General features: G+C 50.9%; 53 protein-coding genes, 1 tRNA gene and 1 other RNA gene (2 of these 55 cut by a window edge). 25 read left to right on the top strand and 30 right to left on the bottom strand.

Going from position 1 to position 57,671, the window contains the following annotated elements; translation table 11 throughout:
* From IOQ59_RS07795 to IOQ59_RS07785, 3 genes are all read right to left on the bottom strand, one after another.
* On the bottom strand, positions 1-1,096 hold the 5' portion of the coding sequence (locus IOQ59_RS07795; protein WP_193952704.1) for a fatty acid--CoA ligase. The gene continues 542 nt to the left of window position 1, outside the view; 1,096 of the gene's 1,638 nt are visible here — the first part of the coding sequence; its start codon is at positions 1,094-1,096; its stop codon lies beyond the left edge, outside the window.
* A 129-nt stretch (positions 1,097-1,225) separates the two neighbouring features.
* Entirely contained in the window at positions 1,226-2,464 is a 1,239-nt protein-coding gene (locus IOQ59_RS07790) for a DcaP family trimeric outer membrane transporter (protein WP_193952703.1), read from the bottom strand.
* Between the two features lie 102 nt (positions 2,465-2,566).
* On the bottom strand, positions 2,567-3,772 hold the full coding sequence (locus IOQ59_RS07785; protein ID WP_193952702.1) for an ABC transporter substrate-binding protein: 1,206 nt from the start codon (positions 3,770-3,772) through the stop codon (positions 2,567-2,569).
* A 198-nt stretch (positions 3,773-3,970) separates the two neighbouring features.
* Here IOQ59_RS07785 and IOQ59_RS07780 point away from each other — a divergent pair, with 198 nt between their 5' ends.
* Together IOQ59_RS07780 and IOQ59_RS07775 are read left to right on the top strand one after the other, a co-directional pair.
* On the top strand, positions 3,971-6,787 hold the full coding sequence (locus IOQ59_RS07780) for a cache domain-containing protein (protein ID WP_193952701.1): 2,817 nt from the start codon (positions 3,971-3,973) through the stop codon (positions 6,785-6,787).
* A gap of 11 nt (positions 6,788-6,798) precedes the next feature.
* Positions 6,799-7,515 (top strand): response regulator transcription factor, encoded by a 717-nt coding sequence (locus tag IOQ59_RS07775; RefSeq protein ID WP_193952700.1) that lies wholly within the window; start codon positions 6,799-6,801, stop codon positions 7,513-7,515.
* Positions 7,516-7,546: 31 nt separating this feature from the next.
* Here the strand turns inward: IOQ59_RS07775 and IOQ59_RS07770 are convergent, their stop codons facing one another.
* The 6 genes from IOQ59_RS07770 to hflK form a co-directional block, all read right to left on the bottom strand.
* A complete protein-coding gene (locus IOQ59_RS07770) occupies positions 7,547-7,927 on the bottom strand; it encodes a hypothetical protein (RefSeq protein WP_193952699.1) in 381 nt (126 codons plus the stop codon).
* A 687-nt stretch (positions 7,928-8,614) separates the two neighbouring features.
* Positions 8,615-10,255 carry a phosphoenolpyruvate--protein phosphotransferase gene (gene ptsP, locus IOQ59_RS07765; RefSeq protein WP_193952698.1) on the bottom strand — a complete coding sequence of 547 codons (1,641 nt, stop codon included), beginning with the start codon at positions 10,253-10,255 and terminating at the stop codon, positions 8,615-8,617.
* Between the two features lie 28 nt (positions 10,256-10,283).
* On the bottom strand, positions 10,284-12,986 hold the full coding sequence (gene acnA / locus IOQ59_RS07760) for an aconitate hydratase AcnA (RefSeq protein ID WP_193952697.1): 2,703 nt from the start codon (positions 12,984-12,986) through the stop codon (positions 10,284-10,286).
* Positions 12,987-13,039: 53 nt separating this feature from the next.
* Entirely contained in the window at positions 13,040-14,044 is a 1,005-nt protein-coding gene (gene hflC / locus IOQ59_RS07755; RefSeq protein WP_228050763.1) for a protease modulator HflC, read from the bottom strand.
* Positions 14,041-14,208: a hypothetical protein gene (locus IOQ59_RS21165; protein ID WP_228050762.1), complete on the bottom strand. Its 168-nt coding sequence runs from the start codon at positions 14,206-14,208 to the stop codon at positions 14,041-14,043. Before IOQ59_RS21165 ends, hflC begins: the two co-directional genes overlap by 4 nt.
* A 170-nt stretch (positions 14,209-14,378) precedes the next feature.
* Positions 14,379-15,104 (bottom strand): protease modulator HflK, encoded by a 726-nt coding sequence (hflK, locus tag IOQ59_RS21160; protein WP_228050761.1) that lies wholly within the window; start codon positions 15,102-15,104, stop codon positions 14,379-14,381.
* A gap of 298 nt (positions 15,105-15,402) precedes the next feature.
* Between hflK and IOQ59_RS07745 the strand changes: the two genes are divergently transcribed.
* The 4 genes from IOQ59_RS07745 (at position 15,403) to IOQ59_RS21155 (ending at position 17,326) form a co-directional block, all read left to right on the top strand.
* Entirely contained in the window at positions 15,403-16,125 is a 723-nt protein-coding gene (locus tag IOQ59_RS07745) for a Crp/Fnr family transcriptional regulator (RefSeq protein ID WP_193952696.1), read from the top strand.
* Between the two features lie 397 nt (positions 16,126-16,522).
* The gene (locus IOQ59_RS21590; RefSeq protein ID WP_371871839.1) at positions 16,523-16,630 is read left to right on the top strand and encodes a pyridoxamine 5'-phosphate oxidase family protein; all 108 of its coding nucleotides are present in this window, start codon (positions 16,523-16,525) and stop codon (positions 16,628-16,630) included.
* A complete protein-coding gene (locus IOQ59_RS21585) occupies positions 16,630-16,977 on the top strand; it encodes a pyridoxine 5'-phosphate oxidase C-terminal domain-containing protein (RefSeq protein WP_228050760.1) in 348 nt (115 codons plus the stop codon). The genes IOQ59_RS21590 and IOQ59_RS21585 overlap by 1 nt, the downstream gene beginning before the upstream one ends.
* A gap of 37 nt (positions 16,978-17,014) precedes the next feature.
* Positions 17,015-17,326, top strand: coding sequence for a hypothetical protein (locus IOQ59_RS21155; protein WP_228050759.1), 312 nt, complete (start codon positions 17,015-17,017; stop codon positions 17,324-17,326).
* Between the two features lie 252 nt (positions 17,327-17,578).
* On the opposite strand, the gene IOQ59_RS07725 is transcribed toward IOQ59_RS21155, so the two are convergent.
* A complete protein-coding gene (locus IOQ59_RS07725; protein ID WP_193952693.1) occupies positions 17,579-18,145 on the bottom strand; it encodes a gamma-glutamylcyclotransferase in 567 nt (188 codons plus the stop codon).
* Positions 18,146-18,520: 375 nt separating this feature from the next.
* Between IOQ59_RS07725 and IOQ59_RS07720 the strand changes: the two genes are divergently transcribed.
* On the top strand, positions 18,521-18,802 hold the full coding sequence (locus IOQ59_RS07720) for a hypothetical protein (protein ID WP_193952692.1): 282 nt from the start codon (positions 18,521-18,523) through the stop codon (positions 18,800-18,802).
* A 108-nt stretch (positions 18,803-18,910) separates the two neighbouring features.
* On the top strand, positions 18,911-19,723 hold the full coding sequence (locus IOQ59_RS07715; RefSeq protein ID WP_193952691.1) for a flagellin: 813 nt from the start codon (positions 18,911-18,913) through the stop codon (positions 19,721-19,723).
* Between the two features lie 81 nt (positions 19,724-19,804).
* Here the strand turns inward: IOQ59_RS07715 and IOQ59_RS07710 are convergent, their stop codons facing one another.
* On the bottom strand, positions 19,805-20,449 hold the full coding sequence (locus IOQ59_RS07710; RefSeq protein WP_193952690.1) for a glutathione S-transferase family protein: 645 nt from the start codon (positions 20,447-20,449) through the stop codon (positions 19,805-19,807).
* A 103-nt stretch (positions 20,450-20,552) separates the two neighbouring features.
* Here IOQ59_RS07710 and IOQ59_RS07705 point away from each other — a divergent pair, with 103 nt between their 5' ends.
* Positions 20,553-20,969: a winged helix-turn-helix transcriptional regulator gene (locus IOQ59_RS07705; protein ID WP_193952689.1), complete on the top strand. Its 417-nt coding sequence runs from the start codon at positions 20,553-20,555 to the stop codon at positions 20,967-20,969.
* Here IOQ59_RS07705 and IOQ59_RS07700 read toward each other — a convergent pair.
* The 13 genes from IOQ59_RS07700 to IOQ59_RS07645 all read right to left on the bottom strand — a co-directional run bounded on the left by IOQ59_RS07700 (position 20,966) and on the right by IOQ59_RS07645 (position 37,136).
* Complete coding sequence (locus tag IOQ59_RS07700) at positions 20,966-21,637, bottom strand: SOS response-associated peptidase (protein ID WP_193952688.1); 672 nt, start codon at positions 21,635-21,637, stop codon at positions 20,966-20,968. The two genes, IOQ59_RS07705 and IOQ59_RS07700, sit on opposite strands and share 4 nt — an antisense overlap.
* A 449-nt stretch (positions 21,638-22,086) precedes the next feature.
* The gene (locus IOQ59_RS07695) at positions 22,087-25,131 is read right to left on the bottom strand and encodes an EAL domain-containing protein (protein WP_193952687.1); all 3,045 of its coding nucleotides are present in this window, start codon (positions 25,129-25,131) and stop codon (positions 22,087-22,089) included.
* Positions 25,132-26,259, bottom strand: coding sequence for a substrate-binding domain-containing protein (locus IOQ59_RS07690; protein WP_193952686.1), 1,128 nt, complete (start codon positions 26,257-26,259; stop codon positions 25,132-25,134).
* A gap of 321 nt (positions 26,260-26,580) precedes the next feature.
* The gene (locus IOQ59_RS21145) at positions 26,581-27,855 is read right to left on the bottom strand and encodes a 1-acyl-sn-glycerol-3-phosphate acyltransferase (protein WP_371871838.1); all 1,275 of its coding nucleotides are present in this window, start codon (positions 27,853-27,855) and stop codon (positions 26,581-26,583) included.
* The gene (locus tag IOQ59_RS21140) at positions 27,776-29,422 is read right to left on the bottom strand and encodes an AMP-binding protein (RefSeq protein ID WP_228050758.1); all 1,647 of its coding nucleotides are present in this window, start codon (positions 29,420-29,422) and stop codon (positions 27,776-27,778) included. The genes IOQ59_RS21145 and IOQ59_RS21140 overlap by 80 nt, the downstream gene beginning before the upstream one ends.
* A gap of 266 nt (positions 29,423-29,688) precedes the next feature.
* Positions 29,689-29,805: non-coding RNA, RtT sRNA (locus tag IOQ59_RS07680), on the bottom strand.
* A 52-nt stretch (positions 29,806-29,857) separates the two neighbouring features.
* Positions 29,858-29,945: transfer RNA gene (locus IOQ59_RS07675), tRNA-Ser, on the bottom strand.
* A gap of 216 nt (positions 29,946-30,161) precedes the next feature.
* Positions 30,162-31,355, bottom strand: coding sequence for a cell division protein FtsZ (gene ftsZ / locus IOQ59_RS07670; protein ID WP_193952685.1), 1,194 nt, complete (start codon positions 31,353-31,355; stop codon positions 30,162-30,164).
* 67 nt (positions 31,356-31,422) lie between these two features.
* Positions 31,423-32,661, bottom strand: a complete 1,239-nt coding sequence (ftsA, locus tag IOQ59_RS07665; RefSeq protein WP_193952807.1) for a cell division protein FtsA — start codon at positions 32,659-32,661, stop codon at positions 31,423-31,425.
* 650 nt (positions 32,662-33,311) lie between these two features.
* Positions 33,312-33,965 (bottom strand): gamma-glutamylcyclotransferase, encoded by a 654-nt coding sequence (locus IOQ59_RS07660; protein ID WP_193952684.1) that lies wholly within the window; start codon positions 33,963-33,965, stop codon positions 33,312-33,314.
* Positions 33,962-35,575: a DNA recombination protein RmuC gene (locus tag IOQ59_RS07655; RefSeq protein ID WP_228050757.1), complete on the bottom strand. Its 1,614-nt coding sequence runs from the start codon at positions 35,573-35,575 to the stop codon at positions 33,962-33,964. Before IOQ59_RS07655 ends, IOQ59_RS07660 begins: the two co-directional genes overlap by 4 nt.
* 8 nt (positions 35,576-35,583) lie before the next feature.
* Positions 35,584-35,946, bottom strand: coding sequence for a hypothetical protein (locus tag IOQ59_RS07650; protein ID WP_371871837.1), 363 nt, complete (start codon positions 35,944-35,946; stop codon positions 35,584-35,586).
* Positions 35,947-36,239: 293 nt separating this feature from the next.
* Entirely contained in the window at positions 36,240-37,136 is an 897-nt protein-coding gene (locus IOQ59_RS07645; RefSeq protein ID WP_193952683.1) for a LysR substrate-binding domain-containing protein, read from the bottom strand.
* Between the two features lie 127 nt (positions 37,137-37,263).
* Between IOQ59_RS07645 and IOQ59_RS07640 the strand changes: the two genes are divergently transcribed.
* From IOQ59_RS07640 to IOQ59_RS07595, 10 genes are all read left to right on the top strand, one after another.
* Positions 37,264-38,598 (top strand): aspartate aminotransferase family protein, encoded by a 1,335-nt coding sequence (locus IOQ59_RS07640; protein WP_193952682.1) that lies wholly within the window; start codon positions 37,264-37,266, stop codon positions 38,596-38,598.
* 16 nt (positions 38,599-38,614) lie between these two features.
* Positions 38,615-39,433, top strand: a complete 819-nt coding sequence (locus tag IOQ59_RS07635) for a beta-keto acid cleavage family enzyme (RefSeq protein ID WP_193952681.1) — start codon at positions 38,615-38,617, stop codon at positions 39,431-39,433.
* Between the two features lie 150 nt (positions 39,434-39,583).
* Entirely contained in the window at positions 39,584-40,630 is a 1,047-nt protein-coding gene (locus IOQ59_RS07630; RefSeq protein ID WP_371871836.1) for an ion channel, read from the top strand.
* A 26-nt stretch (positions 40,631-40,656) separates the two neighbouring features.
* Entirely contained in the window at positions 40,657-41,067 is a 411-nt protein-coding gene (locus IOQ59_RS07625) for a DUF350 domain-containing protein (protein ID WP_193952680.1), read from the top strand.
* Positions 41,068-41,081: 14 nt separating this feature from the next.
* Positions 41,082-41,675: a DUF1190 domain-containing protein gene (locus tag IOQ59_RS07620; RefSeq protein WP_193952679.1), complete on the top strand. Its 594-nt coding sequence runs from the start codon at positions 41,082-41,084 to the stop codon at positions 41,673-41,675.
* Positions 41,676-42,839, top strand: a complete 1,164-nt coding sequence (locus IOQ59_RS07615; RefSeq protein ID WP_193952678.1) for a glutathionylspermidine synthase family protein — start codon at positions 41,676-41,678, stop codon at positions 42,837-42,839. It abuts the gene before it with no gap.
* 6 nt (positions 42,840-42,845) lie between these two features.
* On the top strand, positions 42,846-43,172 hold the full coding sequence (locus IOQ59_RS07610; RefSeq protein ID WP_193952677.1) for a hypothetical protein: 327 nt from the start codon (positions 42,846-42,848) through the stop codon (positions 43,170-43,172).
* A gap of 5 nt (positions 43,173-43,177) precedes the next feature.
* Complete coding sequence (locus IOQ59_RS07605) at positions 43,178-43,834, top strand: class I SAM-dependent methyltransferase (RefSeq protein WP_193952676.1); 657 nt, start codon at positions 43,178-43,180, stop codon at positions 43,832-43,834.
* Positions 43,835-43,843: 9 nt separating this feature from the next.
* Complete coding sequence (locus IOQ59_RS07600) at positions 43,844-44,263, top strand: hypothetical protein (protein ID WP_193952675.1); 420 nt, start codon at positions 43,844-43,846, stop codon at positions 44,261-44,263.
* A gap of 192 nt (positions 44,264-44,455) precedes the next feature.
* The gene (locus IOQ59_RS07595; protein ID WP_193952674.1) at positions 44,456-45,373 is read left to right on the top strand and encodes a LysR family transcriptional regulator; all 918 of its coding nucleotides are present in this window, start codon (positions 44,456-44,458) and stop codon (positions 45,371-45,373) included.
* Between the two features lie 36 nt (positions 45,374-45,409).
* Here IOQ59_RS07595 and IOQ59_RS07590 read toward each other — a convergent pair whose 3' ends face one another.
* The 4 genes from IOQ59_RS07590 to IOQ59_RS07575 all read right to left on the bottom strand — a co-directional run bounded on the left by IOQ59_RS07590 (position 45,410) and on the right by IOQ59_RS07575 (position 48,339).
* Entirely contained in the window at positions 45,410-45,730 is a 321-nt protein-coding gene (locus IOQ59_RS07590; RefSeq protein WP_193952673.1) for a hypothetical protein, read from the bottom strand.
* Positions 45,731-45,861: 131 nt separating this feature from the next.
* Entirely contained in the window at positions 45,862-46,512 is a 651-nt protein-coding gene (locus IOQ59_RS07585; protein WP_371871835.1) for an SGNH/GDSL hydrolase family protein, read from the bottom strand.
* 136 nt (positions 46,513-46,648) lie between these two features.
* Entirely contained in the window at positions 46,649-47,032 is a 384-nt protein-coding gene (locus IOQ59_RS07580; protein WP_193952671.1) for a PH domain-containing protein, read from the bottom strand.
* A gap of 224 nt (positions 47,033-47,256) precedes the next feature.
* Positions 47,257-48,339, bottom strand: a complete 1,083-nt coding sequence (locus IOQ59_RS07575; RefSeq protein WP_193952670.1) for a DNA alkylation repair protein — start codon at positions 48,337-48,339, stop codon at positions 47,257-47,259.
* On the opposite strand from IOQ59_RS07575, the gene IOQ59_RS07570 reads away from it, so the two are divergent.
* Positions 48,338-48,730, top strand: a complete 393-nt coding sequence (locus tag IOQ59_RS07570) for a thiol-disulfide oxidoreductase DCC family protein (RefSeq protein ID WP_193952669.1) — start codon at positions 48,338-48,340, stop codon at positions 48,728-48,730. The two genes, IOQ59_RS07575 and IOQ59_RS07570, sit on opposite strands and share 2 nt — an antisense overlap.
* Positions 48,731-48,737: 7 nt before the next feature.
* Here IOQ59_RS07570 and IOQ59_RS07565 read toward each other — a convergent pair whose 3' ends face one another.
* On the bottom strand, positions 48,738-50,705 hold the full coding sequence (locus tag IOQ59_RS07565; protein ID WP_193952668.1) for a DNA topoisomerase III: 1,968 nt from the start codon (positions 50,703-50,705) through the stop codon (positions 48,738-48,740).
* A gap of 68 nt (positions 50,706-50,773) precedes the next feature.
* Complete coding sequence (gcvA, locus tag IOQ59_RS07560) at positions 50,774-51,670, bottom strand: transcriptional regulator GcvA (RefSeq protein ID WP_193952803.1); 897 nt, start codon at positions 51,668-51,670, stop codon at positions 50,774-50,776.
* A 251-nt stretch (positions 51,671-51,921) separates the two neighbouring features.
* Between gcvA and IOQ59_RS07555 the strand changes: the two genes are divergently transcribed.
* The 5 genes from IOQ59_RS07555 to IOQ59_RS07535 form a co-directional block, all read left to right on the top strand.
* Positions 51,922-52,128, top strand: coding sequence for an RSP_7527 family protein (locus tag IOQ59_RS07555; protein WP_193952667.1), 207 nt, complete (start codon positions 51,922-51,924; stop codon positions 52,126-52,128).
* Between the two features lie 255 nt (positions 52,129-52,383).
* Entirely contained in the window at positions 52,384-53,772 is a 1,389-nt protein-coding gene (locus tag IOQ59_RS07550) for a diguanylate cyclase (RefSeq protein ID WP_193952666.1), read from the top strand.
* A 406-nt stretch (positions 53,773-54,178) separates the two neighbouring features.
* Positions 54,179-55,327: an OprD family outer membrane porin gene (locus IOQ59_RS07545; protein ID WP_193952665.1), complete on the top strand. Its 1,149-nt coding sequence runs from the start codon at positions 54,179-54,181 to the stop codon at positions 55,325-55,327.
* 336 nt (positions 55,328-55,663) lie between these two features.
* On the top strand, positions 55,664-56,968 hold the full coding sequence (locus tag IOQ59_RS07540) for a Na+/H+ antiporter NhaC family protein (RefSeq protein ID WP_193952664.1): 1,305 nt from the start codon (positions 55,664-55,666) through the stop codon (positions 56,966-56,968).
* A 471-nt stretch (positions 56,969-57,439) separates the two neighbouring features.
* Positions 57,440-57,671, top strand: the 5' portion of a protein-coding gene (locus IOQ59_RS07535; RefSeq protein WP_193952663.1) for a TSUP family transporter. Its footprint extends 524 nt past the window's final position; 232 of the gene's 756 nt are visible here — the first part of the coding sequence; its start codon is at positions 57,440-57,442; its stop codon lies beyond the right edge, outside the window.

The following is a 57,671-nucleotide window of genomic DNA, read 5'->3' as shown; positions in this document are numbered from 1 at the left end:
TCCCGGTTTTGATGCGTATTGGCATCTGATCAGACATATCGAGATCACGCGCATCGGTATGAAGATACGTGGCCGTCAGCAGCGGACAGGTTTCTGACATGCCGTAGGCGGTATGGAACAGAATTCCGCGCTCAGCCATCTCTTGCGCCAGCCCCAACGTAGGTGCGCTGCCGCCAGTCAGCAACTTCCAGCCACTCAGGTCGGTATCTTTAGCTTCATCGCAACCCAGAATCATCTGCAACACGGCCGGTACACCGTGGGAGAACGTTACTTTCTCATCGCGGAACAGTTTCACCAATTTGTTCGGTTCATAACGTCCCGGATACACCTGCTTCACACCCATCATGGTCGCCACATACGGTACACCCCACGCATGGACGTGGAACATCGGTGTCATTGGCATATACACATCATCGGAACGCAGCAATGGCAGACCTTCATACGCACCCAATGTGGTTGCCATATTCAACGTGTGCAGTACCAGCTGGCGGTGACTGAAGTACACGCCTTTCGGATTGCCGGTGGTACCGGTGGTATAAAACGTGGTCGCGATGGAGTTCTCATCAAAGTCAGGGAAATCATAGTGATCACCTGCATCAGCCAGCAGGCTTTCGTACTCACCTACGGCATTGAGACTGGTTGATAGCGGTTTGCCGTCATCACACAGCTGAATATAGCCCCGCACCGTCGGAAGCTGATCGTTCAGAGATTCAGCAATGGCCAGAAAGTCATCGTGAACCAGTACCAGATCGTCTTCTGCGTGGTTCATGGTGTAGGCGATCTGATCCGGGCTCAGGCGAATGTTCACATGATGCAACACGGCTCCGATCATCGGCACAGCGAAATAAGCTTCCAGATAACGGTGACTGTCCCAATCCATCACGGCTACGGTATCGCCCGCGCCAATACCGGCTTCAGTTAACACATTCGCCAGCTTACAGATGCGCTGGTTTAACGTGCGGTAGTCGTAACGCACCTGATCACCGTAAACGATTTCACGGCCCGGCTCGTAACGCTGACCGGAGAGCAGCAGGCTTTTGATCAGGAGTGGATACTGATATGCGCTTGGGGTTGGTGCGAGAATTTTAGTATTCATCGTGGTTGACCTATTGGTTTTATTATTGTGTTTTGTGGCCCTCTCCAGAGTGATTATCCGCTCTGAAAAGGGCATTTTGTCGCTGTGCAGTTGATCAATTTACCCCTGATCACTGCACAGCTAAACGATTTAGAATAGATAACGCGCTGAGAGCTGCACGGTATCCAGCTCTTTTTCTGTGCCGGATGAATCAACCTGCCAGTTGGCATATTCGATGCCGTACTGCAGTTTAGGGCTTGGCGACCAGATCAGGTTTGCATGAAAAGACTGGCTGGAATCAGGCACGGTGCCATAAGGGTTATCATCCGCTTCCGTGCGCGAGAACATCACGTTTGAACGCAGATGACTGTTCCAGAAATGGCGGTAGGCCAAAGACGCACCCCAAGAATTAAAACCCTCCAAGCCCGTAGTCGACCCGTTCACATCAGGGTAGGTCACCAGCCCCATATAGCGCCCCAGCTCACCGTAGTTAAACTGCATACGCAGATCATCACGACCAACCGTTGGGAAACGGGCGGACAAGCTATACGCCGTACTCCACTCTTTGTCGTCACCATCAACCACTTCGCGGGCCAGCATGCCGACAGAAGCGTGACCCCACTGACCGTCAAAGTTTGCGCGGGCGATCAGGTCCGGCGTACTTTGATCATCGCCACCGTCCTCCGGGTTTTCCAGTGCAAACATCAGGCTGCCACCGTCATACGGCTGGGTATAACGGACTTGTGCCTGACGTACGAACAGCGCCGAGGCATGCTGACCAAAGGCGGTTAACTCACCCAGGGCATACAGATCCATAAAGGTGGACCATGTCTGACCCACCAGCACGTTGCCCCAGCTGCCATACGCATGACGCAGACGCAAACCGTGACCATTGGCCGCCAGTTCACTGTCGGTGGTACCGTAGAAGTCTGCTTCCAGATGGGTTTTCAGCGTTTTACCCGCCACCGGCGTCGCGGTTTTAATAAAGAATCGGGATTCACGCGCAGACAGATCCACACGATCATCCTTGCTGCTATCTGCACCTTTGACATGGGCTGCAGCCAGCAAACCGTTCTTACCGTTTACACCGTTGGTGGTGTACAGAAGGTCACCTTTGATATAGCCGCCGATCTTAACGCTGGTGTCTCCAATGGAGATTGCGCCACCTTTGCCGGTTGTGACTGCTGTTTTCTCGACGGTTGCGACTTTTTCGTCCGTCTTCCGCTGGGCGGCCTTGATCTGCTCCAGCGCCTGCTGCAATTCCATAATCTGCTGTTGTAGCTTTTCAACGTCAGCTGTTGCTGCTTCGGCTACTGTTGTCATCGGCAGAACGGCTGCCAGACTCATCGCCACAATCAGTTTTTTTGGAGAGAACTTCACTTTACTCATCCGGAGGAATTCCTGTGCTTTTATTATTTTTAGGTAGCCTTTCCCCTGCTCAGTAGAAAACGGTAAGAGCACTGGGGAGAAGGCTTGGAGAGGTTCTGGAGATTACTTAAAGTCGCATTGCGCCAGCATGGCACCGTAGGCCTGATCGCCCGGGATCACCTGCTCAATCTCAAAGATGTCATCTTCGTTTTTGCGCTCATCTGCTTTTTTGATCCGCACCTGGAACATGTCATGCACCATACGGCCGTCATTACGCAGGTAGGCATTACGGGCAAAGAAATCATTCGGCTTGGTGGATTTCATCTCACGCATCACAGCATCCGATTCATCGGTGCCAGTCGCCTTAATACTGTTCAGGTAATGCATCGTGGCGGAGTAAACACCTGCATGCGCCATAGATGGGATGCTGCCATGACGGGTTTTAAAGCGTGCGGACCACTGACGGCTGGCGTCATCCAGATCCCAGTAAAAACCGGTGGTCAGTTTCATGCCGCCTGCAATATTCGGGTCCAGCGCCTTGGCATTCTGGGTAAACACCAACAAACCCGCCACATCCATCATTTCGGTCAAACCGAATTCGGCAGCAGTTTTCAGTGAGTTCACAAAATCTCCCCCGGCATTCGCCAATGCAACCACATCAGCGCCAGAAGATTGCGCCTGCAGGATATAGGAAGAGAAATCCGTAGTTCCCAGCGGCACGCGTACTGAACCCACCACCTCACCACCGTTTTTGCCGATCACACCAGACGCCACTTTCTCCAGTGCATGACCAAAGGCATAGTCAGCTGTAATGAAGAACCAGCGTTTTTTACCCGACTGCACCATCGGCTTCACAGTACCCTGCGCCAGAGCAACCACGTTGTAGGTCCAGTGAGCGTTATACGGGCTGCAGGATTTCGTGGTAAACGCATGGGATGCAGAGCCGGTGATCATGGCGATCTTTTTCGCATCGGTGAGCACTTTAGTGACAGCGCCGGTCACCGAAGATGCAACCAGACCAGTCACCACATCGACTTCCTGATTTTCTACCCATTCACGTACTTTGGCGGAACCGATATCCGGTTTATTCTGGTCATCAGCGCTGATCACCTCAATCGGTTTACCCAGCACACTGCCACCAAAATCTTCTACCGCCATGTTCACTGCGGTAACACAACCGGGACCGCAAACATCAGCGTACACACCACCCATATCCCCCAGTACACCAATCTTCACTTTGTCGTCCGAGATACCTTGGGCCTGCACCGCAGAAACGGACAGTGCCGCGGTCATCGCAACAGTCAGTAGAGAGGGTTTCATCGTTTTCATGAGTCTGTTCTCCAAACAACATTCTTATTTTTATTTAGGGAGCTCCGAGGCTTATGAACTCAACGCCGCGGACAGATCCATTCAACAAAAAGACTTTGGCAACGGTTTGCCACAAATGCACCGAAATGTGCGCACGGGAAGAATTCGACTCAGATTGACAGTAGACTGAATGGAAATGACAGACAGGTTGTACGTTCGATGATGTCAGGCACAAAGCTGGTACGGCGCTTTTTCTGGGTGATACTGATGATCATCGCCGTGATGTTCTGCGCCATCTATATCTACTCCGTCCCTTTGATTCAAAAAGAGGTGTACGCGATTGAGCGCAACTCCGCCCGGCTGGCACTGAACAACGTCTTTCAGCTGGCGAACAAGATGTACTCCAATCTGGAGGGCTATCGCGAGCAATCACTGGATGCGCATAAACAACGCCTGAAAGCGGTGGTTGAACTGACCGAAGCACAGGTCATCAACACCTTCCGCGAAGCCCAAAAAGACAACCTGAACGTCAATCAGGCCCGCGCACGTGTGTTCGAAAACCTGCGAAACTTTAAGTACGGCAGCGATGGCTACATCTGGGTGGCCGATCATGACGCCACTTTACTCTCTCATCCGGATCCCCGCTTTCAGGGTTTTGAGATCTCCCAAACGGATAACCGGGATCAAAGCAGTATCATCCGTGAGGTCATCAATGCGGCGGTAAACGAGGGCGAAGGTTTTTACCAGTACAAATGGCAACGACTAAATGAAGGCCCTCCGATCGCCAAACTGTCCTATGTGAAAAACTATCCGCAATGGGGCTTTGTTATTGGCAGCGGGTTGTATCTGGATGATCTGGAAATTGAAGTCCAGGCTCGCAAGCAGGCGGCTATTCAGGAAGTCCGCGAAGCACTCAGCGAAATCCAAATCGCGAAAACCGGCTATCTCTATATCTTCGATAAAGACGGTCACCTGCTCGCCCACCCAAATCCCAATATCGATCAAACCAGCGCACTCGAGCTGATCAATCCCGCCTCCGGCCAGCCGATTATCGGTGAACTGATCAAAGTTGCAGATACCGGCAACGAACTGCACTACAAGTGGGATAAACCCTCAGATCCGGGTAACTACGTTTACGACAAGATCTCCTTAGTGCGCTCATTGGAAGGTTTCGGCTGGTACATCTGCTCGTCGGTCTACGTGGATGAATTACGCCATAGCTCAGTCCTTCTGAGTCAGCGGATACTGACGATCGCCCTGATTTCGATTCTGCTGGCGATTACGCTGGCCGTATTTTTTGTGAACCGCATTGTGCAACCCATCAAACAGCTGGCCCGTACCGCTGAACGGGTGCGCAGCGGAGACCTGACCGCCCGCAGCGGCATCGAACGCGATGATGAGCTAGGCATGCTCGCACGCACGTTCGATACGATGGTGCACCGCCTGCGCACGAACATTCAGACGTTGGACAGCACAGTGCAGGAACGCACCCAGGAGCTGGCACAGTTGGAAGAACGACAACGCCTGATTCTGGACGCCCTGCCGGCACAGATCGCATATCTGGATAAAGGCCTGCGTTATCACTTCGTCAATCAAGGCTATGCAGACCTGTTTGAGCGCGACAAAACGCAGATTGTCGGCAACACGATTGATGCGGTGATTGGACCGGAAATGATGGCTAGTATCCGTCCCCAGATCACTCAATGTCTGTCGGGAAGCGAGGTCGCCTTTGAATATCGCTTTGACCTGAACGGTCGGGAGATCATAACCAAACGCCTGCTGCTGCCAGATCTCGACAGCAATGGGGAGGTGATCGGTTTACTCAATCTGTCTCTGGATATTACAGCCGAAAAGGAGGCCGAACGACGCCTGACCGAGGCACAACGCATGAGTGCTGTAGGACAGCTCGCGGGCGGACTGGCACATGATTTCAATAATCTGTTATCCGTCATTCTGGGGAATTTACTCGCCGCCAGTGACCGTTTTTCCGATGTGGAGGGACTGCAAAAGTATATGACACCTGCTGTGCGGGCCTCCCGCCGTGGTGCTGACATTACCGCCCGTCTCTTAGCGTTTTCACGGCGTCAGGCACTGACCCCCACCTGTGTACACCTGCCAGCGTTGCTGCAAGATACAGTTGAACTGGTGTCCAGCTCTCTGCCTTGTGACATAACCGTCACTCAACACATTGCCGAAGACACCTCGCTGTTCGTTGATCCCGGCCAGCTGGAAAATGCACTGGTCAATCTGGCCCTGAACGCCAAAGATGCGATGCCCGAAGGCGGCGAAATTGAGTTTCGCGTACAACCAATCAGTATCACGCAACCATTGGAATACGACGAACCCGTCACCGCAGGTGATTACATCGAAATTCAGGTGAATGACACCGGTAGCGGCTTCTCAGAGGAAGCGCTGGCACAAGCCTGTGAACCCTTTTATACCACCAAGGGCAGCGGCCAGGGTTCAGGGCTGGGATTGAGTATGGTGTACGGTTTTATCAAACAATCCCGTGGTTACATTACCATCGTTAACCGTCCGGAACGGGGCGCCTCCGTGTCGCTGCTACTGCCCGCCGCCACAGAATTGATCGATACTATACGCACTCCGGAAGCTCCCCCTTCAGACCGACTGGACTTCACAGATCAGCTTTTATTGCTGGTAGAGGATGATCGCGATGTTCGCGCCGTGGTACGCGAGCAACTGGTTTCGCTTGGGTTTACCGTGCTGGAAGCCGCCGATGCCGATGAAGCAGAACAATTGATCACCACCCTGCCGGAACTGGATGGGCTGGTCACCGATATCGATATGCCCGGTCGTCTGAACGGCTTTGGATTGGCAGGCCTGATGCGTCAGCGGGATGCAGCGAGTACTATTGTGTTGATCAGCGGTTACGCCAACAACCATCAGGCCAGCACAAAAGATTTACAGTGGAAGGTTTTGCGTAAACCGTTTGACCGGGACGCGCTGGCAGAGGCGATCAATAACGCCATGCAGTCAGTAAACCCGATCACACCTTCTAACAATAAACAGGACTAAGGATAGCGGGTATGGGCAAAAGCGACCTGATCTACGTTGTTGATGACGAAAAAGATATCTGTGATCTGGTCTGTACAGAGTTGGAATACTATGGCTTTGATATTCGTGCCTATCAAACCGGCGCTCAGGCGCTACAGGCCATCAAACGCCAGCCTCCCGCGCTTTGTATTGTTGATCTGGGCTTACCGGATATGGACGGGCTGGCACTGGTCAAGGAACTCTGTGACAACGCCAACGTTGGCGTATTAATTCTATCCGGGCGCGGCAGCTTACCGGACCGGGTATTGGGACTTGAACTGGGCGCTGATGACTACATCACCAAACCCTTCGAACCCCGCGAGCTGGTCGCCCGCGTACACAGCCTGCTGCGACGCATCGGTAAAGATGACAGCCAACCCCGCCCCAGCAACATTAAGCAGGCACGGTTCGCCGACTGGACGTTTAACCCTGCCACCTTAACCCTCACCCGTGATTCAGGTGACATCTTAACGTTAAGTACCGCAGAAGCAGACCTGCTGGGAACCCTGCTGCGGGCACCACAGCAAATCCTATCCCGTGACCGACTGCTGGGCGAACAAGCCATTCCGTATGACCGCAGTATCGATTCACGCATGTCCCGCCCGCGTAAGAAGCTTGAAGCCGACCCTAAAGAACCGCGCATTATCAAAACGGTATACGGGGCGGGCTACATGCTTTCCACGATTGTGGAGTGGATCGATTCCGCCTGATGTGATCGATCAAGCTGTGCCAAAAACAGAACTAACGCGACCCGCCACGCAACCAGCGCTCAGCTCCCTCACGCCTACGGAAGACATGAAAGTCTATATCTTGAATCCGTGTAAAACCCTCAAAAACTTTCGCCCGCTCATACTTATCTTGCTTACCGATCCAGGCAATACGCTTCATTTTGACCATCAACGGATTACTTAATAACCAGCTTGATAGCTCATACTCCTGCTTGACCGTAAAGCAGCTGTGCGCCTCAGTCTCATCAATAAGTACGTTAAAACACTGAGTCGCCTCACAGTACGCCAGAATCAGCCTGACCTGCTCGTGGTACTCGTTTGGCAACGCTTCCACACCCGATATACGGGCAATCACATAACCATCCTTTTCTTCGAACTCACTCGATAAAGCCATATTCTATGTATTCCTGACACGTTCGAATAACGCACACAGAGCTCACTTCGAGCAACACCACACGCGATGTGCATACTTTAAATAAGTGTAGTTGCTGCAAAACAGCATTCAAAAGACCATTTTCTCTGCCATCTCTGCCACGAGTAGAAATAAAGACCACACTCTCAGCGTCATAAAGCACCGTGCGAAACAACCAAAACAGAGTCCATGACTCATTGTGTAATAATTAGGTTAGATGCCGCAAAAACCAAACTCAACTTCATACAGGTCTCTATATGTATGAGTTTCACTATGTAAATTTAACGGCACCCGCAGGCTGGCTTCTGCTTCTGAGTCTCTTAGCTGTAACACTTTGCCACCTTATTGTCCTGTATCTAACCCTGAAGATAGATCGGGCTGTACACACCGCTCGCGAAGAAGTGCATGACGCAGTGGTGTCCCAGATTGCCATCAGAGAGCGAGAACTACTCGAAATCTGGCGCTCCGCTCGCAGGTTGTGTATCTGGATCATCCCATTCTTTTTCGCAGCGTGGGTGGTTGGGCTAGGCAGGCCCTGAGATCACTCCGAATAACAGTATCAGGTTGTCAATCAGATATTTCGGGATAACCCCCATAGGGCACTCCGCGATGAGGGGTTTTACAAGTCGATTATCGCCAAAGCTATCAGTCGCAGCCCAGCATAAACACTCAATCGGAGTAGATTGAACAATTACGGATAGCCTCTTTGACAATTGGAATCAGAGGAGCCGCAACACTTAATGTCCGTATCCCACACGTAAGCAGTTTGGCAACATGTTCAGGCCGCCCTGCGAGTTCGCCGCACACAGACAATGGCATATGAGGTACATCCTCGTGCACCAGAGACAGTAATCTGAAGATAGGATCAGATGCATCGTTAAAATAACGTTCCACCGATGCATTTTCCCGATCGGCCGCACAGGTGTACTGAGTGAGGTCGTTGGTTCCGAAACTCAGAAAATCGACATGTCTCGCGATTGCTTTCGAGGATAATGCGGCGGCTGGTGTTTCGATCATTGCGCCGATTTTGGGAACGCCAACATGCATCTCACAACAAAGCGGTAGCAAAAGATCTTTGACTGCAACAATATCCTCGGGCAGCGTAACCATCGGTATCAGAATACGCACATCAAATTCGCCAGACAGCTCCAATACCGCGCGTAACTGCGTTCTAAGAAGTTCAGGATACTCCAGCAGTAACCGGATCCCCCGTCGCCCTAAAGCGGGATTAGATTCGGCAAAGAATGCCAGAAACGGCAAGGGCTTGTCGGCCCCCACATCCAACAATCTCACACACACCGAACGCCCCTTGGCCGCTGCTAATACCTGCGTCATCTCAGCGACCAGTTCAGCGGTGGAAGGAGGTTCTGTACGCCCTAAATAAGCCTGCTCCATACGGTACAAACCTACACCTTCAGCACCGTTAATCATCGCCTGCTGGGTATCATGATCACTCCCCACGTTAGCCACAACAGAGATTTTAATTCCGTCAAGGGTGACGGCCGGACCACGTGCATTTTCTATCGCCAACCGATATGCCTGAGCTTTCGTTTCAACCTTTTGATGGAAAATAGCCTGCTGTCTTTTCTCTGGACGAAGGGTAACGTTTCCGGCATCTGCATCCACTAAGGCGAGCACATCGGCGGGCACTGTCTTCATCAAATCGGGGATCCCTGACAAGCAGGGCACCCCCATCTGGCGGACAAACAGGGCAGCATGGGAACCGCTGCTTCCATATTCAAGAAGTACAGCAGAAATAGCGCGATCAGAGAGAAAAACGGTATCAGATGGCAGCAGCCTGGAGGCGATCAAGACACATCCTTGGGGGATCTCTTCCAGAGGATGGACCGTGACTCCAACAAGAGCATTGTGCAGACGGATCGATATATCGCGCATATCATCGCCTTTATCTCTGGCGAATTGCGATTCCAACGTCAAAAATCGTCTTTCCCATCGCAGGAACACCGCCTTTACGGCACTACTGGCACTGACCAGATTATCGATGACCTCCTGCCTCAGCTCCTGTTGAAGTAATGGATCATTCAACATCAGTTGGTGTGACCCAAAGACCTCAGACAGGCGCAAATCAATCTCTTTTTCCACCCGTGTTGCCAGTGTGACAAGATCATTCGAAATGCCTGCGGTGGCGAAATCAAGACGTGCCAGTTCCTGTTCAACCTGATTGTGAGGTATATCCACGGGCACATCGATAGGCCCAAGCAAGTCCTGATGGACATGGGTAATTCCCTGCCCCAACCCCGGTGAGATCGAGGTGCCATAGATAACAAACGGCGAGTCTTTATGATGCATAATTTACCTTCTTACTCAGCTGCATTGATCATGTTTTATCAGGCAGCTGGGCGATAAGTTCACGTAAACGACACTGCAAAATTCCGCCATGACGGAAAAATCGCAGTTCATCTCCGGTATCAATACGGCAGCGAACCTTGAGCACCCAAGGAACACCGGCCTCAGGAAAAACCTGAACATCGACACGGCTGCCCTGAGTCAGACCTGCTAACGCCTCGATACTGATACGCTCGTCGCCAGTCAGTTTCTGTGCACTCAGGAGAGAACCTTCTTCCAGCTCCAGAGGCAGAATCCCCATACCAATCAGGTTGGATCGATGAATCCGCTCAAAGCTCTGTGCAATGACTGCACGCACGCCGAGCAGATAAGGCCCTTTGGCAGCCCAGTCACGGGAAGATCCAGTGCCATATTCTGCACCGGCGAACACCACCAACGGCGTTCCCTGCTGCCGAAAGTACTGCGCCGCGGCAAAGATGCTGACGATCTCAGATGATGGCACCAGCCGTGTGACTCCTCCCCTCTGTTGCGGAGTCATCAGGTTTTGCAAACGTGGATTGGCGAACGTACCACGCATCATCACTTCGTGGTTGCCACGACGACTGCCGTAAGAGTTGAAGTCAGCGGGATCCAACCCCCGGCTCTGCAGGTACGCACCCGCCGGGCTGTCTTCTGCGATACTGCCCGCAGGAGAGATGTGATCGGTGGTGACGCTATCACCGAGCAGCGCCAGAATCCTTGCTTCAACGATATCTTCTACAACGTTCGGATTCGGCTGCAAACCATCAAAATAACTGGGATGACGCACATATGTGCTGCTGCTATTCCAGGGATAGCGCTGGCTGTCGCTTATCGCCAGTGCCTGCCAGTCGTGTGAACCGGCAAACACGTTAGCATAGCGTTGTTGAAACTGTGTCTGATGAACATGCGCGGTAACGGTGTCTGCAATCTCTTTGGCATCGGGCCAGAGGTCGCGAAGAAATACCGGCTGGCCGCTCGGGTCTTCGCCCAGAGGCTCTCTCGAAAGATCCAAATTGACCCGGCCAGCCAGAGCGTAAGCAACAACCAGTGGTGGCGAGCAGAGAAAGCTTGCCGCTACCTTCGGATGGATTCTTCCCTCAAAGTTACGATTACCGGAAAGCACAGCGCAAACGCTGAGTTTATGCTGAACAATCGTCCCCGCGATAGCGGGGTCCAGCGGACCTGAATTGCCGATACAGGTAGTGCAACCGTACCCCACCAGATTGAACCCCAGATAGTCCAGATCTGCCTGTAGTCCCGCGGCCTGCAGGTAATCGGTCACCACTTTGGAACCCGGAGCAAGCGAGGTTTTAACCCAAGGTGCGACTTGCAGACCGTGCAAACGGGCATTACGTGCCAGTAATCCGGCAGCCATCATCACCGCAGGGTTAGACGTATTCGTACAACTGGTAATCGCCGCGATCACCACCGCACCATCGTGTAAAGAGTAGGATTTACCGAGCACCGGACAGGATCGGGGCGGCTCAAGAACCGGCCTCCCTTGTTCCAACACAAACTGCTCGAAGGCAGCTGAGACATCGGGCAACGGCAGACGATCCTGCGGTCGGCGCGGCCCCGCAACACAGGGGATAATACTGGCCAGATCCAGTGGCAACATAATGCTGTAGGACGCTAACGGTGTCCGGTCATCATGCCAAAGCCCCTGAACACGCGCATAGGCTTCTACCAAGGCAACCTGCTGCGGATCGCGCCCGGTTAGCGTCAGATAGCGCAGCGTTTCCTCATCAATGGGAAATATACCGCAGGTTGCACCGTATTCCGGTGCCATATTGGCGATGGTCGCGCGATCAGGCAGGCTCAGACCGGACAAACCACTACCGCAAAATTCTACGAAGCACCCCACTACACCGTGCTGTCGCAAGAGTTCAGTCACCCTCAATACCAGATCGGTGGCGGTACTTCCCGGCGGTAAGCGACCGCTCAATTCGACACCAACCACCTGTGGCAGTTGCAGGCTGATCGGTTGTCCGAGCATCGCGGCTTCGGCCTCAATTCCGCCTACCCCCCACCCCAGAATGCCAAGCCCATTAATCATGGTGGTATGACTGTCCATCCCCACCAGCGTATCGGGATACGCCAGCAACTCACCATCTTCCATCGGCTGTGACCACACCACACGCCCCAGATATTCCAGATTGACCTGATGACAGATACCTGTGCCCGGTGGTACCACACGAACGTTATCAAACGCCTCCTGCCCCCAACGCAGGAAAGTGTAACGTTCGTGGTTACGTTGCATCTCCTGACGCACGTTGTCGTCAAAGGCCGCCCGGTCCCCAGCCCGATCCACCGTGACCGAGTGGTCTATCACCAGATCCACCGGAACCTGAGGACTGATCAGCCCCGGATCGCCTCCGACTTCAGCCAGCGCATCACGCATCGCCGCCAAATCCACCAGCGCAGGCACACCCGTGAAATCCTGCATCAGGATACGCGTCGGCATAAAACTGATCTCTTCCGTTGACTGACCTTGCGCCAGCCAGCCGCTCAGCGACTGGACCTGCGCCCAAGAGACATGCATTCCATCTTCGTGACGTAACAGGTTTTCCAGCACAATTTTCATGGCAAAAGGCAATCGGGAAAGATCACCCAGCAAAGCGTAGGCAGCGGGTAAGGAGTAGTAACGATAGGTCTGCGCTCCAACCTTCAAGGTTCGCTGCAGCTCGGCATGGTAGTTCTGTGCATCGGTCATAAGTTACCCCAGAGAATAAGCAGGATACGGGCTATCATGTCTGCCACCTGTCTTCACTGTGGGGCTTGCATCACGTCCGCGGGTGAGACAGGACCTTTCGGCTCCATTCCCTTCAAATACTTGAACAATTCACTGTCGGTAGAAAGCACCAACGTCGTATTCTGCGAGATCACGGCTTTATACGCCTGCAGACTGCGGGTGAACTCATAGAAAGCCACGGATTCAGGATTCAGGTTGTAGGCGCGCGCGTAAATTTCGGTCGCTTTGGCATCAGCCTGCCCTCGTATCTCCTCTACCTGCCGGTAAGCTTCGGACTGGATCTTATCCAGATCCCGTACCCGATCGCCCCTGATACGTGCGGCCTCACCGTTACCTTCCGATAAGAATCGCTCGGCGATCTGACGCCGTTCGCTGATCATCCGATCGTAAATTTTTGGACGCACACTTTCGTTGTAATTAATGCGCTTGAAGCGAATATCGAGCAACTCAATGCCGAATATCCGCACTTTTTCAGCTGCCGCGACAAAGATTTCCCCTTCTACCTGCTGGCGCCCTTTTTGGATCGGTACCCAAGCGCTCGTATCCAGTGCGCGCTCACCTCCACTCAGTAATGCATCGCGCAACGGTACACGATCCTTGGTGGTGCGGATAATTTCGATGAGCTCATGCTTGGCCACTGCATTGCGGGTCTCGCTGCCCAGAATGTCGTCCAAACGGGACTGAGCACTGCGTTCATCACGTAGCCGCAAAAAATATTGTAGAGGATCGGTGATGCGCCAACGGGCAAAAAGATCAACAGAGATGTAAAGCTTATCCTTGGTGGGCATATCCGACGGATTACCATCCCATTCAAGTACCCGCTTATCGATAGCATTGACCTCCTGAATGAAGGGCAGCTTCAGCTTCAGGCCTGCCTCTGTCACTGGAGCCCCCACCGGTTTACCAAACTGGGTAATAATTACCTGTTCGACTTCACTGACGGTATATACCGAGCTGAAAAACAGGTAAGGAACCAGCACGACCAGCACGAAAAGACCGGTCCATTTCATACGATTCATGGCTGTAACTCGCTGCGTGAGTTCAAATTAAGTAACGGCAAAATGCCACCGGCTTGTATATCAACGATCACCTTCGCCTGAATATCCGGTAGCACTTCCTGCAGGGTCTCTATATAGATACGCCGCCGGGTAACTTCCGGCGCCTTACGGTATTCATCCAACAAGCGCTGAATCGCGCCGCATCACCTTCTGCTTCATTAATACGTTTAAGCCGATAACCATCGGCTTCGCGAATCCGCTGGTCTTTTTCCCCTTCAGCCAGAGGAATCACTTTGTTGTAATCACGCCGTGCCTCATTAATCAGCTTCTCCTTTTCCTGCTGAGCCTGATTGACCTAGTTAAAGGAATCTTGCACCGGTAACGGAGGGTTGATATTTTTCAGCTGGACTTGATCAATACTGATCCCCATGACGTATTTAGTGGAGAGACTTTGCATCCTGGCGAGCGCTTCGATCTCGATCTCCTGACGCCCTACAGTAATCACTTCGTCGACGGTACGATCACCCACCACTTCTCGCATGACAGATTCAGACACATAGCGCAGGGTCTCAGCAGGTTCGCGTACCTCAAACAGAAATTTAACCGGGTCGGCGATGCGATACTGAACCACCCATTCCACCAACGCCGCATTGAGATCACCGGTGACCATCTGAGTTTCACGTCTCTGGTCACGAACCCGGGGGCTTTGGTAGGGATCTCTGGCACCGGGCGTTGCAAAACCAAACTCCTGCTTAAGCTGACGTTTAACAGGCACAATGGTGGCGATATCCATACCCAGAGGCAGCTTAAAATGCAGGCCTGGCGGCACCTCGTAGATGTATTTTCCAAAGCGTTGCACCACCGCAACCGAGTCACTCGGTACGGTATAATAAGCGGTCCATAAACCAAATCCGGCTAAGACAAATACCACTAGCATAGCGATACGGGAACGGCGACCGCCCGGTGGCGCTTGACGGTAGCGATTTAGCCACTCCTCCATCAGACGGCCTGGATTAAAATCGAGTTTCTGCCGGTTACGCCAAGGGTCCGGTTGATCCCCTTTACTGCCTTGAATAATCATTTCACATGTCGCTCCTGATCCCGTTTGACCTTGGAATAACAGTGACTGTAGCGCCATTGTTAGACTGCCCAGATTTGATGACCACAAGGTTATGTGGTGTAAGTAACTTCGGTAACAACGTTACGCAACCTTAGGTTCAGATTACGCGCCCTTCTGAAAACAGTCGGTTCGCTATCGAACATAAATCGCTATTTGAGGATGAACGGACTTGCCAGATGACTCATTCGGAACTGTACTGCACACATGTGCCGTTTCTTATTGAAGACGATGAATTTTGAAAGATATTCAGGTATGAAAAATGCACTTCTCTGCACAACAAAACCATTTATTGATGTCTTTACCTGCCGAGGTGCAGAAGCGTCTATTTCCCTACCTCAAACCGATCACTCTTCCACTCGGTAAAGTGTTATACGAGGCAGGCGAGATTCAGCAGGAGGTGTTCTTCCCGACAGACTCCATCATTTCGTTGCTCAACGTGATGGAAAACGGTGCCTCTGCAGAAATTTCGGTGGTGGGTAATGAAGGTTTGGTTGGAGTAAGTTTATTTATGGGCGGTGAGAGTACCCCCAGCCGCGCGCTGGTTCAGAGTGCCGGTTCTGCCCTCCAGCTCTCGGCGCTTCGCCTCAAGGAGGAATTTGACCGCCACGGAGATTTGTTGCTGTTGCTACTGAGATATACGCAATCCTTGATCACCCAGATGGCCCAGACAGCCGTGTGCAATCGGCACCATACAATCGACCAGCAACTGTGCCGCTGGTTGTTACTATCACTAGACCGCCTGCCGGGTAATCAATTGATCATGACTCAAGAACTGATTGCCAACATGCTTGGAGTCCGTCGTGAAGGTGTGACCGATGCCGCAGGCAAGTTGCAGAAACTTGGAGTGATCGAATATCACCGCGGTCATATCAACGTGCTCGACCGCCCACAGCTTGAGGCGCTTTGCTGTGAGTGCTACGCCGTAGTTAAGAAGGAAACCGACCGTTTGCTGCCCTGGCACCCGAACAATAACAGCGGTTAATGAACCTTAAGCGGTACCACACACGTTGTCCGCTACAGATCATGTATGAGAGAGAAAGTATCATCAATGTCAAGGGGTTCATCTCACCTGACAACTCATCAAGCCACGCCGCCTTCTTCTAATTCACTATACAAGAACGCAATAACGCAAATAGACAGCGATAAGGATAGGACTTCGTCCTTTCTGCGCCAGTATCGAAATCTCCGCTGTTATCTCGCTACACGCACCTACGCAGCTCAGGTTGACACTACGGGGGGCTCACCTTCCTATCAAATATCGCAGATACAAAAAAGCGCCAGTCGCTAAACCAAGGCTTTTTCCTTAAAAATTCGGATGGCGAGCCCAACGCCATAAGCCTCACGACTGTTGATACCAACGGGCAACCTTCTCTGCCAATGTGCTGTTGAAACACTTTGATGATCAGGGTTGCGTGTTTTTCACCAATCTGGACAGCCGGAAAGCACAGCAGATTAAGGGAAACCCTCGTGTATCACTGATGTTTTAATGGCTAGGCCGAGAACGGCAGGTGATTATTTCAGCTCAGGCAAGCATGCTTTCTCGTGCAGAAACCCTGCGTTATTTTTTGCTGCGACCACGCAACAGTCAGCTAGGCGCTTGGGCATCCGAGCCAAGCAAGTCATCTCATCCCGCCGGTTGCTCGAAGACAAGTTCAAAGCGCTCAAGCGCTCCTTCACTGACACTGAGGTTCCACTGCCTAAGTTTTGGGGTGGGTCCCGGGTACATCTTTCGCAGATCGAGTTCTGGCAAGGTGGCGCCAGCCAATTACACGATAGATTCCAGTATATGAGAGACCAAAACGATAGCTGGAACATAGAGCGACTGTCGCCATAGCGACCCATTTTGGGCCCAAAAAACAGGACAATTAACAATGAAAAAGTCAGACGTGATGACGGTAGAGACGAGCGGCGAGCGGCTCCGGATGCGATTGCAAGCCATGGCAAAGATCGGCGCTACGGCCAACGGCGGCTGTAACCGTCAGGCGCTGACCGACGAGGATAAAGCCGGGCGGGACCTCATTATTCAATGGTGCGAAAACGTCGGCTGTATCGTGACCATCGATCATATGGGCAACATCTTCGATCGCCCGTCACGGTCGCGATCGCAGCCTGCCACCGGTGATTACAGCCTCAGCCAACCGGAGGCAAGTACAATGGAGTCTACGGTGTATCGGCCGGAGTAGAAGTACTTGAAACCCTGCATGAACATCAGATTGAAACCGAACACCCGATCGAAGTGATTGCCTGGACGAATGAGGAAGGCGCACGCTTTTCGCCAGCGATGCGGGATCATTTATGCCCGGCTCGGTTATCACCATGGACGGCGGCCAAATGGTCAATACCTTGTAGATGCGGGCGGGTTATTCCGTTTTACCTCAACTCTATTTACCTCATTCCTTCGCGCCAGTGCAATGTCACTGGCGTAACCGGACGATTTATATCGATTCGCTTTTGAGCAACGTTTCCAGACGGAAGACGTGCTCATCATGATCGCCAAGAGCACGTAATGCATCCGCCAGTTTCAGCAGATATTCCGCATTCGGACCGCTGGGACCGGATGCCATAGCGATCTGTCTGGCCATTTTTTCGTCCTTGTCCGGACCCAAATACGCGGCGTTGTCTTCGGATGCGACATAGACCAAACCATCCGCCTTGCTTCCATCCTCAAATGTCATCGGTGTAAAAAAGCGCAGATACCCGTTCTTTTCCCGAACATCCAGATGATCGAATACCTCAGTGGGTACGCGGTATGCGACGCCCTTACAATGACTACCTTCACGCTCAATCAGTGTTACCACCCGCCCAGGTACCTCATACGTACCACGATGATCATGAGACCCTTGCCAGAAACGGCGCTCCCAATTCTGAATACTGGCGGTACGCGATTCCAGATACTCAAAATCCACCTTAAAAATCAGTGAGCCGTAGCCAAATAGCCAGACGGTGTCCATGTGTTCCAACGGTTGGCGCTGGCGATTAAGTTCAACAGTATTAAATGACATAACAACACATTTTGTAATTCGTTCCGGAAGGGAATTATATGACAACAAGACCGACTATCTCATGGTTAACGGATTGAGTAAAAAGCGCACGTTCACATCAATGGCATCTAAAAATAGAGGACGACAATCGACACGCTGCAACAACAAACCTCTTGGCTCCTACGGAGATAGCTCTGCTGTTTCTAAGCACCTTTAAGCAGCCCCGTGATCTATATGCCTAAGAATACACCCTTTGCGGAAATGCAAAGTAACCTCAACGTTACGGAGCTATAGCACGGGATTGTTTGGGTCATACAAAGTGTATTCCGTGATCTATGCAATACTTAGGTTATAGCCCCGTAACAGGATGAAACCCAATGTCATATGGGCAGATGTATGTATGAATTTTATTACGCCAATTTTTCTGCACCCGCCGGCTGGCTGCTATTAATGAGCCTACTGGCAACACTTGTTTGCCATATGATGGTGCTGTATCTGGGCATGAAGATCGACAACGCGGTAAAAGCCGCTCGGGCTGAAGTGCACGATGTGATCACCTCCCATATTGCGATAAAAGAACGCGAACAACTCGAGATATGGCGCTCTGGGCGCAAGATCTGTACGTTTATCATTCCCCTATTACTTGCCGCCTGGTTGGTAGGTTTAGGCCGCCCTTAGTTTAGCCCCCTTCAATTCTCAGTATTTCAACAAAGCCGGTATTAATAAGCCGGACCAGCTGTACAAACTTTACTCATACTTTTTTCGTAGTATACTCAATACTCATCCATGAATATTGAGCGCAAGGCAATGGAACTACAGCTGAACTCACCGGCAATATCCAGCAGCTCTCTACACAGTACGAATCGACTTGCAGAAACCAGCGAGCAAATATCCAGCGGCCAGCGTATTAATCGAGCATCTGATGATCCTGCCGGTATCCAGGTTTCTATCGGCCTGACTCGTGAGATAAATGAAAACGCAGTGGGTCTACGCAATGTTATGGATGGCAGTTCCCTCGCCCAAATCGCGCAGGGTGGCATTTCGAAAATTACAGACTCGGTGCAACAACTACGCGAAATATCGCTCCAAGCCCAAAACGGCACGTTGAATGAGTCTGATCGACAATCCCTGCAGAAGCAGGCTGATGAATTACTTGCGGGAATTCAGGATACCATTGGACAAACCAGCTTCAATGGCCAGTCACTGCTGAACGAAGAAAGGGATATCAATATTCAGGCAGGCGATAGCTCCACGGCCATCAACACTCCTGATCTGCAAAGCACCCTCGCCGATCAGGGGCTGTTTTCGCTTGATATAAGCTCAGCGAATGCACTCGACAGTATCGATGGTGCCATCAGTCTCCTTAACGATTCGGCGGGCAGCTTTGCCGGCAGTCAGGCACAACTGGATAGTGTAAGCCGCAGCCTGACTGACGCATCCGTCAACAACGCTGAATCACGCTCCCGTATCAACGATACTGATATGGCCAAAGCCACTTCTGAACACAGCCGCGCGCTCATCCAACAGGAAGTGGCAATTTCACTCCAAGCCCAGGCCAATGCGGGTCGCGCTGATGTACTGGCGCTTATTGGTCAGTAAAATACCCCTTGCTACCGTCGCTGTTAAGTCAAACCAACGACGAGATCGCGCGTGGCACCGCCAATACAACATTCATCAATATTAGGGTTTTCTGCCTATCTGTTCGGCACTCTCAGGTGCAGTTGCTAACCAATGCGGTGTCTCTCGCATATGATCAAAGTAAGCGTTTATATGTGAAAAGGGTGTCCAATCAAAAGGGACCATCTCTTTAAAAAACTCAACGTGAATCATCGAGTAATCAGCCAGAGTGATAGTGTCCCCTACCATATAAGACCGACCTTTCAGGTGAGCATCTAAAACCTGAGCAAACCTCGCCAGCTGTTGCCTAGCATGGTCTATAACCGCTGCATTGCCTTGCGCGCCCAAAAAATTTGGTTTGGCTACCGACTCAAACGCCAGCGTACCCAAGGCTTGGTTAAAGTGAGCCAATTCCCAAGATTGCCACCTGCCGATATCCGCTCTGAGCGCAAGATTTTTCGGATAGAGGACATCATCTCCAGCCTTATCGGCTAGGTACTGCATGATTACGTTGGATTCCCACAATTTAAAGCCGCCATCAACTAACGTTGGCACCATGGCGTTGGGGTTTAAAGCGATATAGTCCGCTTGATGGGTATCGCCCGCAAAAAGGTCAAGGTATTCGATATCCACCTCTATCCCGGCATGCTTAACGACCGCGAGTACTTTGCGTGAATTAGGTGAACCCACAATGACATATAACTTCATCTTTATTCTTCCTGATAATTACTTGTTTTTTGCAAGTTTAATTCACCTTAGTTAGTTAGCTTTTTTTTTGCAAGTTAAATTCAATAACGATACCCTTCTGCTTATGGTTGATAAGAAAAAGCAAAATTGGGCGGGCTGCCCTATCCGATTTGGTATGAGTCAGTTCGGCGACAAATGGAGCTTCTTAATCATTCGTGATCTGATGTTCAAAGGACGTAAGTATTACAGTGAGTTTTTAGAAGCTGGGGAGGGAATATCTACCAATATACTGGCCAGCCGCCTGGCTGATTTAGAGCACAATGGCATCGTTAGTAAACGCCAAGACGCAGTCAAACGTTCTAAAAACATCTACAGCCTGACAGAGAAAGGCATTGCGCTGATGCCAATGATGCTAGCGATGATTGATTGGGCAGAAAGGTATGATGACCAGACCGAGGTCCCCGCTGAGTTCGCCAGAAAACTACGACAGACACCCGAAGCATTGCAAAAAGAGCTACTTAATCTATTAGAGAATAACTAAGTAGCGACAATCATCCCCACCTCAGAAATCGGTTCAGGTGCTTCTTTCAGGCGACTAAGGTTTATGCGCGGATCTACCGCCACAACCAGCAGTGACGTGGGCAGTTGCGGCAGTAAAAACGGCATCAACGCTTTACCATCGATTGCTGGCTCCAACCACTGCTGAAACATATCCGGTGCCAACATCACGGGCATCCGCGTGTGAATATCTCTGAATTCTGACACGGCATCAGTGGTGATCATCGCGCAACTGTAGATCTGTTCTGCGCCAGTTCCCCAGCACTCCCAAAGACCGGCAAACGCCAATGCCCCCGTCTCCGCCCGTATCTCATAGGGCTGTTTACCGTCCTCTGTATGCCATTCGATGAAGCTGCTGGCGGGAAGAATACAGCGCTGACGCTTAAAGGAATGCCGAAAAGCTCTACTCTCAACCAAACCTTCGGCACGGGCATTAAACATTGAATATCGGGTGCTAGGCTCTTTAACCCAGGACGGCACCAACCACCAGCGCATACTGGATAGCTCATTACCCGCCTGGCCCTGTCGAATGACCGGCACTCTCTCCGTTGGTGCGATGTTATAACGGGTTTCCAGATGCCCATGGATATCCAAAATTTCTAACAAAGCGCGAGTATAGGGATCATCGATGATGTTGTATCGTCCACACATGAGTTGACCTTCGTTTCGCCATACCCTCAGCGTAGCAAACATCAAGCTACACACGACTAAATCGCCTGCTCGCCCCCTATTTTCTTGGTGTCTCCAATGTTTAGCGTGTCGAGCAGATAATCAAATTGAGATCACTTAGTGTGAGGTATTATATGGACGGTTTATTCTGCAAAACCGTCACCAAGGAGATCCCTGCGGATATTGTGCATGAAGACGACAAACTGATCGTGCTTCACGATATAGATCCGTAGGCCCCTGTCATCTGTTGATCATTCCACACCAGCACATTGATACCCTGAACGCCTTACCTGAAAGTCACGGTGGACTGATCACGTCCGATGCGCATAAAGTCCCTAGCCGTAATGCTCGACAAGCAATAATCGTTCTACAAGATAAAACCCGGAAGTCTTACTGATTTGGCACAAATAGCCCGATGACCCACCACGCTCTTACAGAGGAGTCGCTATTTGTTGGTCGGCCAATTCCTTCAGTTGAGTGACACTATCAGGCCGTCCAAACAGGAATCCCTGAAGCTGATCGCAACCCAGGTTGCACAGGAACTGCTGCTGTTCTTCAGTTTCAACGCCTTCTGCTACAACGCGTAGGCGCAGACTGTGGGACATACTAATGATTGCACGTACCAGATTCTCATCATCGGTATCACCCGGTACATCCATGATAAACGAGCGATCAATTTTAACGATATCGACCGGTAATTTTTTCAGATACATCAGAGAGGAGTAACCGGTACCAAAGTCGTCCACCGCCAACGTGACGCCCATCTGCCTGATCTCATTTAATAGCGGGAGAAACTGATCGATATTTTCCATCACATGGGTTTCTGTGATTTCCAATTCAAGCAGATGCGGAGGCAGCCCCGTCTCACTCAGCGCACGACTGATATCCTTAACCAGATCCCGCTCATGCAGCTGGCGAGGAGACAGGTTAACTGAGACCCCTAGCTGATAACCATCGGCATTCCATGCCGACGCTTGTTTACAGGCTTCAAATAAGACAAAACGCCCCAGCTGAACAATCAAATTGGACGCTTCGGCAATAGGGATAAATTCAGCGGGCGATACTGCGCCATGCACCGGATGGCTCCAGCGAACCAGCGCTTCAGCCCCACGCATATGCTGGCCGCTAATATCAAAACGCGGCTGATATACGACAAACAGCGCGTTGTTATCGACAGCCTTGCGAAGATCTTCTTCGTATTGATGACGTTGCTGATGACGCGCGTTTATCACTTGGTCAAAGAACTGGATAATATCGCGCCCCTGAGCTTTGGCCTGATACATCGCCAGGTCGGCATGGCGCGTCAGTGTGTCTACATCTTCACCGTCTTTACCGGCAATCGCGACGCCGATACTCGCAGATGTAAAGCACCGAATAGTCCCCAGGTCATAAGGTTTGCGTAACGCTGTGGTAATGCGTCGGGCAATAGGCTCAACCTGACTGCGATCAGGTATATCTCGCAGTATTACCGTGAACTCATCTCCCCCTAAACGCGAAACCGAATCTTTCAGATTGACGCAGGTGCGCAATCGATCTGCTACCTGAAGCAGCAACTGGTCACCCACACTATGACCATAGGTATCGTTGATACTCTTGAAACGATCCAGATCGATAAACAACACTGCTGTAATAAGCTGCGTATCGCGGTTTAGCACCTTCTCTAACTGCTGATTGAACAGACTGCGGTTCGGCAAACCGGTCAGATTGTCATACAAGGCCAACCGCTGAAGCCGCTGTTCAGCTATTTTCAGGTTGGTGATATCCCGGAACAAGATCACGTACCGATTTTTCCCTTCCATACTGGAGAGAAGCGTTGCTGATACAAGTACCGGCAATGAGCTGCCATCAGCGCACTCCAATGAGCATTCGCCTTGCCATCGTTTAGCATGCTCCAATTGGTGGAGAATATCCGGGTATGCCGCCAGAAATTTGTGTGCGGCAACCGTAATGTCACACTCGTTGACACCACTCATCTCTACAAATGCACGATTTGAGGTCAGTACGTCATGTTCCTCATCAAGAACGATAATGGCTTCGCCGGTCTCAGCAAACACCTGCTGAGCCAGCCTCAGCTGATCCTCTACCTGTTTAATACCGGTAATATCCGTCGCAATGCCACCGATCGATTCCAGATTTCCCTGATCACAAAAGATCGGAAACTTACTCACCAAAAAGGTGCAAAGTCCCTTGCTGGTTTCAATCTTCATCTCATACTGGGTGGGGTGATGGCTCTTTAGCAATTGCTGATCCGATTTCAGCACAGACACCATCAAGTCATCGCTCAACACCCCTTGATCGCGCTTGCCAATCATCTGGGATGAAGTCAGGTTAAACAGTTCCGCCAGACGTGTATTGACCAATTGATAGCGCTGATCCATACCCTTGATGAATATAAGGCCCGGCGAATGGTCGATAATACTGGATAAATGTTTGTCACGATCACGGATCCGCAGCAACATTTTCTCAACCGCATTGCCCACCCGGACAAATTCGTTGAAGCGCCCGCCTCTAAACGGCTGTGGTGAACCACTTTCAGGGATCTGTTCAGCATATTGGGTCAGATAGGACAGCGAGCTACGTGTCAGATACTGAATAACCAGCATGGTGACAATGCCGAGCACCATCACCAACAGTGCTGCATAGGAGAGATTCGATATATAGGCATCCCTTAGAGCAAGGTAAGCGTTGTTCGGCAACAACGTACGAACACTGTAACGCTCACTGCTGCCAATTCGTAGAGAATGCTCACGTAAGATGCTGTTTTCGGTCGTCAGTACACCCTCTGAGATCAGACCTGCGGCATGTAAGTTGTGCAACTGCCCCGCAGCACCTTCCAGTTCGTCCAATACGTGACTGCCAAGACTCAGGGAGATAGCCTGTGAACCAAACAAACTCTGCAGCTGACCAATGATCCAGTAGTTATCGTTCAGCAACACAAAGGTGTGCATCTTTCCGATCACTTCGCCGAAACGCTCATCAACCACCGGCAGGGTTAAACGTAATACGCTGTAGTACTCACTATCACCTTCCACATTGACGCTGCTCCAGGTCGCCGAAGGCGTGTAGTGCTGACTGATCTTTTCTAGTGGAAGTTGTACGCCTAGAAGGCTGCTATTGGTGCCAACAGTAGGGACGCCGTCACTATTTTCAATCACGATGGCATCGATGTGTTGACCATTCTCCCCCGCAAGTAAAGTGTCTATTACGCGGGAAATCATTTTTGGTTCGTTCGCGTTTAACGCCCAGCGCAACTCTCGAGCTTTAATGACTTCCTGACTAATTTGCTGAATATTCTTAAACCGCGCTTCAATGAGGCTGTTCAAAGCACGCTGGTCCCGTTCGTACGCCAGCTTTATTTCATGCTGAAGTGCTTTCTCAGAGCCAAGGTAGGCCGGTGTCAGCAAAATAGCCGATGACGCTGCCAACAAAGCTAACACCAATAGAAGAATGACGGTCGAAAAACGTACTTTTTGCACTTATTGAGTCTCTAGTGGCAGATCGCTGAGCCGGAAGGCTTGTTGTTTAAGCTTTTTAAGCTCAGCGGGTGACTGATCCTTATTCAGCAGCTTTATATCTCCGGAAAATATTTGGGGTACGCGCTGCGCTTGATTCTGCTGGTCCAGCTTGATGGCTTCTGCCATCGCAATGCCGTTGTCATCATTGATGCGCATAACAGTGACATCAAGCCCTTGATGATTCAGTTCCTTAAGCTCCGCATTTCCTCCACCCCAACCATTTAACAGGATGTCCAACCGATCACTTTCACGTAATGCCTGAAGCGCACCAAGCGCCACATCAGTTGAATTGGCGAAAATCATCTGCGTATCGGGGTGCTTCTTCAGAGTTCTGAGTGTAGCTGTATAGGCTTTTTCCCGATCTCCATCGGTATAGTAAGCCGCAACCTGAGTCACACGAGAGTGCCGAGCGGCTTCTCTGGCAAATGTGTCACCGCGCATCTGGCTCACATACCCCGGAGAGAAGTACAGCATCAGATATTTACCCTCGTGGTTGATCTGCTGAAGCATCCAATCCGCCATTAGCTTGGTCCCTTGGGCGTGATCGAATCCAACATAGAGAAAAGGCTGATGTGCCTTCCAACGCACCAGTGGTGTAGTGACATTCTGTAAAATAAGCTTGGGTTTTCCCCGTGCGATTAAACGCTCAATCATTCGGCTCTGGGGAGCGATATCCAGTGTAAAGACCAGATAATCCGGCTGCCACTGTAAGGCTTCTGCTAGCTGCTGACTTTGGAGTGCGGTATCAACTGAGGGACGTGACAGGAAGGATTTAAGCTCATAAGGGAGTTGAAGACTCCGAAGGCGATGTTCGAAAGAAACTAAACTCCGACGCCAGTAGTCCGAGGTCTGCAAGCCCGGATAGATCACCGCGATACGCACCGGGCGTTCTGGTACGGTCGCAATCGGTTCTGCCGGCGCACGTACAATCCTGGAAAAAGCATCCATAACCGTACGCTGTTCAGGATGTTGAGCAACATACTCGTCGATACGGATATATTCTTCCGCCGCCTGTATTCTCAAACTTGACAGCATCAGAGTTAGCAAGACAATTTCCAGTATTCCGACCCGCGATGAAAACCGAAACATTGTTCCCAACCTCCAGAAAATTTGATCACCAAGCGTGGTGCAATAGATCAGAGTGTACTGCCTATCTGATGCTGGGAAAAGTTGAGATATGCGTGTATGAAATTGATATTAGAAAGAAAATTCAGTTCATCGTACTAAAGAGCGATGACGGGCCCGTTCAGAGGTCGCGGCGCAATGGGTCTATCGACCCGTTTCGCTCACCTAACCGAATCTGGCTGAGAGGGTCCAGGATGCTATAAAGTCACGTAACATAACTTAGCTCGGCGCAAATCGTAATCTCCCGACATCACTGCACTTCAATCTAACCCCTCTCTGGACAAATTACTCTGTCCTTTTGATCGCTGTTTCCGTATTCAGGTCGGCCTCTCCAGAAAGCCTCAGAACTTCAGCCCGCGTGCAATCCCGCAAAATTAATGCCTGCTGCCAGAGGCTTTTTCCGTCCCCAACATGACTGGGGATAGGCTCACCGATGGAAATGATGATATGCCCCCGCCTAGGAAACCAACTGTTCGCGCGCAGCATCGTTCGGGTTCCTCGTATCGCCACAGGCACCACCGGCAGTTGCTGCTGACACGCAGTTGTAAATGCACCTAGATGAAAGGACCTGAGACCAGGCACGCGCGTGAATGTACCTTCCGGAAAAAAGAAAAGAGGCGTGCGATTCCCAACCTGATGCGCCAACCGAGTGATATCAGCATGCCCCTGATCCGGATCGAAACGAGCAACAAATTCGACACCGATTTTACGCAACAGAAAAGCAATCAATTTTTTCTCCTCTAATTCCCCTTTGGCGATAAACCGCACACAATGCGGCAAGAAACCCACCAGTGCGTAGCCATCGAGATAGCTGGAATGATTGCAAACAAAAATACAGGCTTGCCCATGCGGAGGTAGATGTTCAGCGCCTTCAAGCCGCACCGATGTACCTGTTAGCTTGCCCAGAAGCCGGACAGCCTGCCGAATCACCCTCCAACGCAACTTCACGCTTGGAAGCAACAGGAATGGCGGCAGAGCGAGGCAAAGCAGCAGACCGTAAAGACTCCAACCATAGACGGCAAAAGCAGAATCCAGAAACCGCTGCCGGAACCTTCCCGCCCGTCCAGCCAGCTCCTCCCGGCCAATGCGCAACCATTGCAACCAGCGACGTTCAGGCATCCTGATGAGCCCCCCCTCGTACAGCGCCTTACAAGCGGAACGGCGCACCTTGCCGCTGGAGGTTTTCAGCACGCGGTTTGGCATTACCAGTAAGACTTCATCCACCGGCTGCCCCAACAGATCGACAGCCAACCGATTGATTTCAGCACTCAGTTCCGCGCGGCGAGTATTATCCTTCTGACGGGTTTCAGCCATCACCACGAGACGCTCTGTACCTCGCTCGAGGCTGCGGCTCCCAAAGACCACCACGCCACCTTTGCGGATTCCTTCCATGTTTCCTATGGCGGTTTCCAGTTCCGCCGGATGAATATTGCGTCCCGCCAGTATAATCAGGTCCTTCTGTCTGCCAGTCACATAGAGCTCAATAACCAAGATCACCTGTTTCGAGCCAATCACCATGAAATAGGACGGCAGTTTGCTCAGGATTACGATAGTAGCCACTGGTTGAAGAGGGCCCCTGAAACTGAATCCGCCCTTCCTGTCGGTCTGGCAATTCCCGGTCACGGTCATCCACTACTCTAAGCTGATGTAGTGGCAACGCCCGTCCACAGGCGACTTCTTCAATCGCTCGTTTATCTCCAGCAGAGCAAGGTTCTGCCCAACCCGTTCGAGTGAAACGTTCACGCTCGATCAGATTCACCTTAGGCTCCCGCTGCAGAGCCGGAAACGCCAGCCCTACGGTACTCTCAGCCAAACCATATACCGGCATCATCGCCTCGGGATTAAACCCACAAGCAGCAAACCGTTCACTAAACGCACGTAATGTCTGGGGACTGACAGGTTCGGCTCCGTTAAAAGCACAACGCCAGGAAGAGAGATCAAGCTGCTGTCGTGTCTCGTCTTCAATTAGACGGACACAGTGTTCATAACCAAAATTAGGTGATGCCGATAAGGTACCCCGAAATCGGTGGATCGCTTCCAGCCAACGCTGGGGTCGGGCAATAAAGCTGAGAGGCGACATAATGACCAGGTGCGCGGCATGATAGAGACTGCCGAACCAGGCCCCAATCAACCCCATGTCATGATAAAGCGGCAACCAGCTGACAAACACATCGTTGGAATTGGCCTGCACCACCTCCCCCATAGCGCGTACGTTCGCCAGCAAATTGGCATGAGTCAGCACCACCCCCTTGGGTGTACCGGTGCTGCCGGAGGTATACTGCAAAAAAGCGATATCTTCTGCGTGCAGTTTCGGCAGATCCGGGAGCTGGCATTCGGTTTGCACCGCCGCTGCCGTCACCAGATGACGTAACGATCTCACCCGGCTCAGCAGTAAACCGGCAAACGGCAAGGCTTCGGCCTGAGTCAGCATGATCCCGGCGGCAGCATTCTGCACAATGCTGACATGGCGGTTGAGATGATCTTCGATCTGGCTAGTGCGGCCCGGTGGATAGATCGGACAAGGAATCCCCCCCGCGTACAGCACACCAAAAAAGCTGTAAAAATAGTCTTCACAGGTCGGCAGCATCAGGACAACCGGCTCTTGAGGCCGTAGATCCAGCTTTTGTAAACCGGCTGCAACCCGCATCGCCCCCATCTTCAGCTGACGAAAACTGATCGTTGTACCCTCGCTATATGGGTCGTAGAGCCGGATATGAGTTCGGTCTGGATGGTTGAGCAGATGCCACTCCAGAACCTCCATAAGGGTCTCTGCTTGCTCAGGTACAAGACAGGACTCCTGTAACACTGCATCAACACGCTCGACCTCGGGCAAAACAGAGTCTGAAACTCGGCTTCGCCCTCCCAGAACAGCTCTTAGAAGATCACGAGGCGTATCTGCACTGCTTAGCAGCGAGTCTGGGATCACCACCTCAAACGTACGCTCCAGGCGCAGCAGCAGCTCAACCCTGCCGAGGCTGTCAAAAGCGAAATCTTTATCCAAAGAACTGTCCAGATTCAGCTGAGCAGAAAAATGCTGCTGGGGATGTAACTCGCGTGCGACTTGCTTTACCGTTCGCAGGAGCTGAGTGGCAACACGCTGTGTTGTCCGATTTGAGTTATCCTTCAAAACTACCTCACTAGAGGTCGGTGCTCAAATATTAGTATAGGAAGGTTGCTTCTATTGCGGGGGATTACCGACGGACGGGAAATTAAAAGCCTAAGGAGCCTATGAATAAGATTTCAGCTTTAAAGCTGTTCATAGGTGTTACCACACACAGATGAGATATTACGTGGCATTCCAGCTCAGCGTCTCAGATAACGAATACCATCGCACATCACAGATACAAAAAAGCCCCGGTCGCTAAACCAGGGCTTCTTCGTTTTAAATTCGGATGGCGGTGAGGGAGGGATTACTTCGCCCCTCCGGGGCCAGCGTCGCGAGCTCCGCTGTTGTCTCGCTACGCTCGGCTCGAACCACGAGGGTTCTCACCCTCCCATCAAATATCGCAGATACAAAAAAGCCCCGGTCGCTAAACCAGGGCTTCTTCGTTTTAAATTCGGATGGCGGTGAGGGAGGGATTCGAACCCTCGATACGTTTCCGTATACACACTTTCCAGGCGTGCTCCTTCGGCCACTCGGACACCTCACCGAACTTCGCTTTAAGCACTGCAGGCAGCGCCTCAAACGAGGTGCGTACTTTAATGTAGTTATCCTTCTGAATCAAGCAATTAGTTACGTTTTTTCGGCTTAATTTTATATCTGTATAATTCGCAAGCATCACCCGATTTTATTGCCCGAAAAACAGGCAATAAAAAGCCGCCCGATTCTCACCGGACGGCTAATGCAATGGTAACTGATAACCGACTTAGTCGGCCTGACGACGCAGGAACGCTGGAATATCCAGGAAATCCATATCATCAGTTCCCGTGCGGCCATTCTGCATTTCTGGCTCTGGCTCGCGGGTTGCTTCCGTTACACGCTTGGACTTCTCTGCTTCTGCACGATTACGCATCGCCGTTGGCAGCTCCAGCTGGCTATAGTCGGTTGTTGCAGCAGCAGCGCGACCGCCGCCCGTGCTGACTACACGCACTTCCTGTTCTTGCGCACGACCCAGACCTGTCGCAACGACGGTAACCTTCAGCTCGTCGTTCATCTCCGGCTCAATGACCGTACCCACAACAATCGTTGCAGAGTCCGATGCGTATTCTTCAACGATGTTACCCACTTCAGAAAACTCACCCAAGCTCAGATCCAATCCGGCGGTGATGTTAACCAGAATGCCGCTGGCACCTTTCAGGTCAACATCTTCCAGCAGCGGACTATTGATCGCAGCTTCAGTTGCTTCGGTCGCACGGTTGTCACCGCGACCCGCTCCGCTACCCATCATCGCCATGCCCATTTCGGACATAACGGTGCGAACATCTGCAAAGTCGACGTTGATCATACCCGGACGGATAATCAGATCAGCAATGCCCTGAACCGCACCTTTCAATACGTCGTTTGCAGTATTGAAGGCGTTGATCAAACTGGTGTTTTTACCCAGTACCGGCAACAGCTTCTGGTTTGGAATGATGATCAGGGAATCAACATTCTCTTTTAATTCTTTGATGCCCTCATCCGCAATCTTCAGGCGTTTACGGCCTTCAAATGAAAACGGCTTAGTCACGACTGCAACTGTCAGGATACCCATATCACGCGCAACTTCGGCCACAACTGGCGCCGCACCGGTACCAGTACCTCCGCCCATACCCGCCGTGATAAATACCATATCGGCACCTGAAAGCATCTCTGCGATACGGTCACGATCATCCATTGCTGCCTGACGTCCCACGTCCGGGTTCGCACCAGCACCAAGGCCTTTAGTCATCTCACCGCCGATCTGGATAACGGCCTGCGCCGCCATATTCTCCAGAGCCTGCGCATCGGTATTTGCACAGATAAAATCAACACCTTCTACCTCGGTGGTAACCATATGCTGCACGGCATTACCGCCGCCACCGCCTACGCCGATCACTTTGATCACAGCACTCTGCGGGATACTATCGACCAACTCAAACATGTCTATTTCCCCTCTAGGTTGGCGCCAACCCATAACGCCAGTTGCGCTTTGCGCACCTTTTCACCCATTAAAAGTTTGCCTGAATCCAGGATTTCATCCGGTGGATCAGGTTTGGCTGCACGACCTGAAACTCAGAGCTCTCTGGCTCTACTATCGATACGGATGTGCTAGCCCCATCTTGTTCGTTTACATCTGCAAGTCTGAGTAATCCTGCCGCCGTGGCATACATGGGATTACCCAGAATATCCGACATACTGCCGAGGCCTTTTGGCGATGCCAGGCGCACGGGCATGTGGAAAATTTCCTCAGCCAGCTCAATCGCTCCTTCCATGCGAGCCGTACCACCGGTTAACACGATGCCGGTTGGTATCAGTCCTTCGAATCCGCTGCGCTTCAATTCCTTCTGAATCAGCACAAACAGTTCTTCGTAACGTGGTTCAACCACTTCAGCAAGCGCCTGTCGCGACAGCTCTTTTGCCGGGCGATCCCCCACATTCGGGACCTTAACAATTTCATGTGCGCTCGCCAGCTGAGAGAGTGCACATGCATATTTAATCTTCAGATCTTCTGCGTTCTGCGTTGGCGTACGCAACGCCACCGCAATGTCATTTGTGACCTGATCCCCGGCCACGGGAACAACCGCAGTGTGGTACAAAGCCCCACCTACATAGACGGCCATGTCACTTGTGCCTGCACCGATATCAACCAGACAAACACCGAGATCTTTTTCGTCTTCAGTGAGTACGGAGTGACTGGAAGCCAGCTGACTCAGTACCAGCGAATCAATTTCGAGACCACACATCCGCACACACTTTTCAATGTTTTGGATGGCGTTTGCCGCACCTGTCACCAGATGAACCTTGGCTTCAAGACGCACACCGGACATACCCAGTGGCTCCTTGATACCTTGCTCACTATCAATCGCATATTCTTGCGGCAAAATATGCAAAATACGTTGATCTGCAGGTGTTGGCACAGCACGCGCTGCATCTATTACACGCTCCAGATCCTGCGCAGTCACTTCGCGGTCCTTCAGCGCCACAATTCCTTGAGAATTGATTGCACTGATATGGCTACCCGCTAAAGCCACGTTTACAGAATGTATTTTGCAGCCCGCCATCAATTCCGCGTCTTCTACTGCTCGCTGAATTGAATTGACGGTTGACTCAATATTCACAACGACGCCGCGCTTCAGACCACGAGAAGCATGAGAGCCAACGCCCACCACCTGCACTTCTCTATCGGGTCCGACCTCGGCCACCAGACAAACTACCTTAGCGGTACCTATATCTAGTGCGACGATCATATTTGAATCAGCCACTGTTTTTCTCACATTGTTTGCTTTTTAAACACTAAGCACTTTAGAGCAAATAGAGAAAAACCGCTTAATTTTTGAACGTATATTTTCTCTACGCTGACAAGTAAAGCATGCTCACGTGAACAATCAAGCCTTAATTTTCGTATAAATGTTATCGGCCGACTTCAGCCAGCCTTAAGAGAAATTATTGTTGTTTTTCAAGCGGCTACCGCATCAAAGCGGGCGCAGTTTACCGTGTAATTTTAATAAACCCAACAGCATCAACCATTTAAAGAATGACTGACAAATCAAAACTTAATTTTGATGAAATAAATAAACTTCAAAACTTAATATTGATTTTTCACCGGGTTTTCAATATTTAATATTGATTTTTCACCATGTTTTCAAAATCGAATTTTGATTAAAACTGATTATTATTCATACAGAAAAATAATCTCACCATAACGATAAAAAAATACGTTTTTTTGGCAGGCGATACGCCAACCCGTGAGAAAAATACAGAAAGCGAATGCAACGAGAGTCAAAGACAGGAGAGTTTCAGAATGAATAGCAGGAGCGGTTAGGCGCTCAGAAACTTAAAGTTGGGGATGGTGCAAACAACAGAGATCGTGCGTCGGACACACGTACCTCAGGATTAGTTAACGCTGTGGGGGATTATTACGTGTGTAGCTGTACCCAGTATCCATCACATGCCAATCAGCCAACGCAGGAGCGGATTTCAAATAGTGGCGGATACTTGTCATGCCATCGGCTAAGTAGGAGTTATCAAGGAAGTTATCTAATACGGCCTCCCCCTGACTGCTGGCGGCTTGCAAACAGAACGCCAAATATCGGGGAAACGGTAGAATGTCATCACGCCAGAGAGCCCCTGAATAAAACTGCCCGACACGACGCTGGTACTCATCGTCAGTGATGCACTTGTTCAACCGATAGTCCTGATCATTATATCCCGTACAGATCCGGCCCAATGAACGCTCACCGCGCTGACCCAGTGTCTCGACTTCAATCCAGCGAAAACGATGCTCACGTTCATACAGGCCCAGAAACGCCTCTTCGCTGCATTCAAACTGGCTACAAACAATACTGGCCTCGCTGCATGCCTCAGTTGAACAGGAGGCGATCTCAAGATCAGTTTCACTCGCACCGTGACGACTGAAGAAAACGATGCCGACCTTGTTGAAGATCCGGCGGAAACCCGGCACTTCCACTAAACGAAAGTTTTCCAGCTCGGGCACCGTTTCCCGCGCCGATTGTTCAGACAGCAATGAGCCGTACCCGATCACGGATATCATGATGCATCCTCTCCTGCATCCGCCTTATCTAAACCGATGGATGTTTCCAACGCAGATTCAAATGCGGTTTCAAGCAAACTTTCCGGCAGCTTCTTTTTCCCACTAGCACCAAGCTGATTGAGCATGGCAGCCTGATTGACCAGATTACCCCGCCCTTTTGAAAGACGGTTTGTCGCCGTATCATACGCTTGACGGGTGCGTTCTATATGACGACCAATATCATCCATCGCCTCGACGAAGCCGACAAACTTATCATGCAACTCACCGCCACGCTTGGCGATCTCACGGGCATTCTGACTCTGGTGTTCATAGCGCCAAATGTTATGAATCGTGCGCAGGGTCACCAACAACGTTGCAGGACTCACCAGCATAATATTGCGCTCGAACGCATCATTAAACAGGCCGTGATCATTTTCCAGCGCCAGCATGAAGGCCCCTTCAACCGGAATAAACAACAGTACAAAGTCCAGTGAGCGAACGCCTTCGAGACCTTGATAAGCTTTGTCACTCAGCCCACGCACATGTCCACGGAGTGACTGGAGATGCTCACGCAGAAATTGTTGCCGTTGTTGATCGTTTTCAGTCGAACAATAACGCTCGTAGGCGGTCAGGGAGACCTTGGCATCGACGATGACATCTTTGTTATCGGGCAGATGCACGATAACATCAGGCTGATAACGCTTACCTGATTCAGACAGCGACACTTGTGTTTCGAACTCATGTCCACGCCGCAGTCCTGATTCTTCCAGCACCCGCTCCAGAATCACCTCACCCCAGTTACCCTGCGTTTTACTCTCACCTTTGAGTGCATTGGTGAGGTTCACTGCATCCTGGCTCATCTGCTGATTGAGCTGTTTCAGGTGGCCAATTTGTTCATACAGGGAACGACGATCCTTCGCCTCGCGATCATAGACATCCTCCACCCGCTTACGGAAATCACCCAACTGCTGACGCAACGGATTGAGGATATGTCCCAACCCTTCCTGATTGGTCTGGCTGAACTTCGCAGATTTCTCCTCAAAGATCTTATTTGCCAGGTTCTGAAACTCTGTTTTCAGCTGATCACGTGCTTCTTCCAGCGTCCGCAACTTATCTGCGTGAGCCTGACGCTCTGCATCAAGACGGGTTTTCAGTTCAGCAAAGGCATTATTACGGGCACTCAGATCTTGCTGACGTTTTTCCGCCAACGCAGCCAGTTCTTTGGCATTCTGACGCAAGAGATCAAGCTGAGCCGAACGTTCTTCTAATCGCGTCTCCAGCTCTGCAAAATCCTGACTGCGAATAACAACCTCTTCACGTGCCAGCGTCAGTTCTTCATTGAGCTGTTGATTCTGGTTTTGCAGAGGCCCCAGTGTCGTCAAACGCTCTTCAAGCCGTGCATGAGCAACTTCCTGCTCCTGCACTTGTACCTGCTGTATCGCCAGCTGTTCCGCCTGAGCATTAAGCTGAACCTCAGCATCCATGAGCTTCTGCGTTTGCTGCGTAAGCTCCGCTGTGCGCGCCTTCAATCTGCCCCAGATAACACCGCCACTGATTAGAGATCCGGAGGAAAATCCAAGTAGAAGGCTGACCGGATCAAGTGGTGTACTAAATATCTGGGACAAGTCCATCAGGCGGGTTACCAGTAGTAATAGAGTGTCACGGTTGACGCTATGACAAGCGGCGTCATGATAAACAGGTTTTTCGCGTCACCAAACAGGCGCTGAAACAGCACAACATGCATCACTGGGAACGAGATAAACATGCAGCTCAGTGGAATCCACCATTGAAAATTCTGGAAACCGAATGCCATTGAAAACAGCAAGGTCAATGCCGAGAGATTACCCACCATGATCACACTGACCGCACCGTTACGAGTCTGCATAAATGACGGTTTATTTTCATCAGCCAATTTATTGAGCGCACCCGCACTCAACGCTGCAGACATCGATACCAAGCCGGTTGCCAGAAAAACGTAGAGTAATTTGAGTTCCACTTCCACGTGAACGTTCTCCAAAATACGAATAATTTCAGGCTATTGTACGTAATTTGGCGCGCCCAACCCACCCACCGGAAGTCGCACCACATATAATCCTAAAGAATAACGTTATTCTATTTTGTAATTTAAAGATTTGTTTGATAGCATCGAAAACCCAAGTTACCGATATATCACTCTACTTTCTGAGAGAACAACGGGTGCTGGACAGGCATGATCTGAAACAGCCCGGAAGTTTCTTCGATAGTCATATCCGGAAACACTTCCACCCCGTCTCAGGCGGGGTATTTTTTTGTACCTTATAAAGGTGCAGATAACAGCTCTTGCGCCAGCCAATCCCTAAACTGAATCACTTTAAGTAACTCGGCCTTGTAGCCCGGACAGAAAAGATAGTAGGCAAAGCCACTCATGACACTCAACCCGAGCGGGTTAACTAATCGTCCTTTACTGATCGACTCCTGTGCCAGAAAGTCTGGAATCAACCCCAGCCCTAAGCCCTCTTCTGCTGCTTTAATGGACATAAAGAAATGTTCAAATCCAGCACCATATGTTGCATGTGTTGCTTCCAACCCAAGCTGCTGTAAAAACTCATCCCACATTCCTGGCCGCGTGACTTGGGTTAACAAACGATGCTGCAACAGATCCAAGGGCTGTAGCATCGACTTCATCTCAAGCACGTCAGGCGACGCCACTAGCAGCAATCGCTCATTAACCAGCACCCGGTGATATTGACCGGCTCTTTCCGGTAGCAGGCAGCGGATCGCCATATCAACTTCCGTCCCCGCAAAATCAGGTTTACCGTCTCCGGAAATCAAATCGACCTGTAGATGTGGGTATTGCTGCTCAAAGTCATGAATTCTGGAGATCAGCCAGCTACTGGTAAAAGAAGGCGTCACACTCAGCAGCAACCGTTCTCGCCGCCGGGTCCCCCGCTGCAATTGCTCGGTCGCGCTATCAAGCGAATCCAGTGCCGCGGTGACAAACGGGAGATACTGCTGTCCGGCGGCAGTCAGTAAAATCCCGTTCGCCCGCCGCTCGAACAAACCAACCCCCAAACGACTTTCCAGTTGACGAATCTGCTTACTCACCGCGCCTTGCGTCACACAAAGCTCTTCGGCTGCCGTTGTCACACTCAGATGACGCGCTGCCGCTTCAAACGCTTTCAGGGAGTTCAACGGGGGTAAAAAACGTCGCATTCAGACTCTCGCAAAGACATTCCAAAAACTCATACCCCACGATAATAAGTCGTTTGTTGAAATAAGCGAAGCCTTCTTTAATACACCCACAGAATCATACCTATCCGATATTTATCCAAGGCCCGATATGTCACACGTATTCCATCGTCATTGCCATGCTAACCTCCCAACAGCAACAGGGGGTCATGGCATCTATTTAACAGATCAGAATGGCAATCAGTATCTGGATGGCTGCTGCGGCGCAGCGGTTACCAGTCTCGGATACGGCCATCCTCGGGTTATTGACGCCGTCCAGAAGCAAGTTCAGGACATGACTTTTGCTCATACAGGCTTTTTTACATCAGAACCGGCAGAGCAGCTGGCTGAGTTTCTAGCGATAAACGCCCCAGGCACGTTGAACAAAGTCTATTTTACGTCCGGCGGTTCCGAATCCGTCGAAGCCGCACTTAAGATGGCTCGCCAGTATTTTCTGGAGATTGGACAGCCCTCACGCCATCTCTACATCACTCGCCGTCAGAGCTACCACGGCAATACTCTGGGTGCATTAGGCGTGGGCGGGAATCAATGGCGCCGCGAGCCCTTTGCCGCCATCATGACTGACGCTCACTACATTGATCCGTGTTACGCCTACCGGGACCAACACCCCAATGAGAGTGAGTTCGAATACGGCCAGCGTATGGCTAATCAACTAGAGGAAAAGCTGCGCGAGTTAGGCCCAGAAAACGTGGCGGCCTTTGTCGCTGAGCCTGTTGTCGGCGCGACCGCCGGTGCGGTACCCGCAGTGACGGGTTATCTGAAACGCATTCGCGAGATTTGTGATCAATATGGCGTTCTGTTGATTCTGGACGAGGTGATGTGCGGCATGGGGCGCACCGGCACACTGTTTGCCTGCGAACAGGACGGCATTGAACCCGACCTGATCACATTAGCAAAAGGCCTCGGTGCGGGATACCAACCCATCGGTGCTGTCATGGTTCAGCAAAGGATCTTTGATGCAATTTCATCGGGCACTGGTTTTTTCCAACACGGTCATACCTACATGGGACATCCTGTTGCCTGCGCTGCAGCTCTGGCCGTACAACAGACGATTCAGGATGATCAACTGCTGAATAACGTAAAGCAAATGAGCACCAAGCTGTTTAACCGGCTTCACCACACATTTTCTGATCATCCATACATTGGCGACATCAGAGGACGGGGGCTTTTTGTTGGCATCGAACTGGTTGCAGACAAAGACAGCAAACAACCATTACCGATCGAATCGTCTATTCATACCGCAATCAAAGCGGAAGCTATGGCCAACGGGCTGATGTGTTACCCCATGTCGGGCACGATCAACGGTCGTGATGGCCACCACATTCTGCTGGCACCGCCGTTTATCATTAACGATACTCAGATCGACGAACTGGTCGACAAGCTGGAGATCGCCGTGAACACCAGTTTCAAAAAGCTTCATGCATAACCGGAGAAAACAGGACATGACCAACACTGATATCGCATTGATTGTGGCTCCAAACGGGGCGCGCCGTATGCCATCCGACCACCCTCGCCTGCCTGTTACGCCTGACACAGCTGCACTTGAAACGCGGGCGGCCGTTTCTGCTGGCGCTGCGGTCGTTCACCTTCATGCACGAGACTCCGCAGGCAAACACACACTGGACCCGGCCATTAATCGCGTATTCATGGAGGCTGTACGACGAGAATTAAACACCGATGTGGTCATCCAGCTCACCACCGAAGCAGTTGGCCAGTTCAGCCCCGAACAACAGATTCAACTCATTCGGGAGTTAAGACCCGAAGCCGCCTCTTTTGCGGTACGAGAGCTGATCCCAAGCAACAGCAATGCAGACAAGCAGCGTGGTGGAGCATTTTTTGACTGGGTGCATAACCAAGGCATCATCGCCCAGTACATTCTCTACTCGGCCGAAGATGTCATACGCTACCAACAGCTCAAAGAGGAAGGTGTTTTACCGAAGGATAAACACCACCTTTTGTTCGTTCTGGGGCGTTATAGCAAAACCCAACAATCAGAACCCACGGATCTGATTCCAATGCTCTCAGCCCTGCAGGATGATACACGCTGGGCAGTCTGTGCATTCGGTCAGCAGGAACACCGCTGCGCGGCCACCGCTATCGCACTGGGCGGTGACATTCGAGTCGGTTTTGAGAACAACCTGCACGATATGAATGGTAATCAGGCGGAAAGTAATGCCACGCTAATCCAACAAGCAGCAACAATAGCAACATCGATGGCCCGCCCAATAATGACCGCGGACGCGTTTCGACAGTCATTCTGATTTTGACCTTAACCGGTGACCTCATCCGAGTCACCGGTGATCCTTCCTAAAAGACCCGCCACAGCCATCAATACCACCCGAACACCACTAGAAGCCCCTGCGGAAGCACAGTATGATTTGTGTTTCACCGAGTAAGGAAATTCGCCTGCTGTGCTGCTGTTTAAATACGTTCGCAAAGTGCTCAATCGCCACTTCAAACAGATGAACTGGCAAGCCATGATGCTACTGGTACTGCTGTATATTGCAGTCAGCTGGGGCATGCTAACCGCCGCCGGAGAACAAGGACTCACCGGTAGTGACTTCCTCTATTGGTTGCTGGTAACCGCCTCCACGGTGGGTTATGGCGATCTATCCCCAACAACAGCCGAAGGTAAACTGATCGTTGCCTTCTTTGTCATCCCCTTTGGTCTAAGCCTGTTTGCCCTGACCGCAGGTAAAGTTGCCGCGTTTAGCGCACATCAGTGGAGAAAAGGAATCATGGGCCTCAAACAACTCACCCTCAGCGACCATATTGTTGTCATTGGCTGGGACGAACAACGCACACCCGATATGTTACGCCTGCTACTGCTGGAAGCCGCGCAGAATCAGGGACGAAAAATCTGTTTATGTGTCACCGGTGCGATGGAAAATCCGCTTCCGGGTGAAATCGAGTTTGTGCGCGCCAAAGCGTTCAACGATGATCATGATATGGCCCGAGCCTGCCTGTCCGATGCCTCCACCATCATCATCGATACCGCGCAGGATGACTTTACACTCACTGCCGGGTTATACGCGTATGGACAGAATGTGGGTGCGCATATCATCGCCTTTTTCCGCGATGATTCGCTGGCACGCTTACTGAAGGAACACTGCCCGACTATTGAGTGCACACCGTCAGTATCCACCGAGCTGATGGTCAAAGCCGCTATGGATCCGGGATCCAGCTGCCTGCACCGCGAGCTACTTAGTGTAGCGGAGGGTATGACACAGTTCTCAATTCAGTATCCAGCGGGGATGCCTGAGTTATCCGTGCGCGATTTTTATATCCCACTGAAAGAACATTACAGTGCGACGCTGATTGCGATAGACCTGGATTCCGATGGTCGCCCGGAGATCAACCCGTCATTAGATCAACGTGTCAAAGCGGGCTGCACCCTCTATTACATCGCCGACAACCGAATTAAATCTTTTGACTGGGCCAAACTATCAGCCCATTAAACCCACTTTATAGATAGGAGACCTGCATGGAAGCCTTTGAATCTTTGCTGCTTGGCCTGACCAACTTCGCAATCTACTTTGGCCTGTCGCTGGTCGCGTTATTGCTGTTCAAATTTCTCTACACCTTAGTGACCCCGTACGACGAATGGGCGCTGGTGAAAAATCAAAATAGCGCTGCAGCCTGCGCCTTAAGTGGTGCAGTTATCGGCTTTTCAATCGCACTGGGAAGTGCAGCGACAAACTCTGTGTCGATTGTCGATTTTGCAGTTTGGGCCGTCATAGCACTAATCGCCCAGATCGTCGCATTTTTTGTTGTACGTATGTTTATGCCCCTGATCAGCCAGCGCATTCAGGACAACGAAATACCTGCAGGGATTGTACTGGGGGCAGTGTCTATTGCGATCGGCATCCTTAACGCCGCGTCTCTAACCTATTAAGGGAGGCATCACGGATGAAACGATCCCGTCAGATAAACCTGAATAAAATGCGCAAGCTGCCCGACCTGTCAGCGGCGCAACTGGCCAAAGTCAGCATCGTACTGGGCGGTAGCTATATGCTAACCGGCTGCGACAGCACCGACGCGTTTATTTATCGCACCATTGGTGAATGCGAACTGGATAATCCGTTAGATCTCCAACGCTGTGAAATGGCGTATCAGAAAGCGTTAGGCGAATGGAACCGGACGGCACCACGTTATCTGTCCATGTCCAACTGTGAGTACGATTTTGGTTACAACAGCTGTGAGCAACGCACGCGTTACTTTTACCCGCTGATGGCCGGTTTTATGCTGGGAGAAAATGAACAAACCAGCGACGAATATGATCTGGACTTTGATCGACCCAAAGCACTGGGTAAAAGCAAAAATGCCAGCTCTTATAACAAGTGGGTTGGTGCTAACGGAGCCCTGTTCGGCGATGCGGATAAACGCAAACTAAGCGTTGGCAATAAAGCGTTCACCCCTTTAAAAGGCAGTTCTCGTACGCTTGGCCGTGGCGGTTTCGGCAAAACAATCTCCAGCCGTTCATCATCGTCCTGGGGCGGATAGATGCTTCGCATCCCATTCCCTGAACGCCCCGATTGGAAAGTGAAAGCCCGTGAATTTGGCTTTCACTTCCATACCATGCATGGCGAACCCTACTGGGACGAAAGTGCGTACTACCAGTTTTCGCTGCAACAGATCGAAAATGATCTGGAAGACCCCACCGCGGAAATCCACCAGATGTGCCTTGAAGTGGTGGATCGGGTTGTTCGTAGCGAAGAGTTGATGACCCGATTTTGCATTCCAGAACCGTTCTGGGATCAGATCGCGACATCATGGTACGAACGTGAACCCAGCCTCTATAGCCGCATTGATCTGGCTTACGATGGCCAGGGACCTGCAAAGTTTTACGAAAATAACGCTGACACGCCCACCAGCCTGTATGAAACCGGATTTTGGCAGTGGTTATGGTTAGAGGATCAGGTGAACAACGGTCATATCAGCCGAAGTGCGGATCAGTTCAACGCCTTACAGGAGCTGCTGATCAATCGCTTTGCCCAGCTCAAACCCACCATGCCCAACCACACTCTGCATCTGGCGTGCTGTAAAGATACCGATGAAGATCGTGGCACCGTACAATATTTACAAGACTGCGCAGAACAAGCCGGCATCCGCTGCGCATTTGTCTATGTAGAAGATATAGGCCTGAGCGACCGCAATCGGTTTACCGATCTCAAGGACAACAACATCAGCTGGCTGTTTAAGCTTTACCCCTGGGAGTTTATGCACCGGGAAGAATACGGCGCTCACATTTCGGGCAATCATTGCCGCTTCCTTGAACCCTTGTGGAAATCAGTGATCTCCAACAAAGCCCTGCTTCCCCAGCTGTGGAAACTGTTTCCAGGTCACCCGAACCTGCTACCAGCCTACTTCGAGGATGACCCTGGTGCCGCTAACCTGAGCAAATATGTTCGCAAGCCAATATTTTCCCGCGAAGGCGCCAACATCTCCGTCCACCAGAACGGCAATACACTCATCCAAGGTGACGGCCCTTATGGAGAAGAAGGTTATATCCTGCAAGCATGGCATACACTTCCCAAATTCGGCGATAACTATACGCTGATCGGTTCCTGGCTGGTGAACGATGCACCCGCAGGCATCTCAATACGGGAAGACACCGGTCCGATTACTCAGGACTTGTCACGCTTTTTACCCCATATCATTGTGTAATCCCTTATGAAATCACTACTTCCGATTCTTTTTACGCTCAGCTTATGTCTCAGCTCTGCAGTGCATGCCGAGACCCAGTACGAAGTCATTGATGGGACCTACAGCGCCTGCGAAACCGAAGTTCAGTACCGGCAACTACTGAGCTGGTCACTTTACGGTGTTGGTCAAAAACCGGAACAGGGATGTGCTAAAGCGCCCGCCAAGGCAAAAGCCATTATCATCGAATGCCCGGAAAGTGATATTATCCTCTGCCGATTTCGCCTGACCCCAGCTGACGGTTCACCGTCCTACGAGGTCTGGGCCAGCAAAGTGATGTTAAAAGAGATACCTTAGCCCCCATGTCAGACTTCATCGTTAACGAAGCCATCGAAGATTACGCATTCCTGAACACCACCCGTGAACCGGAATTGCTACAAGAACTGATCGACGAAACCAACAAAAACATGGGCTGGCCCCAGAAACTGTCTGGCCGCCTGGTCGGCCGTACGCTGAAGATGCTGGTACAGCTGGCACAGCCAAAGAACTGCCTGGAAATTGGCATGTTCACCGGTTACTCCGCCCTGTCTATCGCCGAAGGTATGCCCGATGACGGCAAACTGATCTGCTGCGAAACCAACCCGCGTGCGATCGAATTTGCCCAAACATTTTATGACCGCAGCCCGCACGGCCATAAAATCGACGTGATTTTTGGTCGCGCACTCGACACCATCGACGACCTGACGGCCAAAGGCGAACTGGCCCCACTGGATTTCAGCTTTATCGATGCGGATAAGCGCAACTACATGAACTACTACGAACGCGTGCTGGAGTTAACCCGTCCGGGCGGCATGATCGTGTTGGATAACGTACTCTGGTCTGGCAAAGTCCTGCAGCCTGAGTCCGAGATCGATGATGTACTGGTGGAGATGAACCGCCGTATTGCTGACGATCCAAACGTCGAAAACACCTTCCTCACCGTACGCGATGGCATGAACGTCGTCCGTAAACTGCGTTAAGGCTGACCCATGTTTATCCTGCGTAACTATCAATCAGATACTGCCTCTCTGCAGTCCTTTGAGAACCAGACTGAGATTGATAACCAGCCACAGAGTGATGACGACTATCGCATCACTCAGGCAGGCGATTTGCTGGAGTTGTACGTCAAGACCGATAACAACGCCCCATTGATGGTTGTGTTAAAACAGGTACGTGAGTTCTATCTGGATGACCTGGATCTGGTCAACAGCGCTGCGGAAGTGACTGGTCTGCTGGTCTGGCTGATGGATGATTATGGGCTGGACGGTCGAGGGGAAAGCCTTGAGCAAACCGCAGACCGGCTGAGCGATCTCGACATTGAAGACGATACCGATAAATACACAGATCTGATCTTCCATCTGAAAGACGCAGTCGAACGCCTGTACGATCTTGAAATGGATGAGTGGTGACTCATTCACCCTTATCCGCCCACGCCCTGCTTTTTTAACACACCTCCCTGATCGAAATCTTAATGTTCACCGCTTTGCTTCTTCAAAGCCTTTGATCCATACTCGCCTATCGATTGTTCCATTTTACGCTACAATCCTTGTGTAAATTCCAGTTACCGCCTCCATCTAAGTTGTCCGGGGTACCAGCGCTTTATGAATCTGAACGATGTACGTCTCTTCCTGCGTGTTGTCGAAACCAACAGCTTTACCGCGGCAGCCGAAACATTAGGCATTCAGAAATCAACCATTAGCCGTCGTATTGGACAGCTTGAGGACGATCTTGGTGTCAGACTGCTGCAACGGACAACCCGGAAGCTGAAGCTGACCGATGAAGGTCAGGAGCTGTTTGAGCGCTGCCGCCCACTGATTGACGAACTGGAACAACTGCCTGATCTGGTCTCCGCTCACCATTCGGAACCCCAAGGCCGCCTGCGTATTACGATGCCACCGGAGATGGGCATTTTCCTGATGAACGATGTCATCTCCGACTTCATGCGCACCTACCCAAAAATCCAGCTAGAACTGGAGCTGTCTACGCGGGTGGTTGACCTGATTGAAGAAGGAATAGATCTGGCACTGCGCGTGGGTCATCTGGACGACTCCAGTTTGATCGCGCGTAAAATTGCCTCCATCACGGGTGGACTTTACGCATCGCCGGAATACATCAAAATACACGGCACGCCCAATTCACCGGGAGAACTGTCCAAGCACAGCTGTCTGGGCCGTCTGTCTAACAGTCTGAACTGGGCCTTTGATAATTGGAATAATGGTGCACCCGTGACGATCAATGCACGCCTGAAAGCCAACAACCTGATGTTCATGCGCGATATGGCGGTACAAGGGCTTGGCATTGCCCGCCTGCCTCGAGCATTTTGTCGAGGCGAAGTGGAACGCGGTGATTTGATACAAGTACTGGAGGACTATCACTTACCTGGTACAGAGGTACATGCGCTTTATCCAAGCCGCCGTCACCTCAGCCCAAAAGTGCGACTGTTCATCGATCATTTGCTGAGTATGCTGGAAGACCACCCCTGGATGTCCGACATGCAGCCGGCAAGTCGTCCGCGCTAAGAAACAACCCACCTCAAGACACACCATGTCAGACCGTTAGAACGGATAATAGCGGTCTGCTGAATAACAGAACTTATCCCGCTTTTTCCGGAATGACTGGTTGTAAGGTCTTTTAGTTTTTTCATACTTTGCGGTGAAATGCCGACACTGCTGCACAAAATGCCTTTGTGCCTGAACCCGGCAACGACGGTAAGGGATACTGCCATCATCGTAGTTGTAGCACACAGATTCATGCAAAATTCGACCGGAACGTTCCTTCCATTTAACTTTATACACGGTTGAATCAGATTTTTTTGCTGCCAGCACAGGCATCGAAAGACTGGCCACTATGACCAGAGTAAAAACACACTTAAACATCCAGCATCCTTGCTAAAGCATCTATTGAAGACAAAACCTTCCGTAGCGATTTACGTCCTGCAACCACTACGGCACGCTCAACACTGTCGAACACTCACATTCGGGCGCAGCGTTAAATCATATTTCTGCGATCAGAAATCACGATCCAGTATCTTATCGATGACATCAATCAGCGCACGCCCCAAGGCAAAGTGCTGTTCCGCATCCAGATGCACACCATCCACCGCGCTGGTTTTTGTGACAGTTCCCGCATCAAAGAAATGACAACCTTCTGCTGCGGCCACTTTACGCATTTCCAGCGCCAATCCTGCAGCTTTCTCTTCTGCGCCTACAAACTTATCGGCGATAGGACCTTTAGGTGCCTGAATGACCGGCGGACACACCACCAGAATGGGTGGCGCTGGCATACCCGGCTCAATCGGTGCAGTTCTTACCTCGTTGATTAATGTCCCCACCCCTTGTGCCGCGTGCCATGCGGTATGAGGGTGCATTGACTGGAAATCATTGTTGCCCAGCATGATGATCACTAACGCCAACGGAGAGTGCATCTCAACGGCCTGGGCCAAGCCCTCGATACCATTACGGCCAGGCTTAAACGGGTCTTCCCACACCGTACGACGGCCGTTCAGACAGTCTTCCACCACTCGAACATGGTGCTCATCCAATATCAGACCATTTTCCAGCACACCCGGCCAGCGCTGATCAAAATCCAGTCGCTCTCGGGTTCCCGGTATGATCCCCCACGTTAATGAATCAGAATAAACCAATACCTGCTTTAACACTGCCTCTCCCTCCATGAATGGCTCAGCCAGATGATCTCTGGCGAAGACTGATTAGCGACTGATTCAGACCAGACACCACCCGCCGATCTCGTGCGATTCCACGCTTAACCTACACTGTATATGTACGCCTATCAGTTTAGGCCTTACCGAACATACCCGCAGCCAACGCCTTTTGTACGTTAGTAATGTTATCGCCACCTTTGAACTCTTTAACCATTGGCTCAGACATACCTGACAACCAAATCTTCAGCTCAGAATCCATATCAAAATGGCCGGATGTTTCGACTGAGAAACGAACAATCGACTTATACGGGATCGTCAGATATTCCCGTTTCTTACCCGTCATCCCCTGAATATCGATCAGGATCAGACGCGATTCTGTAAATATGTATTTATCGCGGATCACTTTAAAAGCCAAACGAATCTCTTCGCCCTCGTAAAGGACCGGTTCGAGTTCTTCTTTTAACTCATCAATATCAACATCGCTGGCATTACCCAGCAAACCATCTAATAGACCCATAACGCGTTACCTCCAAATTGTGCTGCCACACCCTGACGCCAGGCCGCTGAATGACACCTGAATTAACACCGTAACAGCTATAAATGACAGTACCAGCAAATTAAGTAAGGTTTTTATAGACCATCACTCTCTGTTTAGCGACTTAACCGCCCTCTTACTGTACGCCTTGATTGCCGGCACACGATAAACACAGCATAGAAAATCTCAAGATAACGGTATAAATTTCAAGATAACAGCTGAAACTCTAAGCTTGCTTTTTCCGCGCCATTCACCAAAATTGTCAGCCGATGTTCGCCCGGGTAGTGTTTACGGGTCGTCATCTGACGAAAGCTCTGGCGACGACTAAACGCTTTGCGTGTCTCATCAAACTCCCCCTCGGTGATTTTGAACACCTTACGGTTTTGCCGCCCATTGGCTTTCATATAGTCCACCGCGTATTCAATTCGCAGCCGACCCAAATCTCCCTGCAACACCCCCAGCTCAAAACTAAAAAGAAGCTCATCACCGATGTGCAGAGACTCACGTTCCAGCTGCAATTTAGCAACGGCGATATCTTCAGCCGGGTGATAACCAAACAGTGCCATCACATCCGGATGCGCTTGTTTCAGCAGCGTTCGGCTGCCGTGCTTGATAATCCAATCACTCAATGGACTTTGATCAAAATATTGCTGCGCCCAACGAATCATCACGTCTGGATTATCTTTCGCAATATCGTTCAGATTATTCGCCACACTGCGCCGCACGTAATCACTCTCATCATGCCGCAAGTTATCCAGAATAGGTAAGATCGGTGCAGGATCACGCTTAAACTCCGGCAACGCCTGCCCCCAGGGTAGTCTTGGACGACAACCTTCACTGGCAAGACGCCGTACATGATGATTCTCGTGTTCGCTCCAGCGCAGCATTTGCGCCATCATTTTCTCCGGCTCCGCCATAATAAACGGCCGCACAGCGAACTCTGCACTGGAAAATCGAGTCAACCATTGCATAGCCTCCATGGAAATATCCCAGTGCTGCTGGCCATATGCTTCCACATAGTCCGGAAAAAACAGCGCCTCATAACCGCTGAATGAGGGCGCAACATCCATCAGCACGGTAATCGCTTTTTCATAGGGTTGCTGCAACGCTGAATGCAGACAGTGACGAATGTGCTGGCTCCGCGCTTTAAGCTCACGTGATGCCCATTGCTCATCAAACACCGACTGCAAAAAACGCTCAGCCGGAAAAGCCGGATAGGCTTGTGAACAACAGTCAGCCAAACGCTGCAGGTAAACCTGATCGTAGGCATCTTTTAAGAGTTGAGACATGAAGCACTCCAACAAAAATGAGGAATTGTGGGTTTTATATGACGGATTATGTCCGATCTGCCTGCGCCAGATGGCGCAGTTCAAACGAGTGTGCAAGGACCCTGCCATTCACTGGTTTGATATCACCGGTCAGGAGGACTGGTTGCACCAACACAACATTCAACCCATCGACGCCATGCTAGAGCTTCATCTGATCAATCAGGATCGTCAGGTCATCAAAGGTTTGGACGCATTTATCCGCCTCTGGTCACACACAACGCTGTTTAAGCCCTTAGCGTGGCTACTCCAGCTGCCCATCATTTATCCGGCCGTGCAACGCTACTATCACGGAGCCACCCGGCGCCGCTTGCGTAAACAAGGTCGCCTCCCCAAACAACACTGCGACAAATGAGTCTATTTCAACTCAGATCTCTAGCCGACTGCTTACGTTTGCTCGATGTCGTTTTACGACTACGCGTACCTGTACCCGCGGCACGCTTACGTCGACGCTTAACCGGTTTTGATGGCAACCCCTGTAAACTGGAGGGGACAACCGTCACTGCCTGAGCGATCAGCTCATTCAAACGCCCCAACAACGGAGACATAAAACTCTGATAGCTTGCGTGTTTCTGGCTGATTGCATCCAACTGTGATTCCCAATGCGCGGTCATATCAGGCTTGGACGCACTGTCGGGCAATGCATCCACCAAACCGCCACCCGCTTCGGTCGCCCGAATCGCCTTACCTTCACGGCTCAGAAAACCACGCTTAAACAACAGTTCGATAATGCCTGCACGGGTTGCTTCCGTTCCCAGACCGTCCGTATCCTTCAGCACTTTTCGAATATCACTGTCGGTCACGTAACGGGAGATTCCGGTCATCGCGGCAAGCAATGTTGCATCCGTAAAGTATTTAGGTGGCTGGGTGATTTTTTCTATCACTTCACCACGCTCTGAATGCAAGTTCTGGCCCTGAGTCAGAGCTGGCAGGGTCTGTTGCTCTGCGTCATCTTTGTCAGGTGTCTGCTTACCCAGCAATATTTTCCAGCCCTGCTCTAAAGGTTGTCGGGCGGTCGTCGTAAAACGTCCGCCTTCAATCATCACCTCAACCTTGGTCTCAAAATAACGATAGGCGGGTAGAAACTGATAAAGATACTGACGGGCAACCAGTTCATAGATCTGCCGTTCCGTTTTCCCCAAACGCCCGAGATCACTGTTTTTTGCAGTGGGAATAATCGCGTGGTGCGCATCAACCTTTTTGTCGTTCCAGGCTTTGCTTTTTTGTACCGGATTCAGCATCCCCTGCGCTTTTTCAAACTCAGCACAGTTGCTGTTGATGGCAGATATAACCGATGGTGCCTGAGCATGTTGCTCCACCGGCAGGTAGCGGCTGTCAGAACGCGGATAGGTGATCAGTTTGTGCTTTTCATACAACGCCTGACAACCGTCCAGCACTTGCTGTGCACTCATGCCAAAACGTTTTGCCGCATCAATCTGCAATGAGGACAAGCTGTAAGGCAGCGGCGCGGCTTGTTGTTTCTCTTTCTGCTCTAGCTTGCTCAGCAACGCTGTTTTATCAGTGATCCGGTTAGCGACATTCTCAGCCAGTGGACGGGACAAGACACGGCCGTCTTCATCCTGATAGGGCCGACACGCCTCACTCGGCTGCCATTTGGCGGTAAAACGCGACCCGTCTGGCGTCACCAAGTGGGCAATCACTTCATAAAACGGCTTGGGCTGAAATGCTTCAATTTCCCGATCCCGCCTTACCACCAATCCCAACACGGGTGTTTGCACTCGCCCCACAGACAACACGCCGTTATATCCGGCTTTCTGACCCTGCAGCGTATAGGCACGGGTCATATTCATGCCGTACAACCAGTCGGCCCTTGAACGCGCCAACGCCGACGTGGAAAGCGGAATGAAGTCGCGGTTTTCGCGTAAACGACTGAGCGCACGCTTCACGGCAGGCGGGTTGAGATCGCTAATCAGGCAGCGCTGAATGGTCGCTTTCTTAGCTGCGGGCAACCCGATAAACTCGATCACCTCATCCACCAGCAACTGCCCTTCGCGATCGGGATCACCCGCGTGGACCAGTTGATCGGCTTCCTTCATCAACTTACGGATGACGCTGAGCTGTTTGCGAGTTTTGGGTTTAGGTTTGAGTTGCCATTGATCAGGAACAATGGGCAGGCTTTCTAATGTCCACTTTTTATAGGCGGGATCGTAAGCATCCGGCTCAGCCTGCTCCAGCAAATGGCCGATACACCAGGTCACTACATCTCCATTCCCTGCCCGCACAAAGCCTTCTCCCTTTTTGTGTGGCTTCGGAAGCACATCAGCGATCGCTCGCCCGAGGCTGGGTTTTTCTGCAATGTAGAGGATCATGAGATTCGCCAGATACTTACTGTATATAAAAACAGTAATCTAGCGAACTTTAGGTATGATTGCCAGTATCAGTCTGATTGGCGGGACTCTTCCATCTTGACCATCAACCAATCACGAAAGGATTCCATACCGTATGTCGGCTGACGTTTATTGGAATACACCAGATAAAAATCCCGTGCAGACTTCAGTACCACATCAAAAGGCTGCACCAACTGACCATACTGAACCTCGCGCTCAATAAGCTGGCTGTCTGATAATGCCACCCCCAACCCTTCCATCGCAGCATTCAATGCAAGCGAGGTGTTGGAGAATGTCAGGCTTTTTTGATCACGCGACCATCCGACGCCTTCCTGACGCAACAGCTGATTCCACTCCTGACTGCGGCTGGATACATGGATCAGCGTGTGCTCCCTCAGATCCCGAAGGGTTTTCAGGCGCCCTTCCTCCAATAACAGCGGACTGCATACCGGCATAATGGCGGAATGACGCATAAAGTGTGCTTCCACCCCCTTCCAGCGGCCGTCACCAAAGTAGATCGCCATATCCGTATCGGAGTGCTCAAAATCGATCGCGCCCGACAATGTGCTCAAGCGCAGTTCTACATCAGGATATTGCTTCTGAAAATCGGCCAAACGAGGCACTAGCCAGCGTGTCAGAAATGCGGGGGCAACCGCGATATTTACAGCACCCGCGTTTGGGGACGCCATCAACCGTCGGGTAGCACTGTCCACCTCATCCAGCGCCAGCTGAATCGCAACCAGATACTTTTCCCCCGCCGTCGTGAGAAACACTTTGCGCTTTTCACGCCGAAACAGAGGCATTCCCAAAAACGCCTCCAACCCTTTCACCTGATGACTGACCGCTGAAGGCGTCACAAACAGCTCGTCAGCAGCCTGATTAAAGCTACCGAGACGAGCGGCAGCTTCAAAACTGCGCAACGCATTTAAAGGGGGTAAACGTCTGATAACTCTCTCCAGCGACCACGGATGTGAACCAAGGCCTGAATTGATGAATTTTTCTAATCAATAAGCTGAGAAACTGTCGTTTGTCTAGCAGCCACGTAGACTTTAGTATAAACCCCATCAACTGACTGATCTACGGTTAGAGCACAGATAACACGGGGCTTACCCAGCCAAATCTCTGTTTCGGGCCGTACTGACCGACGAATCTTATCCGAACGTCAGGTCACGTAAACTTAATACATCTGGTGAATAAAATGCAGAACGAAATTGTAATCCGTACTAACGAAGCTGGCGAACCTGATATGGATTTCTATCTGCGTGAAGCTCAAATGCTGCGTGAGCAGGCATTGGTCGATACATTCACCTCATTGATCAGTTCTATTGCGGCCGCAGTGCGTTTCGCTAAGCAAAAGCTGAACTTCAGCCGCCAACCTTCTTTCGGGACCCTCTTAGGACACTAAGAGCACACCTCTCTTTGGGGCCTTTTTAAGGCCCCTGTTTTATTCCAAGTCTCTCAACCCCCTCTCTCAAGCTCTCCGGTTTTCTTCCTGAGAAAATCAAAACGTCATCGTCACACACAACAATCCTTCTCGAATTCAAACAGGTGTTTTTCATTAATATATTGAAAAACAATATGATAGAAAAAAAATCATACTTCAAAAATTCTTGAGTGATCTATACTTAATTGAGTAACCCGTCCCAACGAGTGCAGCTGTATGGGTATTCAACGAAACCGTTCGAGCTTTTTCCCAATACTGGTAGGTGTTGTCACCTGCTGTATTGCAATGACGGTCACATTACTCATGACCTACGCTGAGTACCGTTGGCAGCGTTCAATGAGCGTCAGCCATGCGTCTGAACATGCTGGGCAATATAAAGCTATTCTTGGCAAAGCCCTCGCCGAAAACCTGATCGTCATAGATGCAGTTGAAGGCTTATTACGTCTGGCACCCAACCCAAGCTACAACGACTTTCAACAATTGGTGAAACCCTTACTGGATCAACGCCCGACAATTAAACAAGTTGAAGTCGCCCCTAATGCCGTAATCAAGCTGGTTTATCCACATTCTGAAGACAACGCCATTATTGGGCTTGATTTACGATCACTGCCTGGACAACGCAAAGTCGTAGAAGAAACGATCCGCAGTCAACGCTTCCGACTGGCAGGCCCCGTAAACCTGATCGAAGGCGGCTATGGAGCCATAGCACGTAAGCCTATTTTTATTTCTCCAGATGGCCAGCATGATGGAGAACAGTTCTGGGGGTTTATTACTTTAATCCTGGACGTCAATCGACTGCTGTCGGAGATCGTTTCGGAAGAAAGCGATACCATGACCCGCTACGCTATCCGTGGCACTGATGGCTTGGGCGCACAAGGAGGTGTCTTTTTCGGAAGCCCTGATGTGTTTAAACAGCCCGTAGTCACTCACACAATTCCCGTTCCCGGGGGATACTGGCAACTTGCAGCCTCAGTTGATCTTTCACGCATATCCCGTCGCTGGGAGATGCTGATGTTCAGCTTAGTCGGCATGGTCGGCTCTGTAGTGGTCGGAGTATTGGCGGGTATTCTTGTATTGCAATGGCAACACCTACATACCAAGGCCACACGGGACTCACTCACCCGGGTTTATAATCGTCAGCGCATTCAGGAAATGGGGGCACAAGAGGTACAACGCGCCCAACGCTATAACCATCCACTTTCGCTGATCATGATTGACCTGGATAGCTTCAAATTGATCAATGACCGCTACGGCCATTTGACCGGGGATCAAGTCCTTCAGGAATCAACCGACTTTATAGAACATGCGGTACGAGGCTGTGATTTGGTCGGTCGCTTTGGTGGGGAAGAATTTGTCGTTGTCCTGCCTGAATGCGATGTTTGTGAAGTTGCAGTTGTTGCAGAACGCATTCGGTTTGAGCTTTGTCGCACTCTATCTATTGATTATCAACAGGTGAATTTATCGGCCAGCCTTGGCACTGCGACACTTCAACGCAGCGAATGCTTTGAGGACATGTTAAATAACGCAGACATTGCACTTTATGAAGCGAAGAGAACAGGCAAGAATCGCGCTATAGCCTTTTCTCCTCATCTAATAAGCACGTGACTTTAACTGATAAAAACCTCTCTTTCTCTAACTGAGCACCCTCCTACGCACCAGAATTGAAACTCGCTTTCAATTCACCCATGTTTCCCATATGCGCATTCTAAGTGCCACACTGAGATCCATCCCAAAGCCTTATATCATCAAGCACTTATAAGCAGTGCATTACACAAATACATATAGAAGCAACCTCACTAGCACAACAACACCACAAAAGTTTCGTATTGAATCAATATTTTCATATACGACAACATAAAAGGTGCTATTCTCCGATTCGCTCCATAGATGAATGCTCATTCATTTAATGAAATACGGCTCATCGTTTGAAGCTATACACTGCTTCCCAGCTGCACCTGGAGGCCAGTACTAAATATAAAAAGACAGTGACGATAAATCAGGATTGAACATCATGGCTAACGTGTCCAAGAAACTTCTCCCTATTGCAATCGTGGCAGCGACTGCTGCAACTCAGGCACCAGCAGCGCTGGCTGACCTGAATGTTGATCTGCGCACCTTCTACTTCAATCGCGACTTCTCTGAAGGCTCCGCACCTAACCGCGTTGCGCTGACTCAGGCAATCCGCGTTGATTACACCAACGAGCTGACTGACCGCATCGCAATTGGCGCGTCCCTGTTCGCAAACGTGAAACTGGACGGCCACGGCGACGACCAGTCTACCGGTCTGCTGAGCTCTAACAGCAACAGCTACGCTAAACTGGGTCAGATATTTGCTGACGTAAAACTGGCTGAAAACGCGTCTGTACGTCTGGGCCGCTGGGTTGTTAACACCCCTCTGCTGAACGACTCCGATTCCCGCGCGACGCCATCGTCTACTCAGGCAGTTAAACTGTCTGGCAACTTAGCAGACGTTGATTTGTACGCGCTGTACAGTGATCGTGCATCTGCTAAAACCGATGCATCTTTCGAGAAATACGGTACTGATTCTGACGGCCTAGTACTGATTGGCGGTGGCACTAAGCTGGACAACGGCATCAGTCTGCACGCAGCATACGGTGAATCCGATGACTTCCTGTCTCAGGCTTACTTCAATGTGGCTTACACCACTGACCAGCTGCTGATTGATTTCCATCACTACGACAGCGAAGGCGAAGGTAGCAACACACAGGACGCTACGTTGACCAACCTGGCCGCTCAGTACTCTTTCGGTAATCTGGCGCTGACCGGCTCTTTCCAGACCGTCGGTGGAGACACCGCTTACGGCTACACTTGGGGCGGCAACGATGACAACGGCCTGGTGACCTGGAACGCTGTTCAGATCATGGACTTCAACAACAAAGATGAAGATTCCTTCCAGATCCGTGCTGACTACGCGTTTGCCGATATTCAGGGCCTGAAAGCCATGGTTCGCCACACATGGGGTGAGTACGACAACGGCGGCACCGACGTTGACGAAGCTGAAACCAACGCAGAGCTGAAATACACGCTGCAGTCTGGTGAATTGACCGGTCTGTCTCTGCGTATGCGCTTGTCTCACGTTGAAGCGGATGCTTACAACGACATCAACGAAGTGCGCTTGATCGCTAACTACAGCTTCTAATTTAGGCTAAAGTCAGCAGAAACCCGCTACGGCTCCCCTGCCTGTGGCGGGTTTCCTTTATGCCATCCAAACATCAGTACACAACACCATATTTCAAAATAGAATTAAAAGCACAAAACAATATAACCAAAAGAAATATTTAATAATAATTCCTTCTTAGCGCTATTCCACCTAATCCTTATAATCACCGCCTTCTGTAACGTCACACTAATGCCCGTTACAGCTCATTGAGTGCTGATGGCAATCCCATCGTTCGCGCTCCCTCGCGTCCGGCACCACAAGTCACCGGACTGACAGGAATACTGCCCGATCGGCATCTATATTCAGGAACCACTGATGAAAGCGTCACCCGTCGCTCTGTTACCACTGATACTGTTTCTCGCCATGTTTATTGGCAGTGGCATCTACTACCAGAATCAAGCTGTTGAGTTTGCCTTCTATCAGATCTCCGCTCCCGTCGCGATCCTGCCAGCCATTGTGCTGGCCATGCTGCTGGCAAAAGGTCCACTGAATGATCGGATCGAAACCTTTATTAAAGGAATTGGAGATAACACCATCATCACCATGGTGGTGATCTACCTGCTGGCAGGCGGCTTTGCCAGTGTCGCCAAAGCCATTGGTGGAGTCGACGCCACGGTCAGCCTGGGTCTGAGTCTGATCCCGGACCCACTGGTACTGCCAGGCCTGTTTATGATCAGTGCGTTTATTGCCACCGCGATGGGCACCTCTATGGGTACCATTGCTGCGATGGCCCCCATTGCCGTCGGTGTATCAGACGCCACAGGGATCGATGTAGCCCTGGCTGCCGGCACCGTTGTCGGAGGTGCGATGTTTGGTGACAACCTATCAATCATCTCCGATACCACTATCGCCGCAACCCGGACACAAGGTTGTGAGATGCGTGACAAATTCCGCCTCAACGCAAAAATTGCGATACCCGCCGCCCTACTGACACTGGGATTGCTCTTTTCCCTCGGGGGAAGCGGAAGTGTAGCCGCCAAAGAAGAGATCAACCTGCTGTTGGTATTGCCCTACGTAGCGGTATTAGTGATGGCACTGAGTGGACTGAATGTCATGCTGGTGCTATTGAGCGGCATTGTGATGGCTGGGGTGATTGGGATGAGTCAACTCCCGGATTACACGGTCGCTCAGCTGTCCAAAGACATCTATGCCGGTTATACGGGCATGCAGGAGATTATGATTCTCTCCATGTTGATTGGTGGCCTGGGTGCGTTGATGAAAGCACGCGGAGGTGTGGAATATATCGCAGGTATCATTGACCGTCTGACACGCCGCAAACACGACACCGAACCATCACCGCGTTCTGGAGAGATCAGCATTGGTGCCGCCGTTGCGCTGACCAATATGGCCACAGCGAACAATACCGTGGCGATTGTATTGAGTGGCTCATTGGCTAAAGATATTGCCAGCCGTTATGGCGTTGATCCTAAACGCAGTGCCAGCCTAATGGATATTTTCTCCTGTGTTGTACAGGGGTTCATTCCCTACGGCGCACAAGTTCTATTGGCAGCATCGATTGCCCAACTGTCGCCACTCGCTCTGGTCGGCTCAATCTATTACTGCGGATTACTGGGTATCGCGGCGATCATTTCCATTGTGATCGGCAAACCCAAAGGCTAACAACAAACGACCTTCAGAAAGCCCCGGGGCAACAGGCTCCGTGGGCTATGTTTTCCACCCACGCTAAGAAAACATCCACACGGCACATCAACACTTTCTCTTTTCCCCCATTCCACTGCTACAAACTCTTCTCAAACGGACATTGAAGACTAAGCCAAAGAGTAATCGTCCGCTTTGACTGATGTTCATAAAACTCTCGCCGATTGAATGCTACAGATACGCAAAATTCACGATTTCTGAGCGTAACTTTTAAGGCGAGAAAAGGAGTTCAAAATACACAAAACAACACCTAAAACTGATGACCAAATCCGCTCTCGATTTGGCTAATGTGAACCAATTTCAGGCGTAAGTGCTTATTTTGGCTTATATTTAAAGAGGTTGATGCGGTTTTTCCTCGCTACACAATCCCCTCATGTCCCGAGCAACTCCCACCGTTTCACCCCCGAACGTAACTCATATGAGAAACCCAACATGGAGATATCCACGACACTCTTTATCTTTCTAATTATCACTTCATTCTTTACCGGCATACTGAATGCGATTGCCGGTGGTGGCGGTATGTTAATGGTCCCTGTATTGCTCATGGCGGGCGTTCCACCGATCAATGCCATAGCAATCAACAAGCTCCAAAATACCGCTGGAACCTTAACGTCATCCCTGCACTATCTTCGCAACGGTTTTCTGGATCTGCGAAGCAACTGGC

The organism is Pontibacterium sinense (genome assembly GCF_015209595.1).
Taxonomy (GTDB): Bacteria; Pseudomonadota; Gammaproteobacteria; order Pseudomonadales; family Balneatricaceae; genus Pontibacterium; species Pontibacterium sinense.
This window is presented reverse-complemented; position numbering and strand designations above follow the sequence as displayed.

Bases quoted from the DNA above. Each gene is read 5' to 3' on its own strand.
- IOQ59_RS07660 (WP_193952684.1), bottom strand. From the start codon at position 33,965: ATGATATCCGTGATCGGGTACGGCTCATTGCTGTCTGAACAATCGGCG.
- IOQ59_RS07645 (WP_193952683.1), bottom strand. From the start codon at position 37,136: ATGCGACGTTTTTTACCCCCGTTGAACTCCCTGAAAGCGTTTGAAGCG.
- IOQ59_RS07620 (WP_193952679.1), top strand. From the start codon at position 41,082: ATGAAACGATCCCGTCAGATAAACCTGAATAAAATGCGCAAGCTGCCC.
- IOQ59_RS07545 (WP_193952665.1), top strand. From the start codon at position 54,179: ATGGCTAACGTGTCCAAGAAACTTCTCCCTATTGCAATCGTGGCAGCG.
- IOQ59_RS07715 (WP_193952691.1), top strand. From the start codon at position 18,911: ATGAATATTGAGCGCAAGGCAATGGAACTACAGCTGAACTCACCGGCA.
- acnA (WP_193952697.1), bottom strand. From the start codon at position 12,986: ATGACCGATGCACAGAACTACCATGCCGAGCTGCAGCGAACCTTGAAG.
- IOQ59_RS07655 (WP_228050757.1), bottom strand. From the start codon at position 35,575: ATGGACTTGTCCCAGATATTTAGTACACCACTTGATCCGGTCAGCCTT.
- IOQ59_RS07610 (WP_193952677.1), top strand. From the start codon at position 42,846: ATGAAATCACTACTTCCGATTCTTTTTACGCTCAGCTTATGTCTCAGC.
- ftsZ (WP_193952685.1), bottom strand. From the start codon at position 31,355: ATGTTTGAGTTGGTCGATAGTATCCCGCAGAGTGCTGTGATCAAAGTG.
- IOQ59_RS07625 (WP_193952680.1), top strand. From the start codon at position 40,657: ATGGAAGCCTTTGAATCTTTGCTGCTTGGCCTGACCAACTTCGCAATC.
- IOQ59_RS07550 (WP_193952666.1), top strand. From the start codon at position 52,384: ATGGGTATTCAACGAAACCGTTCGAGCTTTTTCCCAATACTGGTAGGT.
- IOQ59_RS07590 (WP_193952673.1), bottom strand. From the start codon at position 45,730: ATGTTTAAGTGTGTTTTTACTCTGGTCATAGTGGCCAGTCTTTCGATG.
- ftsA (WP_193952807.1), bottom strand. From the start codon at position 32,661: ATGATCGTCGCACTAGATATAGGTACCGCTAAGGTAGTTTGTCTGGTG.
- IOQ59_RS07745 (WP_193952696.1), top strand. From the start codon at position 15,403: ATGCACTTCTCTGCACAACAAAACCATTTATTGATGTCTTTACCTGCC.
- ptsP (WP_193952698.1), bottom strand. From the start codon at position 10,255: ATGCATCATAAAGACTCGCCGTTTGTTATCTATGGCACCTCGATCTCA.
- IOQ59_RS07635 (WP_193952681.1), top strand. From the start codon at position 38,615: ATGACCAACACTGATATCGCATTGATTGTGGCTCCAAACGGGGCGCGC.
- IOQ59_RS07690 (WP_193952686.1), bottom strand. From the start codon at position 26,259: ATGTTTCGGTTTTCATCGCGGGTCGGAATACTGGAAATTGTCTTGCTA.
- IOQ59_RS07595 (WP_193952674.1), top strand. From the start codon at position 44,456: ATGAATCTGAACGATGTACGTCTCTTCCTGCGTGTTGTCGAAACCAAC.
- IOQ59_RS07640 (WP_193952682.1), top strand. From the start codon at position 37,264: ATGTCACACGTATTCCATCGTCATTGCCATGCTAACCTCCCAACAGCA.
- IOQ59_RS21585 (WP_228050760.1), top strand. From the start codon at position 16,630: ATGGCTAGGCCGAGAACGGCAGGTGATTATTTCAGCTCAGGCAAGCAT.
- IOQ59_RS07785 (WP_193952702.1), bottom strand. From the start codon at position 3,772: ATGAAAACGATGAAACCCTCTCTACTGACTGTTGCGATGACCGCGGCA.
- IOQ59_RS07700 (WP_193952688.1), bottom strand. From the start codon at position 21,637: ATGTGTGGACGATACAACATCATCGATGATCCCTATACTCGCGCTTTG.
- IOQ59_RS07720 (WP_193952692.1), top strand. From the start codon at position 18,521: ATGTATGAATTTTATTACGCCAATTTTTCTGCACCCGCCGGCTGGCTG.
- IOQ59_RS07565 (WP_193952668.1), bottom strand. From the start codon at position 50,705: ATGATCCTCTACATTGCAGAAAAACCCAGCCTCGGGCGAGCGATCGCT.
- IOQ59_RS07790 (WP_193952703.1), bottom strand. From the start codon at position 2,464: ATGAGTAAAGTGAAGTTCTCTCCAAAAAAACTGATTGTGGCGATGAGT.
- hflK (WP_228050761.1), bottom strand. From the start codon at position 15,104: ATGATTATTCAAGGCAGTAAAGGGGATCAACCGGACCCTTGGCGTAAC.
- IOQ59_RS07770 (WP_193952699.1), bottom strand. From the start codon at position 7,927: ATGGCTTTATCGAGTGAGTTCGAAGAAAAGGATGGTTATGTGATTGCC.
- IOQ59_RS07780 (WP_193952701.1), top strand. From the start codon at position 3,971: ATGATGTCAGGCACAAAGCTGGTACGGCGCTTTTTCTGGGTGATACTG.
- IOQ59_RS07605 (WP_193952676.1), top strand. From the start codon at position 43,178: ATGTCAGACTTCATCGTTAACGAAGCCATCGAAGATTACGCATTCCTG.
- IOQ59_RS21155 (WP_228050759.1), top strand. From the start codon at position 17,015: ATGAAAAAGTCAGACGTGATGACGGTAGAGACGAGCGGCGAGCGGCTC.
- IOQ59_RS07575 (WP_193952670.1), bottom strand. From the start codon at position 48,339: ATGTCTCAACTCTTAAAAGATGCCTACGATCAGGTTTACCTGCAGCGT.
- IOQ59_RS07600 (WP_193952675.1), top strand. From the start codon at position 43,844: ATGTTTATCCTGCGTAACTATCAATCAGATACTGCCTCTCTGCAGTCC.
- IOQ59_RS07570 (WP_193952669.1), top strand. From the start codon at position 48,338: ATGAAGCACTCCAACAAAAATGAGGAATTGTGGGTTTTATATGACGGA.
- IOQ59_RS07540 (WP_193952664.1), top strand. From the start codon at position 55,664: ATGAAAGCGTCACCCGTCGCTCTGTTACCACTGATACTGTTTCTCGCC.
- IOQ59_RS07615 (WP_193952678.1), top strand. From the start codon at position 41,676: ATGCTTCGCATCCCATTCCCTGAACGCCCCGATTGGAAAGTGAAAGCC.
- IOQ59_RS07705 (WP_193952689.1), top strand. From the start codon at position 20,553: ATGGTTGATAAGAAAAAGCAAAATTGGGCGGGCTGCCCTATCCGATTT.
- IOQ59_RS07725 (WP_193952693.1), bottom strand. From the start codon at position 18,145: ATGTCATTTAATACTGTTGAACTTAATCGCCAGCGCCAACCGTTGGAA.
- IOQ59_RS07710 (WP_193952690.1), bottom strand. From the start codon at position 20,449: ATGAAGTTATATGTCATTGTGGGTTCACCTAATTCACGCAAAGTACTC.
- IOQ59_RS07775 (WP_193952700.1), top strand. From the start codon at position 6,799: ATGGGCAAAAGCGACCTGATCTACGTTGTTGATGACGAAAAAGATATC.
- IOQ59_RS07580 (WP_193952671.1), bottom strand. From the start codon at position 47,032: ATGGGTCTATTAGATGGTTTGCTGGGTAATGCCAGCGATGTTGATATT.
- hflC (WP_228050763.1), bottom strand. From the start codon at position 14,044: ATGAATCGTATGAAATGGACCGGTCTTTTCGTGCTGGTCGTGCTGGTT.
- IOQ59_RS07555 (WP_193952667.1), top strand. From the start codon at position 51,922: ATGCAGAACGAAATTGTAATCCGTACTAACGAAGCTGGCGAACCTGAT.